Origin of the sequence: Vibrio sp. OPT24 (assembly GCF_015163545.1) — a bacterium.
Taxonomy (GTDB): domain Bacteria; phylum Pseudomonadota; class Gammaproteobacteria; order Enterobacterales; family Vibrionaceae; genus Vibrio; species Vibrio cyclitrophicus.
Window position 1 is genome coordinate 57,672 of the sequence record NZ_JADDYI010000048.1, and the last position, 45,825, is coordinate 103,496.

General features: G+C 43.8%; 40 protein-coding genes, 1 tRNA gene and 1 pseudogene (1 of these 42 cut by a window edge). 29 read left to right on the forward strand and 13 right to left on the reverse strand.

What is annotated here, in order from left to right; all coding sequences use genetic code 11:
* Nucleotides 1-778, forward strand: the 3' portion of a protein-coding gene (sucD, locus tag IQO02_RS10120; RefSeq protein ID WP_004734209.1) for a succinate--CoA ligase subunit alpha. Its footprint begins 95 nt before the window's first position; 778 of the gene's 873 nt are visible here — the last part of the coding sequence; its start codon lies beyond the left edge, outside the window; it ends in the stop codon at nt 776-778.
* A gap of 138 nt (nt 779-916) precedes the next feature.
* On the opposite strand, the gene znuB is transcribed toward sucD, so the two are convergent.
* On the reverse strand, nt 917-1,702 hold the full coding sequence (gene znuB, locus IQO02_RS10125) for a zinc ABC transporter permease subunit ZnuB (RefSeq protein WP_016787726.1): 786 nt from the start codon (nt 1,700-1,702) through the stop codon (nt 917-919).
* The gene (znuC, locus tag IQO02_RS10130) at nt 1,702-2,484 is read right to left on the reverse strand and encodes a zinc ABC transporter ATP-binding protein ZnuC (RefSeq protein ID WP_010436800.1); all 783 of its coding nucleotides are present in this window, start codon (nt 2,482-2,484) and stop codon (nt 1,702-1,704) included. The genes znuB and znuC overlap by 1 nt, the downstream gene beginning before the upstream one ends.
* An 83-nt stretch (nt 2,485-2,567) precedes the next feature.
* Here znuC and znuA point away from each other — a divergent pair, with 83 nt between their 5' ends.
* Nucleotides 2,568-3,452 (forward strand): zinc ABC transporter substrate-binding protein ZnuA, encoded by an 885-nt coding sequence (gene znuA, locus IQO02_RS10135; RefSeq protein ID WP_016787725.1) that lies wholly within the window; start codon nt 2,568-2,570, stop codon nt 3,450-3,452.
* A 281-nt stretch (nt 3,453-3,733) separates the two neighbouring features.
* The gene (locus tag IQO02_RS10140; RefSeq protein WP_065612598.1) at nt 3,734-7,084 is read left to right on the forward strand and encodes a helix-turn-helix domain-containing protein; all 3,351 of its coding nucleotides are present in this window, start codon (nt 3,734-3,736) and stop codon (nt 7,082-7,084) included.
* Between the two features lie 29 nt (nt 7,085-7,113).
* Here the strand turns inward: IQO02_RS10140 and IQO02_RS10145 are convergent, their stop codons facing one another.
* A complete protein-coding gene (locus IQO02_RS10145) occupies nt 7,114-7,332 on the reverse strand; it encodes a hypothetical protein (RefSeq protein ID WP_133148863.1) in 219 nt (72 codons plus the stop codon).
* A gap of 416 nt (nt 7,333-7,748) precedes the next feature.
* On the opposite strand from IQO02_RS10145, the gene IQO02_RS10150 reads away from it, so the two are divergent.
* The 3 genes from IQO02_RS10150 to IQO02_RS10160 are packed head-to-tail and all read left to right on the forward strand — an operon-like array spanning nt 7,749 to nt 10,471.
* Nucleotides 7,749-7,970: a FeoA family protein gene (locus IQO02_RS10150; RefSeq protein ID WP_004734203.1), complete on the forward strand. Its 222-nt coding sequence runs from the start codon at nt 7,749-7,751 to the stop codon at nt 7,968-7,970.
* The gene (gene feoB / locus IQO02_RS10155; RefSeq protein WP_010436809.1) at nt 7,971-10,244 is read left to right on the forward strand and encodes a Fe(2+) transporter permease subunit FeoB; all 2,274 of its coding nucleotides are present in this window, start codon (nt 7,971-7,973) and stop codon (nt 10,242-10,244) included.
* Nucleotides 10,241-10,471, forward strand: a complete 231-nt coding sequence (locus IQO02_RS10160; protein WP_193838529.1) for a FeoC-like transcriptional regulator — start codon at nt 10,241-10,243, stop codon at nt 10,469-10,471. Before feoB ends, IQO02_RS10160 begins: the two co-directional genes overlap by 4 nt.
* Before the next feature lie 132 nt (nt 10,472-10,603).
* Here IQO02_RS10160 and IQO02_RS10165 read toward each other — a convergent pair whose 3' ends face one another.
* A complete protein-coding gene (locus IQO02_RS10165; RefSeq protein WP_193838530.1) occupies nt 10,604-11,032 on the reverse strand; it encodes an HIT domain-containing protein in 429 nt (142 codons plus the stop codon).
* Between the two features lie 106 nt (nt 11,033-11,138).
* A complete protein-coding gene (argS, locus tag IQO02_RS10170) occupies nt 11,139-12,872 on the reverse strand; it encodes an arginine--tRNA ligase (RefSeq protein WP_010436816.1) in 1,734 nt (577 codons plus the stop codon).
* Nucleotides 12,873-13,220: 348 nt separating this feature from the next.
* Here argS and IQO02_RS10175 point away from each other — a divergent pair, with 348 nt between their 5' ends.
* The gene (locus IQO02_RS10175) at nt 13,221-13,826 is read left to right on the forward strand and encodes a VOC family protein (protein WP_010436821.1); all 606 of its coding nucleotides are present in this window, start codon (nt 13,221-13,223) and stop codon (nt 13,824-13,826) included.
* A 114-nt stretch (nt 13,827-13,940) separates the two neighbouring features.
* Here the strand turns inward: IQO02_RS10175 and purU are convergent, their stop codons facing one another.
* Complete coding sequence (gene purU / locus IQO02_RS10180) at nt 13,941-14,774, reverse strand: formyltetrahydrofolate deformylase (protein ID WP_010436824.1); 834 nt, start codon at nt 14,772-14,774, stop codon at nt 13,941-13,943.
* 281 nt (nt 14,775-15,055) lie between these two features.
* Here purU and IQO02_RS10185 point away from each other — a divergent pair, with 281 nt between their 5' ends.
* The 8 genes from IQO02_RS10185 (at nt 15,056) to rnd (ending at nt 23,099) form a co-directional block, all read left to right on the forward strand.
* Complete coding sequence (locus IQO02_RS10185; RefSeq protein WP_010436827.1) at nt 15,056-15,256, forward strand: hypothetical protein; 201 nt, start codon at nt 15,056-15,058, stop codon at nt 15,254-15,256.
* Nucleotides 15,257-15,416: 160 nt separating this feature from the next.
* A complete protein-coding gene (locus IQO02_RS10190) occupies nt 15,417-17,345 on the forward strand; it encodes an ATP-dependent DNA helicase (protein WP_016767494.1) in 1,929 nt (642 codons plus the stop codon).
* Between the two features lie 59 nt (nt 17,346-17,404).
* A complete protein-coding gene (gene tsaB / locus IQO02_RS10195; protein ID WP_016783789.1) occupies nt 17,405-18,106 on the forward strand; it encodes a tRNA (adenosine(37)-N6)-threonylcarbamoyltransferase complex dimerization subunit type 1 TsaB in 702 nt (233 codons plus the stop codon).
* A gap of 119 nt (nt 18,107-18,225) precedes the next feature.
* Nucleotides 18,226-18,531, forward strand: coding sequence for a hypothetical protein (locus tag IQO02_RS10200; RefSeq protein WP_010436836.1), 306 nt, complete (start codon nt 18,226-18,228; stop codon nt 18,529-18,531).
* Nucleotides 18,532-18,570: 39 nt separating this feature from the next.
* Nucleotides 18,571-19,131, forward strand: a complete 561-nt coding sequence (locus tag IQO02_RS10205; RefSeq protein WP_010436838.1) for a Slp family lipoprotein — start codon at nt 18,571-18,573, stop codon at nt 19,129-19,131.
* A gap of 53 nt (nt 19,132-19,184) precedes the next feature.
* Nucleotides 19,185-20,036, forward strand: a complete 852-nt coding sequence (locus IQO02_RS10210; protein WP_010436841.1) for an alpha/beta fold hydrolase — start codon at nt 19,185-19,187, stop codon at nt 20,034-20,036.
* Between the two features lie 105 nt (nt 20,037-20,141).
* Nucleotides 20,142-21,836, forward strand: coding sequence for a long-chain-fatty-acid--CoA ligase FadD (fadD, locus tag IQO02_RS10215; protein ID WP_010436843.1), 1,695 nt, complete (start codon nt 20,142-20,144; stop codon nt 21,834-21,836).
* Nucleotides 21,837-21,980: 144 nt separating this feature from the next.
* Complete coding sequence (rnd, locus tag IQO02_RS10220) at nt 21,981-23,099, forward strand: ribonuclease D (protein ID WP_010436844.1); 1,119 nt, start codon at nt 21,981-21,983, stop codon at nt 23,097-23,099.
* A 111-nt stretch (nt 23,100-23,210) separates the two neighbouring features.
* Here rnd and minE read toward each other — a convergent pair whose 3' ends face one another.
* From minE to minC, 3 genes are read right to left on the reverse strand one after another with little or no spacing between them, the layout of a single operon-like run.
* Nucleotides 23,211-23,474, reverse strand: coding sequence for a cell division topological specificity factor MinE (gene minE, locus IQO02_RS10225; RefSeq protein WP_010436847.1), 264 nt, complete (start codon nt 23,472-23,474; stop codon nt 23,211-23,213).
* Between the two features lie 6 nt (nt 23,475-23,480).
* On the reverse strand, nt 23,481-24,293 hold the full coding sequence (gene minD, locus IQO02_RS10230) for a septum site-determining protein MinD (protein WP_010436849.1): 813 nt from the start codon (nt 24,291-24,293) through the stop codon (nt 23,481-23,483).
* A gap of 21 nt (nt 24,294-24,314) precedes the next feature.
* Nucleotides 24,315-24,977 carry a septum site-determining protein MinC gene (minC, locus tag IQO02_RS10235; RefSeq protein ID WP_010436851.1) on the reverse strand — a complete coding sequence of 221 codons (663 nt, stop codon included), beginning with the start codon at nt 24,975-24,977 and terminating at the stop codon, nt 24,315-24,317.
* A gap of 221 nt (nt 24,978-25,198) precedes the next feature.
* Here minC and IQO02_RS10240 point away from each other — a divergent pair, with 221 nt between their 5' ends.
* From IQO02_RS10240 to IQO02_RS10260, 5 genes are all read left to right on the forward strand, one after another.
* Entirely contained in the window at nt 25,199-25,489 is a 291-nt protein-coding gene (locus IQO02_RS10240) for a YcgL domain-containing protein (RefSeq protein ID WP_010436854.1), read from the forward strand.
* Between the two features lie 30 nt (nt 25,490-25,519).
* Nucleotides 25,520-26,518, forward strand: a complete 999-nt coding sequence (locus tag IQO02_RS10245) for a lytic murein transglycosylase (RefSeq protein ID WP_016792469.1) — start codon at nt 25,520-25,522, stop codon at nt 26,516-26,518.
* Between the two features lie 145 nt (nt 26,519-26,663).
* Nucleotides 26,664-27,584: a LysR family transcriptional regulator gene (locus tag IQO02_RS10250; RefSeq protein WP_016789605.1), complete on the forward strand. Its 921-nt coding sequence runs from the start codon at nt 26,664-26,666 to the stop codon at nt 27,582-27,584.
* Between the two features lie 205 nt (nt 27,585-27,789).
* The gene (locus tag IQO02_RS10255; protein WP_016783791.1) at nt 27,790-28,989 is read left to right on the forward strand and encodes a NupC/NupG family nucleoside CNT transporter; all 1,200 of its coding nucleotides are present in this window, start codon (nt 27,790-27,792) and stop codon (nt 28,987-28,989) included.
* A 184-nt stretch (nt 28,990-29,173) separates the two neighbouring features.
* Complete coding sequence (locus IQO02_RS10260) at nt 29,174-30,988, forward strand: cation:proton antiporter (protein WP_016783792.1); 1,815 nt, start codon at nt 29,174-29,176, stop codon at nt 30,986-30,988.
* 115 nt (nt 30,989-31,103) lie between these two features.
* Here IQO02_RS10260 and folD read toward each other — a convergent pair whose 3' ends face one another.
* Complete coding sequence (folD, locus tag IQO02_RS10265; protein ID WP_010436868.1) at nt 31,104-31,961, reverse strand: bifunctional methylenetetrahydrofolate dehydrogenase/methenyltetrahydrofolate cyclohydrolase FolD; 858 nt, start codon at nt 31,959-31,961, stop codon at nt 31,104-31,106.
* 211 nt (nt 31,962-32,172) lie between these two features.
* Here folD and IQO02_RS10270 point away from each other — a divergent pair.
* Together IQO02_RS10270 and aroC are read left to right on the forward strand one after the other, a co-directional pair.
* A tRNA-Arg gene (locus IQO02_RS10270) sits at nt 32,173-32,249 on the forward strand.
* A 267-nt stretch (nt 32,250-32,516) separates the two neighbouring features.
* Nucleotides 32,517-33,602 carry a chorismate synthase gene (aroC, locus tag IQO02_RS10275; RefSeq protein ID WP_010436870.1) on the forward strand — a complete coding sequence of 362 codons (1,086 nt, stop codon included), beginning with the start codon at nt 32,517-32,519 and terminating at the stop codon, nt 33,600-33,602.
* A gap of 127 nt (nt 33,603-33,729) precedes the next feature.
* On the opposite strand, the gene IQO02_RS10280 is transcribed toward aroC, so the two are convergent.
* Complete coding sequence (locus tag IQO02_RS10280; protein WP_004734183.1) at nt 33,730-34,353, reverse strand: trimeric intracellular cation channel family protein; 624 nt, start codon at nt 34,351-34,353, stop codon at nt 33,730-33,732.
* A gap of 300 nt (nt 34,354-34,653) precedes the next feature.
* Between IQO02_RS10280 and IQO02_RS10285 the strand changes: the two genes are divergently transcribed.
* From IQO02_RS10285 to IQO02_RS10295, 3 genes are all read left to right on the forward strand, one after another.
* Nucleotides 34,654-35,184 (forward strand): elongation factor P hydroxylase, encoded by a 531-nt coding sequence (locus IQO02_RS10285; RefSeq protein WP_010436873.1) that lies wholly within the window; start codon nt 34,654-34,656, stop codon nt 35,182-35,184.
* A gap of 9 nt (nt 35,185-35,193) precedes the next feature.
* Nucleotides 35,194-35,457, forward strand: a complete 264-nt coding sequence (locus tag IQO02_RS10290) for a YfcL family protein (protein ID WP_010436875.1) — start codon at nt 35,194-35,196, stop codon at nt 35,455-35,457.
* A 174-nt stretch (nt 35,458-35,631) separates the two neighbouring features.
* Complete coding sequence (locus tag IQO02_RS10295; RefSeq protein WP_010436877.1) at nt 35,632-36,153, forward strand: NADPH-dependent FMN reductase; 522 nt, start codon at nt 35,632-35,634, stop codon at nt 36,151-36,153.
* Between the two features lie 148 nt (nt 36,154-36,301).
* On the opposite strand, the gene mnmC is transcribed toward IQO02_RS10295, so the two are convergent.
* A complete protein-coding gene (mnmC, locus tag IQO02_RS10300; protein WP_016783793.1) occupies nt 36,302-38,380 on the reverse strand; it encodes a bifunctional tRNA (5-methylaminomethyl-2-thiouridine)(34)-methyltransferase MnmD/FAD-dependent 5-carboxymethylaminomethyl-2-thiouridine(34) oxidoreductase MnmC in 2,079 nt (692 codons plus the stop codon).
* Nucleotides 38,381-38,508: 128 nt separating this feature from the next.
* On the opposite strand from mnmC, the gene fabB reads away from it, so the two are divergent.
* On the forward strand, nt 38,509-39,720 hold the full coding sequence (fabB, locus tag IQO02_RS10305) for a beta-ketoacyl-ACP synthase I (RefSeq protein ID WP_193838531.1): 1,212 nt from the start codon (nt 38,509-38,511) through the stop codon (nt 39,718-39,720).
* 140 nt (nt 39,721-39,860) lie between these two features.
* Here fabB and IQO02_RS22145 read toward each other — a convergent pair.
* Nucleotides 39,861-40,202 (reverse strand): annotated as a pseudogene (locus IQO02_RS22145) (hypothetical protein).
* A gap of 48 nt (nt 40,203-40,250) precedes the next feature.
* Between IQO02_RS22145 and IQO02_RS10310 the strand changes: the two are divergent.
* The 3 genes from IQO02_RS10310 to IQO02_RS22150 form a co-directional block, all read left to right on the forward strand.
* Nucleotides 40,251-41,384 carry a 4-phosphoerythronate dehydrogenase gene (locus IQO02_RS10310; protein WP_193838532.1) on the forward strand — a complete coding sequence of 378 codons (1,134 nt, stop codon included), beginning with the start codon at nt 40,251-40,253 and terminating at the stop codon, nt 41,382-41,384.
* A 12-nt stretch (nt 41,385-41,396) separates the two neighbouring features.
* Nucleotides 41,397-42,410, forward strand: a complete 1,014-nt coding sequence (locus IQO02_RS10315) for an aspartate-semialdehyde dehydrogenase (protein ID WP_010436890.1) — start codon at nt 41,397-41,399, stop codon at nt 42,408-42,410.
* A 207-nt stretch (nt 42,411-42,617) separates the two neighbouring features.
* Nucleotides 42,618-45,825: FimV/HubP family polar landmark protein (locus IQO02_RS22150; RefSeq protein WP_322626532.1), on the forward strand; the 3,208-nt coding region annotated here is incomplete at its 3' end.

Genomic DNA, 45,825 nt, shown 5'->3' on the forward strand with positions numbered 1-45,825 from the left:
TACGCAAATGGTTGGTGGTGTTTCACCTGGTAAGGGTGGTCAAACTCACCTAGGCCTTCCAGTATTCAACACAGTACGTGAAGCAGTAGAAGTAACAGGCGCAACAGCAACCGTTATCTATGTACCAGCTCCTTTCTGTAAAGATGCAATCCTAGAAGCAATTGATGCAGGTATCGAACTGATCGTAACGATCACTGAAGGTATCCCTACAACAGATATGATCGACGTTAAAGTGAAGCTAGAAGAAACTGGCGTTCGCATGATCGGTCCTAACTGTCCAGGTCTTATTACTCCAGATGAGTGTAAGATTGGTATTATGCCTGGTCATATCCATAAGAAGGGTAAAGTAGGTATTGTATCGCGCAGCGGTACTCTGACGTACGAAGCAGTTAAGCAAACAACAGATGAAGGCTTTGGTCAGTCAACATGTGTTGGTATCGGTGGTGACCCAATCCCAGGTTCAAACTTCATTGATATCCTAAAACTTTTCCAAGAAGACCCAGAGACTGAAGCAATCGTAATGATTGGTGAAATCGGTGGTACTGCGGAAGAAGAAGCGGCTGAGTTCATCAAAGCGAACGTAACTAAGCCAGTTGTTTCTTACATCGCTGGTGTTACAGCTCCTCCGGGTAAACGTATGGGCCACGCAGGCGCAATCATTTCTGGCGGTAAAGGTACTGCTGAAGATAAATTCGCAGCACTAGAAGCAGCAGGCGTTAAGACAGTTAAGTCTCTTGCTGACATCGGTAAAGGCCTACGTGAAATCACAGGTTGGTAATCAGCTAACTTTTATCGAATGAGATAGAAGTTAACTGAACGATATAAAAAAGGCTTGGTCACTGACCAAGCTTTTTTATGTTCCCGAGATACGAGATAAGAGATACGAGATACGAGATACGAGATACGAATCGTATGATTACGCTCGGGTCTTAACCATCTGAGATAGCATAAACATCGCAGCCGCACTGATAACCACAGACGGGCCAGCAGGCGTGTCATAGAACCAAGACAAGCTTAATCCACCGAATACAGAGATAGAGCCAATAATGGAAGCAAGGAACGCCATCTGTTCCGGTGTATTAGAAAACTTCCTTGCAGTTGCTGCTGGAATGATTAGCAGTGATGTCATGATCAACGCACCCACAAATTTCATACCGACAGCAATCACGATACCAACAAGCAACATCAAAATCAGACGCATTAAATCAATGTTTATACCGTCAACAGCCGCGAGATCTTCGTTAACTGTCGTTGATAATAGTGGTCGCCAAAAGATAGCCAGTACCAGTCCAATTACAGCGGCACCCGCATAGATGAACACTAAATCAATCGGAGATACCGCCAGCAAGTCACCAAATAGGTAGCTCATCAGATCAATACGAACATTGTCTAAGAAGCTGACAGCAACCAAGCCAAGTGATAGCGCACTGTGCGCCAAAATACCGAGTAGGGTATCCGTCGCGACCAGCTTTTGTTTTTGCAATGTTACGAGCAACACAGCCAGCATCAAACAACAGATCAGCAGCGCGAAGTACAAGTTAATGTTGAACAGGAAGCCAAGCGCTAAGCCCATCAGAGAGGCGTGTGCAAGGGTGTCACCAAAATAAGCCATCTTGCGCCACACTACAAACGAACCCAGTGGTCCAGCAATAAGAGCAATGCCTAAGCCTGCAAGAATAGAAGGTAGAAGAAACTCAAGCATTAGTGGTGATGTCCGTGTTTATGGTTGGAGCAGTCGTGCACATCTCCAGAAACTGGCTGGCCGGCCAAGTCATGGTGATGGTGGTCATGTTGGTGGTGGTAGAAAGCCAAACTCTCTTGAACCGCGGTACCGAATAGCGCTATATAAGAAGGGTGGTGCTTGATATCAGCTGGTGCACCAGAGCAACAGATGTGGTGATGCAGACAGATCACATCGTCTGTTTTTGCCATCACTAAATGCAAGTCATGTGAAACCATAAACACAGCACAACCAAAGCGGTGACGGATGGAATCTATCAGATCGTAAAGATCGATTTGGCCTTGTACATCAACACCTTGTGCGGGTTCATCAAGAACGAGCAGATCGGGTCTTTTCAAAAGAGAGCGAGCGATCAGCACACGTTGGTTTTCGCCACCAGACAGTTGATGCATGTTACTTTTCATCAGGTGTTCAGCGCCCACTAGCATCAAAGACTCTAGGATCTCTTGTTTACTGAATTTTCCGGTGAGCTTAAGAAAACGCTCTACATTGAGAGGCAGAGAGTCGTTCAGCTTTAGCTTTTGAGGAACGTAACCAATTTTTAGTTTTTTTGATTTGGTGATCTTTCCGGAATATTTGTTCTGGAGCCCAAGTAGTACCTTAACTAAGGTTGATTTCCCCGCGCCATTTGGCCCAATTAGGGTAGTGATTCTGCCACGCTCTAAATTTAGAGATATGTTGTCTAAAACTTTTCGACCGTCAAATTCGACGCTCACAGAATCTAGTTGGATTAAGTTATCCATGAATAGAACTCATTTGCAATTCGCTAATGTTATAATGTAACATTTACCTCAAGCCTAAGCTACTTTTCTATTATCGAGGGATTATGTCACGTTCATCTTTTATACTTGCTACTTTGCTTTTAGCGCCAAGTGTTGCAAGTGCTAATACTATTTTAACAAGTTTTAAACCAATTCAAATGATTGTCACGGAATTAACGCAAGGCGTTAGTGAACCGGATGTGCTAATGAACAGTAATGCTTCGCCGCATGATTATGCGCTTAAGCCATCTGATGTCAAAAAAGTTCATAGTGCTGACATGGTGATTTGGTTCGGTCCTGACCTTGAAGCCTTTTTGACTAAGGTGATTGGTTCGAAAGAAAACGTTATAAAGATCAGTTCAATTCCTGGAATTGAACTGAGAGAATTTGGGCATGAAGACCACGACGCGCATGAAGGACATAACCATGGTAGCCATGACCCACATTTTTGGCTAGGTATCGATCAAGTTGAAGTCGCCGCTAAATATATCTCAGCTAAGTTGATTGAAACTGATCCTGATAACGCGATGGCGTATCAAGAGAACCTAGATTCATTCCTCATTGCTTTGAAAGATAAAGAACAATCGATTCGTGACCAAATTGCACCAGTGAAAAATAAAGGTTATTACGTGTTCCACGATGCGTATGGTTACTTTGAACAAGAATTTGAATTGAATAACTTAGGTCACTTTACGGTTAGTCCTGAACGTAAACCCGGAGCTAAAAGTCTGATTGCAATCAAGAAAACTTTGGTACGTGACAATGTCCAATGTGTATTCTCTGAGCCTCAATTTACACCTGCTGTGATTGAGTCGGTAACTCGTGGAAGTAATGCGAAGCAAGGGCAACTTGACCCGGTAGGTTCAAGTGTTGAAGTGAAGAGTGGAAGTTATTTCGATTTTCTTCAGCAACTTACAGATAGTTACACAAGCTGCTTAAGTGCTGAGTAATTAATATAAAGTAGTCATTACCTTACTTTGTTCCCGATAATTCATGAATCATGCCGCTTTTTTGCGGCATTTTCGTGACCGCTAAGATAAAACCTTTCAACAAATCGTAAACCTCCTTTCTCCTTCGTTAAATTCCGCTAAAATAGAAAGATAATTATAATCACAAAAAAACTCAGCTTATGTTCAAGCAGTGGTGAACCATTGCGGCTACTGAAATTTCATGTGTTGTTGCTGTTCAGGATTAAAAGTTGTATCAGATTATCTTCAAAGTGCTCATGTTAATGAGTGTTTCATTTAGCGTTCTAGCGGTAAATACATCACCCTCTGTTTTCTATCCTTTGCCTGTTCAAGCACAAGGGAATTTTCTTGCGGCCAAAAACCTATATCTCGGGGCTGGAGGAGGTCTCTGGATCTACGATGTGCATGGAAAAGTTCTATTTTACGATGGTCGTACCCTGCTACCGAGAAAGGGCAGTCTTCTACAATTTTCTTCAGAAAAAGTGGCGTTTCTCAACGATGAATTTTGGAGTTTTTTCGATAACGAGGTTTATCGACATACCCCAGGTATCGGTAATGAGCTCGCGTTTAGTCTAAGCCCCGGTGCTGAGATCGTTAATATCGGTGTATCTGGTGATTATATTTGGGTGACCGATGGTAGCAATTTTTATACTTACAATACGCAATCTCTAGAATTCAACACTTATTCATTACTCAAGCTGTATCGATATAACAATAGCAGTGACATCGTAATTAATGACGCAGAGCGTGTGTTGTCTAAATGGGTATTAGCGACGAGTTCGGGAGTTTATCTTTCGGAAAATCAAGAGTTTACTCACATTGCCGCATCAGACAAGCACCACATTGAGACGGTTTATTTCTCGAACACTAGACGCGAACTCATTATTGGGACTTTAAATGGTGCGGTCATTGTTGATCTTGCTGATCCAGATAAAGAGATATTTGTTCGAGGTTCACATGTGTTGTCTCTTGCTGAAACGTCTGATCAATATTGGATAGGTACAGAGCACGGGCTCGTTAGCTATAATTTTATTACTGGTCAAGTTACACGTTTTGATCAAGCTGCCAATCAAGATTTCTCATTGCCAGGCGAGAAAATATATTCGCTGATCAATGACCATGCGGGGGGAATGTGGGTTGCGACCAATAATGGTATTCGATATTTTTCACTATTCAGTAAGACATTCTCTAGAACGCCGCTAACAGGAATGGGAATGCATTCCAGCAGCGTGGTGATAAATAGGATACAGCCTGTGAATGATAATCTATCGTGGGTTGCATCTTCGATGGGGCTGTATTTAGTCGACTCTCAAAGTGAAGCCCCCCCAGTTCGTGTTTATCAAAAACCTGTAAAGGACTTAGAGGTTTTTGATACTTCAATCTGGCTGGCAACAAAAGACGGTATTATTAGTATTAATACCAATACATTAGAACTTCAAGAGCTCAACTTACCGAGAGCTGTTGAGGGTATCCACATTGAGAACTTTGCGCTTCAAGCTGACAATGTGCTCTGGATGAGTTCGGGGCAAAACCTTTATTCATTGTTGCTTGATACTATGGCTCTCACCAGTTATGGCACTGATTGGTTGGTTGATAAGTTTTTGCCAGCGAAAATTACTGACCTTAATATGGGTTTGCAAGGCAGTCTTTATATTGGTACAGATCACGGATTCTATTCCTTTATTGATAAGAGAATTAGCTTCAGTCGTTTGAGTGAGCGGTTTGGTAAAGTTGTTGATATCGAACAGGCCAAAGATGGCGCACAGTGGTTCGCGGGTAGTTATGGGGTGTATCGAATGCCTCATGACACCAACGTCATTGAAGAGGTTGCTCTTATTGAAGATAACATTAGCCCAAATTGCTTGATCAGCGATGATAACGGTGTTTGGTTAGGGTCTTCGAAAGGTGTAAGTTACTACGGGCTTGATGGGCAATTACTCAAACATATTGGTTCGCCATTTGGTCTGATCACTAATGAACTGACTGCTGGTGCGTGTGCCCTGTTTTACAGTGATGAGAATCAATCATCTCGGTTGGTTTTAGGCTCAAAATATGGTGTGGTTACAGCACTGTCCAATGAGTTATTGGTTTCGACCACACCTCATAGCCGAGCATTACTCAGTAAGATAAGTGTTGATCAGCAAACTGTATCACTTGGTGGTAAAACAGTTGACCTAGAGGAAGTGCCTTACGGTTCATCGATTGGCTTTAAGCTTGGTATTTTACCCGCGACATTCGCGCCTGCGATGGAATATCGGCTCACCGATGACGAGCCGTGGAGCGAATTTGAGGGTGGTTTGTTAACACTGGATCATTTGCTCCCAGGTGATTACACGCTAGAAGTTAAGCCGGTGAAAGATTCTCATTATCGATTTGTGTCTACAACCCAAAGTTTCTCAATTGCTGAGCCTTGGTACTTGAGTAATTGGGCTGTAGCTAGTTCTCTTACGATGTTAATTGGATTGGTGACTGTTCTTGTTTTTTGGCGTTCGCGTTATGTCACTTTTGCCAACAGACACTTGAAAGCGCAAGTTGCATTAAAAACGGACCAGCTGAGACATCAAAGTCGTATTTTATTGACGACCAATCAACAACTCAAGAAACAGCTGTTGGTCAAAAATGTTTTGGTCTCACATACAGCGAAGGAGTTATCTGATGAAGTGACTCAGATTGCTGCGATGTTACCTAGTTGGAACGATGACCAAGGTCAGTCACCAATCCTGACGTTGAAGAACGGGCTCGCCCAATTGACCAATAGCCAAGAAGGTTCAGAGACAGTCTGTTGCGATGTAATTTTAGTATTGGAATCTGTGCTTAAAGCGTGGAAAGGTGATCTAGCTAAAGCGGGTATTGAGCTCGATATTAACGTTGAAACCAAGCATAGGCATGTGTCGTTGTTGTATTTCAATTTGGATATCATTTTTAATAGCTTAGTTGCGAGTATCATTAAGAGAAATTTTAAATCGCAGAGTATGGTGGTATTGGTTGAAGAGGTTGAAGAGCATTTAGTCGTGACCATTCGCGATCATGGTATGCCTTTTCCTAAATTGGCTTCATCGATTAATGAAAGCAATGGAAAGTCGACTGATCTTAATATCGAGAAACTACCTTTGTTAATCAATCAAAGCGGTGGCGAGCTCAACGCTTTTGTTTCTGATTCTCAAAACAAGGTTCAGCTTTCATGGCCAATTGAATATCAGGTTTTGGATGACCTTGAAGCAAGCACAATAGAACAGATTGAAACGATTAAGCTTGCCGCTTCGTCACCAGAGCAACAAAAACTGACGGCAGAACAAGAATGGAAAAATAAAGTGTCTCAGCTTGTTAGTGAACATTACGCTGATGCGGAGTTTGGCACTGCAACAGCTGCTAAATACTTGTTCATGTCAGAGAGAAGCTTACAACGACGCTTTAAATCGGCTTACAACAAGACATTCAAAGAGCACCTTAATCAAGTTCGCTTAGAGCATGCTTGTGAAAGGTTATTGGCCGGAGAAAAGGTGTCAGACGTCGCGTTCGATTCTGGCTTTAATGACCCTTCTTATTTCAGCCAGCGATTTAAGCACCACTTTGGCATGTCTCCATCTAAGTTTGCGGAAAATAACGAAGAGTAATCAACCGCAGGTTTATTCCTGTCTAAAGGTCAATAAAGACACCTTGAGCCTCGACATTCATGTCGGGGCTTTTTTAGGGTTTTACGGAAGATACGGAAGATACGGAAGATACGGAAGATACGGAAGATACGGAAGATACGGAAGATACGGAAGATACGGAAGATACGGAAGATATTTGGAGTTGGGAGTTCTAACGATTTTTGGTGGAAAGTGACAAAATTAAGGAAAGAAAAAAAATATCGTGGCATAGCCGGGGGGACTATACCACGGGTGCCAAGGACACCTTCGCTTGCTGCCGGAGTGATATGGAAACCACACCACCTCTGGAATAAAATTAAAGAGAAGTAATTTCTCTTCGATGGAGAAACTATACGGTGAGTTACTTATTTTACTTATAAAATTAACGCCAGATATCTGTGAGAAAACCGACATTGTGTTAAGTTGTTGATATTTAATGATTTATTTTGGTTTTGATTGGGCGGTACTCGTGAGGTAGTTCTCGCTAATTGTTGAAAGTAACGTTTTTGACGTAAACGTTTTTAACGAAATTTACGAGTATGTATTTCCGAAAACTTTGATTTCACACAATAGAATTGTGGTCATGTATGTGTATCATGGCCGTTAATAACAATCTTTCTCATTATCAGTCACGAATTGGGTATTTATGAAACTTTCACAACTCGAGCAAGGAAAAGCGGCTTCTATTGTTGCACTAACAGGCCTAACACCGGACGTTAGAAAAAAACTAATGGTTATGGGGATGCTGCCAAAAACCGAGGTGACGTTGATTCGTCGCGCACCTATGGGTGATCCGCTTCAAGTTGAAGTGAGAGGGGTTTCAATTGCCATTCGTGAAAGCATTGCAGAACAAATCGAGGTTATCTAAATGGATTATCAAGTTCTTACCGTTGGTAACCCTAATAGTGGTAAAACAACATTATTCAATGCACTGACTGGTGCGAAACAGCACGTTGGTAACTGGGTTGGTGTAACCGTAGAAAAGAAAACGGGTTTGTATTCGCATGCGGGCGATCAGTTTCAACTGACTGACCTTCCAGGTATCTACGCTCTTGATAGTGGTAATGATGCTAACAGTATTGATGAATCTATCGCGTCTCGTGCCGTTTTGACTCATCCAGCTGACGTTATCATCAATGTTGTCGACGCTAGCTGTCTAGAACGAAGCTTATACATGACATTACAGCTACGTGAGTTGGGGCGCCCAATGATCGTTGTGTTGAACAAAATGGATGTGTTAAAGCGTGAACGTCAGGTGATTAATCTTAAAGCGCTAGAGAAAGAGCTAGGTTGCCCTGTGCTAAGTTTGTCTGCAAACGACAAAGGTCAAGTGGTTCGCTTTAAAGAGCGTCTTCATAAACTGCTTGTTCAAGGTGTGAGCCTTGATCCTATTTCTATTGATTACGACGTAGCTTTAGAGGCATTGATTCCTTCTGTTGAATCACAGTTCGATGATGCTGATGTTTCTCACCGAGCTTTGGCTATTCGTGCGTTAGAAAATGATTACTTGGTATTAAATGGGCTTGCCCCTCACACTCGCACCCAAATTGATAGTGTGCGTCTTAGTGCTGAGTTTGATATCGACCTCGCTGTTGCTGATGCAAAATACACTTTCTTACACGACCTTTGTAAACGTGTTCGTCGCAGCGAAGGTAAACTAAGCCGCAACTTTACAGAGAAAGCAGACCAATTCATTTTGAATAAATGGGTCGGTATTCCTTTCTTCTTCGTCATCATGTACCTAATGTTCATGTTCTCTATCAATATTGGTAGTGCGTTTATCGATTTCTTCGATATTGGTGTAGGGGCAATATTAGTTGATGGTGGACACCACTTACTGGATGGCCACTTACCTGTCTGGTTAGTAACCATACTCGCTGATGGTATCGGCGGTGGTGTTCAAACGGTTGCAACTTTCATTCCTGTTATCGCTGCACTGTACCTGTTCTTAGCTGTACTCGAAAGCTCGGGTTACATGGCTCGTGCGGCATTTGTACTTGATAAAGTAATGCAGAAGATTGGCTTACCGGGTAAAGCATTTGTACCGCTTGTACTGGGCTTTGGTTGTAACGTGCCTTCAATTATGGCGACGCGTACTCTTGACCAAGAACGCGAACGTAAACTGGCTGCATCAATGGCGCCGTTTATGTCATGTGGTGCTCGTCTTCCGGTGTACGCACTGTTCGCAGCAGCATTCTTCCCTGGCGCGGGACAAAACGTGGTATTCGCTCTGTACATCATGGGTATTGTTGCTTCTGTGTTTACGGGTCTGTTCCTTAAGAACACCATCTATCCAGGTAGCAGCGATAGCTTAGTAATGGAAATGCCAGATTACGAATTGCCGACAGTGCAAAACGTAATGCTTAAAACGTGGCAAAAACTGAAGCGTTTCGTACTTGGCGCAGGTAAAACTATCGTAATGGTTGTGGCAATCCTGAGCTTCTTGAACTCGCTAGGTATGGACGGCAGCTTTGGTAATGAAGACAGCGAAAACTCTGTGTTGTCTAAAGCGGCTCAAGTTGTAACGCCTGTATTCCAACCGATTGGTATTACGGAAGATAACTGGCCAGCAACGGTTGGTATTATTACGGGTATCTTCGCTAAAGAAGCGGTGGTGGGTACATTAAACAGTTTATATACAACACCATCCGATGAAGAAGCGGCTGAATTTGATTTAGCAGCAAGCCTGCAAGAAGCGGTAATGACCATTCCTGAAAACCTATCTGGCTTGAGTTATTCAGATCCTCTAGGTATTGAAGTTGGTGATTTGTCTGATTCAAGCTCTGTGGCGGCTGATCAAGAAGTGGATACCTCTATCTTTGGTAACTTGAAAGATAAATTCGTGTCAGGGCATGCTGCATTCGCTTACTTGATTCTTATTCTGCTTTACACACCTTGTGTGGCAGCGATGGGTGCTTATGTTCGTGAATTTGGTCAGATGTTTGCACGCTTCATAGCGGTTTGGACGATGGCTCTTGGGTACTTTGGTGCGACCTTCTACTACCAAGCAGCAAACTTTGCTGCTCATCCAGTGACAAGTGCAGTATGGATGGTGGCGATTGCTGGTGGTTTTGTGGTGACGTATCGTGTCTTCAAGAAAGTGGGCAGTAAGCAGAAAGCCTTAGAGGTGCAAGTCGTATGATTTTAACTGAACTTCATCAATACATTGATAGCCAAGGCGTTGTGGCTCGCAAAGAGCTCGCTGCAAAGTTTGGCATGAGTGAAGATGGCGTCGATGCGATGCTGAGTGTGTGGGTCAAGAAAGGAAAAGTTTCTCGCTTGGTCGATACCAACAAACATGGTCATACAACGCGTATTCGCTATACCATCAGTAAACAAGATGGTTTGTCGCTTAACGTGATGATGTAGTTCAGAGCTACATACACTCGTTGATAACGGCGAGGCTAGAAAATTAAAAAAGCCGCTTATTTTAGATAAGCGGCTTTTTGTTATGTGTCTTTTCTGAACTGTTAGGCTTTAAAGTTTAACGAGATATTCGAATTACGCTTTCTTGAAGATAGAGCTCAGTGACAGAACATTTTGAATACGAGTCAGGACAGCTGCTTGATCTTCTTCACTGCGTTGTTCGCCTTTGGTGTTACCCCATACAGGACCTGGCCACGCGGTGTCATCTTTGAAGCGTGCAATATGGTGAATGTGTAGCTGAGGTACCATATTACCTAGCGCGCCTAGGTTTAACTTGTCTGGTTGGAACGTTGCTTCTAATGCTTGGCTTACCGCTTGAGACTCAAGCAAGAACTGGTGTTGTTCTTTCATTGGTAAGTGATGCAACTCTTTTAGGTTGGCACGTTTTGGTACCAAGATAACCCAAGGCACTGCACTGTCTTTGCTTAGCAGTGCCAAGCTTAGTGGAAATTCGCCGATAAGTGTGGTGTCTTTTGCTAACTGTGGGTGAAGTTCAAAGCTCATTATTATTATCCATTTCGATTTCTTGAATTCAGTATATGTTAGATAAAACAAAAGGTTGATGCTCTCACATCAACCTTTGTATTTATTCATTGTAACCCGAACGGAATTACATACGCTCTAGAGTTTCAATACCAAGAAGCGACAGACCTTGCTTGATAGTCTTAGCTGTCAGTGCAGCAAGCTTCAGGCGGCTTTGCTTAACGGTTTCATCTTCAGCCACAAGGATAGGGCATGCTTCGTAGAAGCTAGAGAATTGACCAGCAAGTTCGAATAGGTAGCTACACATGATGTGTGGCTGACCTTCGCGAGCAACAGACTGTACCGCTTCTTCAAATTGTAGAAGTTTTGCGATAAGTGCTTTCTCTTTCTCTTCAGTGACTTTGATTTCACCTTCAAGAGAGTCCATAGAAATGCCAGCTTTAGCAAAGATTGAAGCAACACGAGTGTATGCGTACTGCATGTACGGTGCTGTGTTGCCTTCAAATGCAAGCATGTTGTCCCAATCAAATACGTAGTCAGTAGTACGGTGCTTAGAAAGGTCTGCGTACTTAACCGCTGCCATTGCAACTGTGTTAGCAATTGTTGCTTTTTCTTCTTCCGCTAGTTCTGGGTTCTTAGATTCGATTAGCTGTGCTGCACGAACTTCTGCTTCATCAAGAAGATCTGCAAGACGAACAGTACCGCCTGCTCGAGTCTTGAATGGCTTACCATCTTTACCTAGCATCATGCCGAACGCGTGGTGCTCAAGAGAAACAGACTCTGGGATGTAGCCAGCTTTGCGAACGATAGTCCAAGCTTGCATTAAGTGTTGGTGTTGACGCGAGTCGATGAAGTAAAGAACACGATCAGCGCCTAACTCTTCAAAACGGTATTTTGCACAAGCAATATCGGTTGTTGTGTAAAGGAAGCCGCCATCACGTTTCTGGATGATAACGCCCATTGGGTCGCCATCTTTGTTTTTGTATTCGTCTAGGAATACAACTTGTGCACCATCATCTTCTTTAGCAAGACCTTGCTCTTTCAGATCTGCAACGATAGTTGGTAGCATGTTGTTGTACATACTTTCGCCCATTACGTCATCACGAGTAAGAGATACGTTTAGACGGTCGTAGTTACGTTGGTTTTGAATCATAGTAACGTCAACTAGCTTCTTCCACATCTCTGCGCAGAACTCATCGCCGCTTTGCAGTTTCACTACGTAGCCACGAGCTTTAACTGCGAACTCTTCGTCTTCGTCGTAAAGCTTTTTAGATTCACGGTAGAAGCCTTCAAGGTCAGCAAGTTCCATTGAAACTTCACCAGATTCAGCCTGAACGCGCTCAAGGTTTGCGATCAGCATACCGAATTGAGTTCCCCAGTCACCGATGTGGTTAGCACGGATAACGTTGTGACCTAAGAATTCTAGAGTACGAACAACCGCATCACCGATGATGGTTGAACGTAGGTGACCAACGTGCATTTCTTTTGCTACGTTTGGCGCAGAGTAATCTGCAACAATGGTTTGTGTTTCTGCTACTGCAACACCAAGACGAGAATCAGCCAACGCTGCATCTGCTTGTTTTGCTAGGAAAGCTTCATCTAGGAAGATGTTTAGGAAACCCGGACCAGCGATTTCAACTTTTGAAGCGATACCGTCTAGGTTTAGAACGTCCAATACTTTTTGAGCAAATTCTCGTGGGTTAGTGCCTAGTCGTTTAGCAACGCCCATAACGCCGTTTGCTTGGTAATCACCAAACTGTGGTTTTGCAGATTGGCGAACAGCAGCAGGAGAGCCTGCAGGTGCGCCAGCGGCTTCTAGAGCCTGAGATACTTTGTCATTAATAAGTGCTTGGATATTCACACGCGTTTCCTTCAATTCAAGGATGATAAGAGTGGCCATTATTTCATGGTCACTAAATTGGTTAATTATGCTTCTAGTTAACGATTTAATGCCGAAATGAACAGCAGACTCTGTTTAAGTTCACAGAAATGGCGGTAATCATACCAATTTTGTAAGGTTTCTTATAGGTCGAATTGATAGAAAATTAACATTTACTTAGGGGTTTTTGACAATCGACTTTTACCCGTCTGAGTTTGTCTGTTTGGGAAGCTGAGTTAGCGTACTTCGCTGAGTGTTTTTTGGCAAAGCAAGGCTTGTTGATGGAAGCAAAACTGATAACATGCAGCCATTATTTGGAGAATATAGACGATGACGATGAGCCTGAAGCAAGCTGAACTAGAACCACAACAAATGATCGCACGCCTTGATACCTTTATGGCAAAAATCGAGAACCTAGGAAATATCTTAGGTTTAGATTTAAGCTTTGCTCAAGCGGATCATATTGCGCTTCGAATCAATAAAACTGAATTAGCAAAATCTGCGCATCATGCATGGTCTGAATATGGTTCGACGATTTCAGAAGCTATGATCAACGGTCGTCCCATTGTGGTGTTGGCTTTTGATGAGCCATTACAAAGCCTAGGCTGGAGAATTGAATGCTTAGAGCTGCCATATCCTGCGGAAGGCAAGAGCTACCCTAGCCAAGATTGGGAGCACGTAGAGTTTGTGATTCCTTCTCACGCGCAAACCGCCGATGAGTATTTAGCGGATCTTAAAGAAACCTACCCGCTGTTTGCTGCTAACTTTGACACTTTGTCGGAGCACGGTGTTAAGGTAAAACTCTCTAGTCCGAAAGGCGAGGGTGAACGTTTGAATAACCCAACCGTTGCATTCAAGCATCAAGGGATTTGCATCAAGCTGCATCCACACACTTTGAAGAAGATTGTTGAGTCTGAACAAGCTGAATTTGAGTAGGGATTTACTGGGAATATCTTAAGCCAACCTGAGATTTAGATACAAAAAACGCGCAATGGGGTTAACCCTATTGCGCGTTTTTATTTCTGATTGGGAAGCTAATTAATATTCGGCTTACAGAATCACTGTTTTGTTACCATAAACAAATACATGATCGTTGACCACTTTGTTCAAGGCTTTGCTCAATACATTCTTTTCTACGTCACGACCAGCTTGTGCCATGTCTTTCGCGCTGAAGTTGTGATCCACAGGGATAACATCTTGCTTAATGATTGGACCTTCATCGAGATCGTTCGTTACAAAGTGCGCCGTAGCACCAATGATCTTAACACCACGCTCGTAGGCTTGTTGGTATGGCTTAGCACCAATGAAAGCTGGCAAGAAGCTGTGGTGAATGTTGATTATCTTATGGTTGTATTTTTCAACAAATCCCGGAGTCAACACACGCATGTACTTCGCAAGTACAAGGTAATCCGCCTCATATTGATCAATAACTTCAAGCATCTTCTTCTCATGCTCTTGGCGATTTAGCCCTTCATGAGAAACATGGTGATATGGGATGTCAAAACGTTCAGTTAGGCTTTGTAGCGTATCGTAGTTACCGACAACGGCCGCGATATCAACATCTAAGCTACCATCGAAATTTTTCATCAGAATATCGCCAAGGCAGTGTGCTTCTTTTGTCACCAAGATAACAACACGTTTGCGAGACGAATCTACAAGTTTACGTTTTGTGTTTTCTGGTAGAGCTTGGTCTAAATCAGCAAGCAGAGTTTCATCATTGAAATACCCTTCTAACTCGGTACGCATGAAAAAGTGACCACTTGTATTATCTACAAATTCATTGTTGTGGATAATATTGAGTTGGTGCTTGTAACAAATGTTGGTGATCTTTGAGATGAGGCCAGGGGCGTCAGTACAGTGTGTGAGTAACGTTTTTCTTTCCATTTGCATCTTACTTCCATGAAATATTTTTATTATTCAAATTAAATGCAGGCCGCCGAACGGTGAACTGAGCCGCAATATAACCGTTATAATTAATCTATTATCGAGTTGGTTTCAACAAATTCTGCTGTTCATTTATCGGTTTGAACAATTGCTTTATGTAGAAATATCCGTTTTTAGATAGTAATAAAGGCAGAAGCTTAGTTTTTATAGTTTTGACCTTAGTACGCATTTGAACTTCAACCGAGGTAATTCTTGCCGCGGTAAAAATAGAGGTGATACTTATGGATAAAGAGTTACTAGCAAAAAAATTGTACTGCAAGCGAGTGAATTCATTGGTGAGAGGTACCGAGTTAGACGGTAATATTCTAGATGAAATGTGGGAAAGTAAGACTTCACCATTCGATGCAGTAAAAGCCATCCAACCTTGTGATAACCATTTCGAAGGTGCTTCTTGGTTGTCGCGTTATCTTAGCCGAAAATGAAAACGATTCTTTGATTACTACTTCTCTGGTCGTTACCTATTAGGTCGCTTAAACCAAATCAAACGAAACCAAATACCTCCGGCGCGAAGTCATTCTTGATTCGCACCGGCTCACTAAACCTGACATAATTCGCCTTCTATTTTTCCAAGCCTCGTACTCTATGATATCTAAAACGTTTTCTGCTGATGGTGCTCTGGGTAAAGCGATTCCAGGGTTTCAACCACGACAAGCTCAGTTAGACATGGCTGAAGCGGTCTCACAAGCAATTCAACAACAAAGCCAATTAGTTGTTGAGGCAGGGACGGGTACCGGTAAGACGTTTGCTTATCTAGTACCGGCACTGCTTAGTGGTAAGAAAACCATTATTAGTACGGGGTCAAAAAACCTTCAAGAACAGCTATTTCATCGTGACTTACCATTGATGGTCGATGCGCTTGGTTTTTATGGTCAGGTTGCTTTGCTGAAAGGTCGTTCAAACTATTTATGTTTGGATAGGTTGAGCCGCCAAATGATAGAGAGTCATGGCACTCATACTGATCCAACACTACTAGCGCAATTGGTAAAAGTTCGTAGTTGGTCGTCATCCACTCAGACGGGTGATTTGGGTGATTGTGATGATATCGCTGAAGACAGCCCTGTTATCCCGACTATTACCTCAACTAATGATAACTGCTTAGGTAAAGAGTGCCCAAGCTACACTGATTGCTTCGTGCTTAAGGCGCGTAAAAAAGCGATGGACTCTGATGTTGTTGTAGTGAACCACCACTTGTTCTTAGCGGATTTAGCGATTAAAGAAACCGGATTTGGTGAACTGATACCTGAAGCCGATGTGTTTATTTTCGATGAAGCGCACCAACTTCCTGATATCGCCAGTCAGTATTTCGGGCAATCGGTTTCTAGTCGACAGATCCAGGAGCTAGCCAAAGACATTGAAATCGCTTACCGAACTGAAGCTAAAGACATGCGTCAGCTGCAGAAAGTAGGGGATAGACTCGTTCAATCGTCAGCTGATCTGCGTATCGTACTCGGTGATACCGGCTTTCGTGGTAACTGGCGTGAAGCATTGAAGTCAGAGTCGATTGCAAGAGAGCTAGTACGTTTACAAGATGCGTTGCAGCTTGCGGTCGATGTATTGAAATTGGCACTGGGGCGAAGTCAGTTATTAGATACGGCTTTTGAGCGTGCAACGATGATTAAGTCGCGTATCGAACGTGTATGTGATGTGTCGATTACCGGTTATTCCTATTGGTATGACACCACGCCACGCCACTTTGCTTTACACATCACACCATTGTCGGTCGCGGATAAATTCCACGAACAAATCGAGCTTAAACCGGGAGCATGGGTGTTTACCTCAGCAACTTTGGCTGTGTCGGACGATTTCGACCATTTCACCTCTCGACTCGGGTTAAAACCGTCAGCACAGTTTTCACTGCCAAGCCCGTTTGACTATCCAAATCAGGCGCGTTTGTGTGTGCCTCGCTATCTACCCGAACCAAATAGTCCCGGCTTAGCGGATAAGCTAGTAAGAATGTTGACCCCTGTGATTGAGCAAAACCAAGGTCGCTGTTTCTTCTTGTGTACCTCTCACAGCATGATGAAAGAGCTAGGCGAAAGATTCCGTGAAACGCTCTCGGTTCCAGTTCTGCTACAAGGTGAGACAAGTAAACAAAAAACCTTAGCCGAATTCATGGAATTAGGTAACGCATTGCTGGTAGCCACTGGCGCTTTCTGGGAAGGGATAGATGTTAGGGGCGACGCATTAAGCTGTGTTATCATCGATAAATTGCCCTTTACAGCCCCTGATGATCCTTTATTAAAGGCTCGAATCGAAGACTGTAAGTTAAAAGGGGGTGATCCTTTTGCACAGGTGCAGTTGCCAGACGCTGTAATTACCTTGAAACAAGGTGTTGGCCGTTTGATACGTGATAAACGCGACAATGGCGCTTTGATTATTTGCGATAACCGCTTGGTGACTCGCGATTACGGTGGCATATTTTTGGCGAGTTTACCGCCTATCCCACGTACCCGTGACTTAGGGATTATTAAAGAATTCTTAGCTAAAGACCATTCAACCGCTGCTGAGTAATTAGCATTGTTGAGCTTAGCCATTATTTTTAGATTAGATAACGAATATTTGAGACACGAATGAGCGCGAAAATTCTTGCAGTAGATACCGCAACTGAAAACTGTTCAGTTGCACTAGTAATGGGTGACCAGGTGTTCGCACGTAGCGAAGAGGCTCCTCGAGACCATACGAAAAAAATTCTACCTATGGTTGATGAAGTACTGAAAGAAGCGAATGTCGCTTTAACCGATATCGACGCAATCGCGTTTGGCCAAGGCCCAGGCAGTTTCACGGGTGTGCGTATTGGTATCGGTATTGCTCAAGGCTTGGCTTTTGGTGCTGATTTACCGATGATCGGTGTGTCTACATTGGCAGCGATGGCGCAGGGTAGCTACCGTAAATTTGGTGAAACGCACGTAGCAACAGCGATTGATGCTCGCATGAGTGAAGTGTACTGGGCTCGTTACAGCCGTGAACAAGATGGTCGTTGGACTGCAGTTGATGCTGAGTGTGTTACACCACCAAGCGAATTAGCTGCGCAGCTTGAAGCGGATTCTGAGACATGGGCAAAAGTCGGCACAGGGTGGGAAGCGTATGCAGAGCATATGGACACACTAGCGATCAACACCAAAGCGTGTGAAGTGCTGTTCCCAGAAGCTCAAGATATGGCGTTCCTTGCTCAGTTTGCTTACGCAGACGGTAAAGCGGTTGCAGCAGAAGAGTCTGAGCCTGTTTATCTTCGTGATAAAGTGACGTGGAAAAAGCTGCCAGGTCGTGAGTAAATAGGTACTGTTTGGCTCTGCAACATATCTTGTAGAGCCATGATAAACTCATAATTCAGATCACTAAAGTCAGATCACTAAAGTCAGATCACTAAAGTCAGGTATAAAACTCTTCAAGCATGGTTTCAATAAACGGCTTACCTCCTTCTTCGATAGGCAATACATCCAAAACCAATCGAACCAATAAAAAGAATGAGGTAAAAAAAGGCGATGCAAAAACCTCAGTTGGTCAGCCAACTAGGGTCGCGAATGCTGTCTCGCATTCGATTCGCCAAGTTAAAGAATCTGAGATTCACAAAGCTCAGGTTCAATATGATCTTCCTGAAGGACGTGGACGACGTGCGATGGAAGAGTATATGGATGTGATGAATCAAGCTAAAAAAGAGGAACTTGCGAAGCTTATTGGGGTCGATATTTATATCTAGCTTTGCGCTCTTATTTCTCCTGTTCCAAGGACCAGCATTATGTTTTCTCTCATTTCTAAATCTCGCTTATTTTTCCTTGTTGCTTTCTCTTCGATGGTGATGGGGTGCTCATCGCTTCCAAAAGAACTTAATGCAAACTCAGAACAAGTGGTTACCAATTATCAGGAATGGGTAAACACCCTACCGGATGCGGGCGATGTTCGCTTAGGTGGTGTGATTGCCAAAGTAACTAACTTGAAAGATAAGACGCGTGTTGAAGTGGTTAATATGGCGATCTCAAGTAACGGAAAACCTGATCTAGATGCCGAGCCAAAAGGGCGTTTTGTTGCGTACATTGATGGTTATGTTGAACCATTGAGCTTTGCTGAAGGCCGATTGGTTACTTTAGTTGGCACATCAAATGGCTCAGAAGATAGCACCATTGGTGATTATCCTTATACCTTCCCAGTCATGAATGTATATAACCAACGCTTGTGGCAAATTACAGAGAGAGTGGTTGTGAACGACTTTGCTCCTACCTATTATTCATGTCGCAGCTTACATTGTCGTAGTTTCCAAACGATGCCAAGACAAGGCCGCGTAATTAAAGACGTCGAATAGGCAGAGTTGGTTAAGATTTATGGATACATCAAAACAGGGAAAACAAACCGTATATGATTGAAAAGTCATACTCCCTTGCAAGTGGAACACTTGCAACACAGCAGATTGGTAACCCAAAAACGACCGCAACGACGGTCGTTTTTATTCATGGGTGGCTTGATAACTCAGCGAGCTTTTCTTCTGTTATATCGAATCTACAAGTACTTTCACCAAATTCTCATCTGGTTGCGATTGACCTCTTTGGTCATGGCTTTTCATCTCATAAGTCAGGCAGTTACTACCCATTTCACGACTATATCGATGATTTGCATCAGTTGGTGACTAAATTATCGCCAAACAGACTGGTACTAGTAGGACATTCACTTGGTGCATTGATCGCAAGTTGCTATAGTGCCGCCTTTCCTGAAAAGGTGTCAGGATTAATTCAAATTGAAGGTCACGGACCTCTTTCAGAAGCTCCCCACGAAACAGTCTCTCGCTTGAGGGAAGGGGTACTCAGTCGTCTTCGACAGCGAAGAAAGCCTTCACGTCCTCTAGCAAGCCTTGAGGATGCTATTAAGCTGAGAGTTCACGCCAATCAAATTAAAGCAGAACTTATTGCTCCTATTGTTGAGCGAGGTATTGCCGAGTTCGAGAATTCTTGGCAATGGCGATGCGACCCTAACCTAAAATGTGACTCGTTGTATCGTATGTCACAGACGCATGCTGAAGTGATCATGGCGGCTATTGAATGCCCTCAATTAATAGTTTTAGGGAATGATGGATTCCGACATTTGCAGCATAATCGCTACAAATCAGCCCATAGTTCTCTGCATATAGAGACTATTCCTGGCGGACATCATTGTCATTTAGAGAGCCCAGAGCTAGTTTCAGAGCTAATTCTTGGTGTAGTTAACAAAATTTAAACAAGTGTTTGAGCCTTTTAGTGCTCATGCACTAAAGCTGTGCTGTAATACCGCAATGATAAATAGCGGCGAGCAGTCGTCAGCTGATAAACGAGGAGTAACATCGTGGATAAACCTTGGCTTTCACGTTATCCAAGTGACGTACCAGAAACGATCAACCCAGATCAGTACCCATCTCTTATTGAAATGTTCGAACAGTCGGTACAGAAGTACGCAGACCAACCGGCATTCGAGAACATGGGGTCTATCATGACATTCCGTAAGCTTGAAGAGCGCAGTCGTGCTTTTGCTGCTTACCTGCAGAATGATCTGAAACTGAAGAAAGGCGATCGTGTCGCACTTATGATGCCAAACCTGCTGCAATACCCAATTGCACTCTTTGGTGTATTGCGTGCAGGTATGATTGCAGTGAACGTCAACCCGCTGTATACGCCTCGTGAACTTGAACATCAACTGAACGATTCTGGTGCAAAGGCGATTGTGATCGTATCTAACTTTGCGAGTACGCTAGAAAAAGTGGTGGACAACACTCCAGTTAAACACGTTGTTCTAACCAGTCTAGGGCAAATGCTGCCGCGTGCTAAAGGAACAATTGTCGACTTCGTTGTGAAATACGTAAAAGGTATGGTACCTAAGTATGATCTGCCGGGTGCTATCTCGTTTCGAAAAGCGCTGCACAAAGGCCGTCGTCTGCAATATGTGAAGCCGTTTATGGCGGGTGATGACATCGCGTTCCTACAGTACACGGGTGGCACAACGGGCGTAGCGAAAGGCGCAATCCTAACGCATCGCAATATGATTGCGAACGTACTTCAAGCGAAAGGGGCATACGGCCCTGTATTGCAAGAAGGCCGAGAACTGGTGGTAACAGCTTTGCCGCTATACCACGTATTCGCGCTGACTGTGAACTGTTTATTGTTTGTTGAGATGGGTGGTCGAAACCTGCTTATTACTAACCCTCGCGATATTCCTGGTTTCATCAAAGAGCTACAAAAGGTCCCATTTACTGCGATTACAGGCGTAAACACGCTGTTCAATGCACTAGTAAACAACGAAGATTTCCACGAGCTAGATTTCAGTAACTTACGCTTGTCTGTTGGTGGCGGTATGGCGGTTCAACGTGCTGTTGCTGAACAATGGAAGAAAGTGACAGGTATTCACTTGCTGGAAGGTTATGGTTTAACCGAGTGTGCTCCTTTGGTTACGGGTAATCCTTATGACTTGAAAGACTACACGGGTGCAATCGGCTTGCCTGTACCATCGACGGAAGTTCGTATCATTGATGATGAAGGTAAAGTAATTGCCAATGATCAAGTGGGTGAATTGCAAGTTCGTGGTCCTCAAGTGATGCAAGGTTACTGGCAACGCCCAGAAGCGACCAAAGAGGTGATCGATCAAGACGGTTGGTTATCGACAGGTGACATCGTTAAGTTTGACGAAGAAGGCTTGCTATACATCGTTGACCGTAAGAAAGACATGATTCTTGTGTCTGGATTTAACGTCTACCCGAACGAGATTGAAGACGTAGTGGCTCTGCATGGTAAAGTGTTAGAAGTAGCGGCTATCGGCCAACCTCATGAGGTGTCTGGTGAGCTGGTTAAGATTTACGTGGTAAAACGTGATCCTAGCCTAACCAAAGAAGACATTATCGCGCACTGTCGTGAACACCTAACTGGCTACAAGATCCCTAAATTGATTGAGTTCCGTGAAGAGTTACCGAAAACCAATGTCGGTAAGATTTTGCGCCGTGTATTACGTGAAGAGAATGATGCTGAGCTTGCTAAACGCGCAAGCGAGTAACGAGCTAATTTTCGAGTAGCCATCGCACCAGAAACCATCGAAGTGCTTAATCTAAGCGAGCGCCGAAAAATGGTGTTAGAATGCCGACAGTTAATGTCGGCATTTTTGTATCCGGCGATCAAAGTAAAACCAGTGAGAGTTTTTGTGGATTATCAAATCATTACCCAATTGAAAGACCTTGAGCGAGTTTGCCAACAAGCACGTGAAGCCGATGTCGTTATGCTTGATACGGAGTTTGTTCGTACAAGAACCTATTACCCTCAATTAGGCTTGATTCAGTTATTTGATGGTGAAACGCTGTCACTGATTGACCCTATTGCTCTTGGTGAAATGACACCGTTTGTAGGGTTGTTAAAAGATGCTTCTGTCCTAAAAGTGCTGCATGCTTGCGGTGAAGATTTAGAAGTATTCCAGAACGCATTTGGTTGCACGCCAACTCCAATGGTCGATACTCAGATCATGGCGGCTTTTTTAGGTCATGGCTTATCAACTGGCTTTGCTGCCTTGGTTTCAGAGTTTGTCGGTGTTGATTTAGACAAGAGTGAATCTCGCACTGATTGGCTAGCTCGTCCGCTTTCTCAAAAACAGCTCGACTATGCTGCGGCAGACGTTCATTACCTAATGCCTATGTACAACAAGCTTCTAGAAAAAGTGATGGAAGCAGGCTGGTGGGAAGCGGCTCAACAAGAGTCTGATTTACAAGTGGCTAAGCGTATCCGTAAAGCAAACCCTGACAGCGCTTACCTTGATATTAAGGGTGCGTGGCAGTTAAAGCCTAAGCAGCTCGCTATCTTAAGACCCCTTGCAACTTGGCGTTTAAAAGAAGCGATTAAGCGCGATTTAGCGTTGAACTTTGTATTCAAAGAGCAAGACTTGTGGGCCGTGGCGCGTTTTTCGATGAAAGATCCCAAGCAAATGGAGCAAGAAGGTTTTGATTACCGCTCTGTACGCCGCCATGGTGCTAAAATCAGTTCAATCGTTAAGTTAGCTGAGCATACTCCAGAAGAAGAGTACCCAGCACCAGTAGAACGCTTAATGGACTATCCAGGCTACAAGCAAGTATTCAAAGTGTTGAAAGACGAAGTGAAAACGGCATCGCAACACAGTGGTTTAGCAACGGAATTTTTAGCATCCAAGAAGCAACTAAATCAAGTGTTGAGCTGGGTTTGGAAACATGACCGTAACCCTGAGAAATTGCCTGATGTTATGCAAGGCTGGCGTTTAGAAGTGGTTGGCGAGAAGCTTAACAAAGCGATCAAATAACCGTTTATTGCTCCCAAGTTTAAGCGAACTACAACTATAAATGTAGATACAAAAAAGAGAGCCTAGGCTCTCTTTTTTATTGAGTATTGATAAGCACGGCTCTAGCTCTACTTATCGATCTTCTTCTGGAAGTTTAACATTCAGCTCTAATACTGAAATGTCGTCATCTTTGTGTTCGAACGTTAGATCAACCATTGAAGGATCCACCTCAACGTACTTTGCAATACACTTCAAGATGTCTTCTTTTAGTTGTGGTAAGTATGACGGTGCTGGGTCGTCATGGCTACGTCGCTCTGCAACAATGATCTGCAAACGCTCTTTGGCTAGGTTTGCGGTTGTCTTTTTCTGTGGTCTAAAAAACTCTAATAATGACATTGCGTATTAGCCCCCGAACAGTCTTTTGAAGATGCCTTTCTTCTGCTCCGTTAAGAAACGGAAGTCTACTTGGTTACCCAGTAGTCGTTCTACAGTATCATTGTAAGCCATGCCTGCATCGGTTGCTTCGTCAAAGATAACGGGCACACCTTTGTTCGATGCGTTCAATACCGCTTGGCTCTCTGGAATTACACCCAGTAGAGATATGTGCAGAATTTCTTCAACGTCTTCTACACTTAGCATCTCACCTTGAGTCACACGTGCTGGGTTGTAGCGAGTCAGTAGAAGGTGCGTTTTCACTGGTTCTAAGCCGTCTTCTGAACGACGAGATTTAGAGTCAAGAATACCTAGAATACGGTCTGAATCGCGTACAGAAGAAACTTCTGGGTTAGTCGTAACAATCGCTTCGTCAGCGAAGTACAACGCCATCAGAGCACCTTGCTCGATACCTGCCGGAGAATCACAGATGATGAAATCAAAGCCCATTTCATCCAGTTCATCAAATACACGACGAACACCATCTTTCGTCAGTGCGTCTTTATCACGAGTTTGAGACGCAGGAAGAATGAACAGGTTTTCCGTGCGCTTGTCTTTGATCATCGCTTGGTTCAGCGTCGCTTCACCATTGATAACGTTAACGAAGTCGTAAACAACACGACGCTCACAACCCATGATTAAATCTAGGTTACGCAGACCGATATCAAAGTCGATAACTGCGGTTTTCTTTCCTTTTAAAGCCAAACCCGAGGCTATAGCTGCACTGGAGGTTGTTTTGCCTACCCCGCCTTTACCTGACGTTACAACGATAATGCGTGCCATTCTGTTTTCCTTTTATTTCTCTTATATTGCGAGGACATCAACGTTTAATACATCGTTTGCCATACTGAACATGGTTTTCTTCTGCCAGTACTCGCTATCAATTTGATCGCTGAGCCAGTAATTTCCAGCAATGGAAACCAGCTCGGCTTGTAAATCATTACAAATTATTTTTGCTTCAGTTTGACCACTTGCACCTGCAATAGCACGGCCTCGTAAAGTGCCATGAATATGGATGCTGCCATCGGCTATCACTTCTGCTCCGGCGCTTACATGACTTAGGATTAATAGATCGCCATCTTTTGCATACACCTGTTGGCCTGAACGAATCGGTGTTCTCACCACTTTTATCGGAGCCATTTTCGCCGGAGCTTGAGAGGGAGACTTGCTTGCTGTCATAACAGCAAAGCCAGCTTCTTTCGCTAGGTTTTGCATACGCTTATCAGAACAGCCAGCCACGCCAACCGGGATCATGCCCGCTTGAGAGATACCGCTTTTCAGTCGAATAAAGTCGATATCGCCTGCGACTTTACTGATGTTGATAACAACGGGCGCAGCAGCGAAAAACGTAGGTGCTTGGTCTACCTTCTCTTGAAGAAAAGACACTGCATTTTCGACTTGATCATCGGATAAGTGCAATACAGATAGCGTAAAACTGCTACCTTTTAGATCTGGGTTACTAGACATCGAAAAACTACAGGACCTCAATAGCGAATGGGTACAATTTCTTTATCAATAAAATAAAGGGCATTGCCTGAAACTAGGTTTATCATGTTATATTCCCAAACCAAGCACAGCAAGTAATCTTGTTGTCAAATGAACGTTTTGTTCTCAATATTTCCCCAACATAAACTATTGATCTCGCAAGTGAGAGTTTTGTAGTCATAAACAATTAAAAAAGGTTTGTCATGCTGTGTTCTATATATAAAAGTTCAAAGAAAGAAGGAACATACCTTTATATCCCTAAGAAGGATGATTTCTCACAAGTTCCTGACGCATTGATGCAAATGTTTGGTAAACCTAGTTTTGTAATGGTAATTAAAATGGATGGTCGTAAACTGGCTCAAGTGAACATCGATAAAGTGAGAGAGTCACTGAATACCGATGGTTTCTTTTTGCAGGTTCCGCCACCACCGGTTAATGAGCTTGAGCTTCATAAAGAGCGTAAATCGCAACAAAAAGTTCAAGACGAAGAGTGATAGCCACCTCAATTCAGGGAGGAGTGATCGTTGAGTAAATTTTCAAAAACCATATTGGCAGTGTCGGCGTTATTATTGGGTAATAGCTTGGCCATTAGCTCAGTACAAGCTGAAGAGTTGAGCTTTGAGCAATATGTAGAAAAACTAAAGCAACAAGGCCGTGAAGAAGGCATTTCCGAAGCGATCATTGAAGAAGCCTTTGATGGTGTGACGTTTAAGCCAAGAGCCGTGAAAGCCGACAAAAATCAGCCTGAGAAAAAACTGACTCTGGATGAGTACATTCCAAGAGCAGTGCCAGATTGGAAAGTGAAGCAGGCGCGAGCGCTTTATAAAGAGCATTACCAAGCGTTAAAGCGTATTGGCGATGAGTATGGCGTTCAACCAAGGTTCATTGTCGCGTTATGGGGCGTAGAGAGTAATTTTGGTAAGTTCACGGGGAATTACAGCGTTATCGATGCATTGACGACCATGGCTTATGAAGGACGCAGAGAAGCTTTCTTCCGTAAAGAAGCTATGGCGGCACTAACGATTCTCGACCAAGGACATATAGCACCCAAAGACATGAAAGGCTCTTGGGCTGGTGCTATGGGTCAACCTCAGTTTATGCCAAGCTCATTTTTAGCTTACGCCGCTGATGGCAGTGGTGATGGCAAGAAAGATATTTGGGGTACTGAAGAAGATGTGTTTGCTTCGGCGGCTAATTATCTCAGCCAATCAGGTTGGGATGAGCAATATACCTGGGGTCGTCAGGTTCACGTGCCATCAACGGTATCAATAGAGATGCAAGGTCGTGATGAGGACAAAGCGAAATATCTAGAAGAGTGGTCTGAACTTGGTATTACGCGTTTCGATGGTCGCGCGCTACCTAAGCTAGACGAAGACATCAAAGCTTGGCTGATTATGCCTGATGATGAAACTGGTCGTTCGTACCTCATTTACAACAACTACAATGTGTTAATGAAGTGGAATCGTTCTTACTACTTTGCGTTAGCAGTTAGCCACCTAGCAGACAGAATTAAGTTTGATTAATCGACCTAAGGTCGCCTTGAATAGCATTTAGCCTAGTATAGGCCGAACGAACTAAAGGACTCTTCGGAGTCCTTTTTGTTTTATCCGATTTTATATTTCAGAGATTTAAGAAGGTGGCCTTGTGCTAACAGATAGAGCCGCACAGATGGTGATATTCCATGCGTTAATCAAGCATGAAGGCTTTACCAGTGCTGCAAAAAGTTTGAATGTGTCGGTGTCTCACATCAGTAAGCAAGTTGCTTTGCTCGAAGATTCGATAGGTATCAAGCTGGTACAAAGAACCACACGTAGCCTAACGCTGACCGAAGCTGGGGAAGTGTTCTATCAGCACTGTGAGCAGCTGTTCAATACTGTCAAAGCGGCTCAAATGGACATGGACAGCCAACGAGATGATATCTCTGGGATATTGCGAGTGGGACTTTCACAGTCATTTGGCACACTGCATATCATTCCTGCGATTGATCAGCTCAGACAACTTTATCCTCAGCTGAGAATCGAGGTCCACTTGTTTGACTACAAGGTAGATATGATTGAAGAGCGATTGGATCTCTGGATCACCAATAACGAAGATTTGCCCGAAGGTTATATTGCGCAGCGATTGGCAGACAGTCAGTTTGTGGTGGCTGCATCTCCTGACTATCTAATTAAAGCAGGGACTCCACATGTGCCTTCTGACCTGATTGACCATAACTGCCTTATCTATCGTAGCCGAGAGCGAGATTACACATCTTGGGCGTTTGATAACGGGCAAGAGAACCTTAGCGTTAAAGTAGCGGGTGATTATTCTGTGGATTTGGCTGAAGCAGTACGGGATGCGGCAGTTTCAGGGTGGGGCGTAGCTTATCTAGCCACATATTTAGTGAAGGAAGAGTTTAGAACGGGCAAGCTCATCCAAGTTTTACCGGAATGGCGAGCGAGCCAGTTGATGCCTTTCTATGCCGTATACCCTAGCCGCAAGAATATGCCGAAGAAGCTTTCCGCGGTGATTGAATTTATTAAAGACCATATCGGATCACCGACCTATTGGGATGAAAACCTTAAAACCTGCGTTGAATTACATCGCTAACTTTTTCTAAATCTATAAATATAATTTCCATATGGAAAAAGTATGCTTTTTAATCAAAGTTATTTATTAAAATTCAATGATTTAATTAATTACATTGTTCCGAATTGATTACCCCAACATCACGTTAACAATCGCACCTTGCCGCAAACGATTTCCTCTATACAATGCGTCGCCTTTCCTACCTACAACTTTTAGGTTGACGCACATGGCTTCCCTACTTGGAATTATCACTATTTTAGTTGCCGCTTGGTTACTATCTACGGACAGAAAAAATATCCCGCTGAGAACGGTTTCTCTAGCTTTCTTACTGCAAGTTACATTCGCGCTATTGGTACTGTATGTTCCAATGGGCAAAGAAGTATTGAATGCAGCCACAGGCGCGGTGTCTAGCTTAATCAATTACGGTCAAGAAGGGATAAACTTCCTTTTTGGTGGCCTTACCAATAATGGATTCGTTTTTGCGATTAATGTTTTGGGCATCATTATCTTTTTCTCTGCATTGATTTCAGGTTTGTACCACATCGGCTTTATGCCAAAGGTGATCAACCTCATCGGCGGCGCTTTGCAAAAGTTCCTAGGTACAGGCCGCGCGGAGTCACTGTCTGCGACGGCAAACATCTTTGTTGGCATGATCGAAGCGCCATTGGTGGTTAAACCTTATCTAAAACACATGACAGACTCACAGCTGTTTGCGGTGATGGTATGTGGTTTGGCTTCAGTGGCTGGTGGCACGTTAGTTGGCTATGCATCGCTTGGTGTTGATTTGAACTACCTGATCGCTGCGGCATTTATGTCAGCGCCTGCTGGTCTATTGATGGCCAAGATTTTGGTACCAGGTAACGCAGATGAGGCTCAAGAAAATATTGAGTCTGACGTTGAAATTCCACGAGCAACAAACGTCGTTGAGGCAATGGCAGATGGGGCTATGTCTGGACTTCGCATTGCTGTTGCAGTGGGCGCAACACTACTTGCCTTTATCAGTGTGATAGCAATGCTAAATGGCTTACTGGGCATAGCTGGTGACTGGTTTGGCGTAAATCTAAGCTTCGAACTTATCCTAGGTTATGTGTTCGCTCCTGTTGCATGGCTGATTGGTGTGCCATGGTCAGAGGCTGTGGTTGCAGGTTCACTGATCGGTAACAAGATTGTCGTGAACGAGTTCGTGGCTTTCATTCAGCTAATGGACGTAAAAGATGCATTGAGCGAACACTCACAAGCGATCGTGACTTTTGCTTTATGTGGTTTTGCTAACATTTCTACCATGGCGATTCTGATCGGTGGTTTGGGCAGTTTAGTTCCAGAGCGTCGTTCTTTCATCTCACAATACGGTTTTAAAGCGATTTGTGCGGGTGTGCTTGCTAACTTAATGAGTGCAGCGATTGCTGGTGTGGTACTTTCTCTGTAGCTAGATGATAAGTACCGAATGGATGAGTCAGTCACTTTATTTCCCCTATAGTAAAGTGACTGATTAATCGCAATAATATTCGGTTAGCACGAAAAAGAGAGCCTATAGTTTAATCACGTAGGCTTTCTTGTTTCAGCAAATAGGTTTGTATCACAGGGTGTGGTACAAATTTTTAGGGGCACAAATGGATTTGTCGATTACTTCTTCTTTGGCGTTAATTGGACTTTTGTCTTTAGCTTGTCAGCTACTTGGCTGGCGTTTGCGTCTTCCCGCGATTCTCCCTCTTCTTATCGTTGGCCTGTTGCTAGGTCCCGGTTTAACTATCCTTAATCCCGATGTTATTTTCGGTGATGTTCTATTTCCGCTGATTTCGTTAGGTGTTGCTATCATTCTGTTTGAAGGTGCATTAACTCTGAATTTCAAAGAAATCAGAGGTCATGGCCGGATGGTGACTCACTTAGTGAGTTTCGGCATGTTGATTACATGGGCGTGCATCGTGATGGGGGCTTATTATTTTGTCGATTTCAGTTGGCCGTTAGCGGCACTGTTTGGGGCATTGGTGGTTGTCACTGGCCCGACGGTAATTGTACCTATGCTACGTAGTATTCAGCCCAAATCCTCTTTAGGCAATATCTTGCGATGGGAGGGGATTATTATTGATCCTATCGGCGCTCTATTTGCTGTTCTTGTTTATGAATACATTGTCTCTTCTGCCGATCCTACTGGGCATGTACTTTCAGCTTTGGGGCTGACTCTAGCGATTGGTTTGGGGTTAGGCAGTATTGGCGGTCACCTGATTGCTAAGATGTTACAAGGGCACTGGTTTCCGCATTATCTACGTAACGTGGCTGTCCTGACGTTGATGTTGGCGGCGTTCTCTTTTTCTAATGACCTGAGTGAAGAGTCTGGTCTATTAACCGTGACCATCATGGGTATCTGGCTTGCTAACGTGAAAGGGTTGGATCTTGAAGATATTATTGAGTTCAAAGAAACCTTAACTGTGTTACTTATCTCAGCACTGTTTATCTTACTGGCGAGTCGACTTGATTCAGGGACTTTCCTCTCGATAGGTTGGGGGGGTATTGGCTTATTAGCGGTCGTTATGCTGGTGGCTCGTCCTCTGAGTGTGTGGATCAGCGGGATCGGCACGGATCTCAGCTCGGCAGATAAATGGTTTTTGAGTTGGATAGCGCCTCGCGGGATCGTCGCTGCCGCAGTTTCTTCTCTGTTTGCAATCAAGCTTCAAGAAAAGCAATTAATCGAAGGCGCAGACCTGTTGGTGCCAATGGTGTTTTTGGTCATCATCGGTACGGTTGTGATTCAGAGTCTCACTGCCAGTTGGTGGGCAAGGAAGTTAGGTGTGACCCAGGAGAAGGCACAAGGGGTTGTATTCTTTGGTGCGACTCACTTTGCACGGCAGTTTGCCAAAGTACTGGCGACACATAACATTAACAGTGTGCTTGCCGATACCAACTGGGAAAGCATTCGCTTGGCGCGCATGGATAACTTGAATGTCTATTTTGGTAATCCAGCTTCGAGCCACGCTGAAAATAATCTTGATTTGGATGGAATAGGGCGTGCGATGATTGTATCGCCGTATCGTCAAACCAACCCGTTAGTTAGCATGCACTATCAAGACGAGTTTGGAGAGAATAAAGTGTTTGAGCTTGAATCCTCAGAGAATAAACATGAAAGGCATCAAGTGAACCGCGATGGAAATAGAAGTCTGTTTTCTGAAGGCGTGACGTATTCCAAATTGAATTCACTAATGGCTCAAGGCAGCCAAATTAAGAGCACAGGCTTAACAGAAGCATTTGATCTCAACGAGTTTAAGGCTCTGTACCCTAAAGCGATTCCTCTTGGGGTGATTACCGACGGTGATTTCCGCTTAGTGACACAAGGTTCTGACTTGGAAAAACTAGCATCCACCGATTGTGAGATCGTTAGCTTACTACCACCTTCTGAACAGACAGAAAAAACCGATATTCCAGATAAGTAGCGAGTCGCTCTATATTAAAAGTGAGTAGCTTAGTATCAAAAGTGAAAAGCATAGAAAAAGCCGCAACGTTCTTCACGTTGCGGCTTTTTCATTTTATTCATACTGTCGCTGCGAGTTACTTTGAGTGAAATTGTTCACAAGCGATCATTGTATTCTCGATTAGGCTCGCTACTGTCATTGGACCTACACCACCCGGTACTGGTGTGATGAAGCTTGCACTCTCTTTAGCCACATCGTATTCAACGTCGCCAACGAGCTTGCCAGATTCCAAACGGTTGATACCAACATCGACCACAACAGCACCTTTCTTAATCCAAGCACCAGGAATGAAGTTAGGCTTACCAACGGCAACCACCACAACATCGGCTTGACGTACATGACCTTCAAGGTCTTTGGTGAAGCGGTGACATGTTGTTGTCGTGCAACCTGCTAGAAGAAGCTCTAGAGTCATTGGGCGACCTACGATGTTTGATGCGCCAACCACAACCGCGTGTTTTCCACGTAAGTCGATGTTGTAACGGTCAAGCAGCGTTATGATGCCTTTAGGCGTACAAGAGCGTAACTTAGGCATACGTTGAGCCAAACGACCTACGTTGTATGGGTGGAAGCCATCAACGTCTTTTTCTGGTGTGATGCGCTCAAGAACGTGAGTAGTATCAATACCAGCAGGCAAAGGTAGTTGAACTAGAATACCGTCAATTTCCGGATCTTCGTTCAGTTGGTCTACCAATGTTAGTAGTTCATTTTCTGTCGCTGTGGCTGGCAAATCGTAAGATTTAGAAACGAAGCCAACTTCTTCACACGCTTTACGCTTACTTCCTACGTAAACCTGAGAAGCTGGGTCTTCACCCACTAAAACAACCGCTAGGCCCGGAGCGCGTAGTCCAGCTTCTGTACGAGCCTTTACACGTGCCGCTACTTCAGAGCGAACCGTTTGAGAAATTAGCTTTCCATCAATATTTTGAGCAGTCATGAATTTCCTTAGTATTGATATTCAAGTTAGTGGCTGATGTTTTTGGCGCATTATTCCAGAAAATCTTTTTGATTACCATCAAGCAAACGATTGCTTTGGTTTAATTTTCAACACTTATATGTTTGTTGCCCTTTTTTTACTCACTTAGATCAGAATGTTACATAAAGCCGTTGCTTTACTGATTCGAATTCGTATAATTCGTTCCTGTAGCGCGCCCTTAGCTCAGCTGGATAGAGCACCTCCCTTCTAAGGAGGTGGTCGAAGGTTCGAATCCTTCAGGGCGTGCCATTATTTAAAGAAACCCGATAACTCTCCGAGTTGTCGGGTTTTTTGCATTTTACACATCATAAAACACTTCTTTTCAAGCGCTACTCATTTTCTTCTGTTATTCGTTTCATTCGGCTTATGTAAGATAAAGTTAAAATTGTTCGTTTTTTGGGTTTACATCATTTGGTAATAAAGCCACTATGAATTCACGAAGAATAGACAAGTAAAGCTATTAGCCAGTCGGTTTAAGAATCAAACCTTCTGCCAATAGCTGATTTAGAGGAAGTAATGGCAGGAAACAGTATCGGACAACATTTCCGCGTGACTACGTTCGGAGAAAGTCACGGTATCGCACTAGGATGTATCGTAGATGGGTGCCCACCAGGATTAGAAATTACCGAAGCAGACCTTCAAAGAGATTTGGACCGTCGTCGCCCTGGTACTTCTCGTTATACAACGGCTCGCCGTGAAGCGGATGAAGTGAAAATCTTATCAGGTGTATTTGAAGGCCAAACTACGGGCACTTCTATTGGTCTATTGATTGAAAATACAGACCAACGCTCTAAAGACTATTCCGAAATTAAAGACAAATTCCGTCCTGGTCATGCTGACTATACCTACCATCAAAAGTACGGTGTGCGTGATTACCGTGGCGGCGGTCGCTCTTCTGCTCGTGAAACTGCAATGCGTGTTGCGGCAGGTGCAATTGCGAAGAAATACCTGAAACAAGAATTTGGTATTGAAATCCAAGCTTACCTCTCTCAAATGGGTGATATCTCAATTGATAAAGTGGATTGGAATGAGATCGAAAACAACGCGTTTTTCTGCCCAGATGCCGACAAAGTTCCTGAGTTTGACCAACTGATTCGTGACCTGCTAAAAGAAGGCAACTCGATCGGTGCGAAGATTCAAGTGGTTGCGACTAAAGTGCCTGTAGGCCTTGGTGAGCCAATATTTGATCGTTTAGATGCTGACATTGCTCACGCTCTAATGAGCATTAATGCGGTGAAAGGTGTTGAGATTGGTGATGGCTTTGATGTCGTTAATCAACGTGGTAGTGAACACCGTGATCCATTAACTCCAGAAGGCTTCAGCAGCAACCATGCTGGCGGTATCTTAGGCGGCATTTCTACTGGTCAAGATATTGTGGCAAGCATTGCGCTTAAACCAACATCAAGCATTACCGTTCCTGGTGACACGATCACTAAAGACGGTGAAGCAACGCAGTTAATCACTAAAGGTCGCCACGATCCATGTGTGGGTATCCGTGCGGTGCCTATTGCTGAAGCGATGCTGGCTATCGTTCTGCTTGATCACTTGCTACGCCATCGCGGTCAAAACTTTGGTGTGACAACTGAAACGCCAAAAATCTAATTTTGCATCTATTCTTTCAATATTGAAATTATAGATACTAAAAGGGGCTGTCTCATTATGAGGCTGCCCCTTTTTTTATATTTTAGTGCATGACGCGCAGCGTTTCGTATTTTAGTACTAGCAAGCGCTAGTGTACCGAGCTTTCAGGGTCAAGCTGAAACGAAGGTAAGCGCCACTTGAATCGTACGGCCGCCATACGCAGCAAGTAACCAACCACAAGCGTAACAATCGTTGCGGTTACGTCGTTAATGCCAAGCTCAAGCAAACCTAGGTATAAACCTGAAGCGACAAGTGCGACAGATGCATATAGCTCTTCATGCAGAACCAATGGTGTTTGACGGCAGATAAGGTCACGCAACAAACCACCAAACACGCCAGTTACCAAGGCAGACACCATACAGATCATTGGGTGCAGACCCATGGTCATCGCGACCTTCGTGCCAATGATGCTGAACACGATAAGACCTAGAGCATCTAAACGAATGAACAAGCCTTTTAACTTGATTACCCATTTAGCCAGTCCTGTTGTGATAACACCTGCGATACAGGTGATCGCCAGATATTGTGGGTTTTCAACCCAACCTAAAGGGTAATGGCCGAGTAAGATATCTCGTACTGTACCGCCGCCAATTGCCGTTGCACTTGCAACCAACATTACACCAAACCAATCCATTTTTTGTTTGCCAGCACTGAGAGCGCCGGTCATGGCTTCTGCCGTGATGCCAATGATATACAAAACACTTAGTAGCATTGCTGTAGCTCTATAATTTAGGTCTATAAATTGGAGTTTTATAAGGCCTTGAGGATATAAAAATGAAGCGCGAGTGTAGTAGTAAAAACGCTGATTGACGAATGAATATTTGTACCGTGAATAGGCATTTCGGATTAGCTAAACTAATTATTTACCTCAAAGTGGTGTAATCTTGGATCAGCAATCGATTGTCACGATAAAGTCTAATGGTTAGCACAAAATCATTACTCGTTATAGGGCTTTACCGAGTGCTTAAAAAAACGCAAAATGCCCCTGTTCTTTTTACTTAAATATGAATTTATGACGCACCAATACTCAGACATTATCGACATTTTTAATCAGACTTTCTTTGAAAGCTTTAACACCAAATTGGAGCTCGGCGCTGATGAGCCGATCTATTTACCTGCCGACGACGACACTCCACATCATCGAATTGTTTTCGCTCGCGGCTTCTATGCCTCTGCGTTACATGAAATAGCACATTGGTGTGTCGCTGGTCCTGAGCGTCGTTTATTGGAAGACTTTGGCTATTGGTATGAACCTGATGGCCGAACTGAGTCAGTTCAAGCTGAGTTTGAAAAAGTCGAAATACGCCCACAAGCGTATGAATGGATCATTGCGACGAGCGCAGGCTTTCCTTTTAATGTCAGCTGTGACAATCTACACGGCGATTTTGAGCCAGATCGCTTGGCCTTTATGAATAAAGTACACAGTGAAGTCATGGGTATCTTAGAAGTTGGCCTCCCTCCTAGAGTAAAAATGCTTTCTGAAGCATTACGCAGCTTCTACGATGTTGAACCGTTATGTGCTAGTCAATTTATTGTGAAATAAGAGAATATTATGATTATCGAATTTGAAGAAAAACTACTTGAAGTAATTGATGCTCGCATTGAAAACGCATCAGACGATGAATTGTTTGCTGGTGGTTACTTACGTGGTCATATTTCTCTTTCAGTGGCTTCATGTGAAGAAGAAGGTATTGAAGACGTGGCTGAAGTAAAAGTACGCATTGAAAAGAGTTTAGAAGATGCACGCTCTGAACTAACACCAGCAGACCGCACTATCGTCAATGACCTTTGGGTTGAGCTACAGAATCAAGCTTGATCGCTAGCTATTTATCATTATCCGCTCAGTCCCTCCCTTTTCATTTTGCTGAGTCGTGAATAGTTTGAGACTCATTCGAAATTTTTGAATGAGTCCGTTCATTTCTTGTGATGGTTCCATTTCCTGGCTACGTTATTCTAATCCCACTTAACGGAATTACAGAAAGGTCACATCATGAAAGTTATCGCATTTGGTGCAAGCACAAGCTCTACCTCCATCAACAAAGCATTAGCAACTTACGCAGCTAACTTGATTGAAGGTGCTGAAGTAAAAGTTCTAAACATCAACGATTACAACGTTCCTATGTTCAGTGAAGATACTGAGAAAGAAATTGGCCAAGCTGAAGGTGCGCAGGCATTCTTGCGTGATTTAGCAGAAGCTGACGTATTTGTTATCTCGTTTGCAGAACACAATGGTCACTATCCTGCAGCGTACAAAAATCTCTTTGATTGGGCGACACGCATTGAACGTTCAGTATTTGGTGACAAGCCAGCGGTTTACTTAGCGACTTCTCCTGGTCCTGGTGGTGCGCAAACTGTGCTTGGTGCGGCAACAGGTTCAGCACCATTTTTTGGCGGTAACGTTAAAGCGTCGCTTTCAGTACCGAGTTTCTACGATAACTTTGATTTTGAGTCTGGCTCTATCAGCAACGAAGAGATCGCACAACAGATTAAAGAGGCAGTTGCTAAGCTGTAAATACTGCTTCGTTTAGAACATCAGTTCAGAGCAATATGAACAACAAAAAGCCCGAGTGACATAATGTTGCTCGGGCTTCATTAGCTTTTACTTTTATATATTTCTAATATTCGGAAATATCAGATGTTCAGAATTGTTGAACTAGACGCTACGGGTTTGTTTTAGAGTGCTTGTCTGCAACCCATCCCGCCGTTAACGCTTTGCCTTTACGCAACCTACGAACCCACATTCTGCTTGGGTGAATAGCCTCAAGCACATCAACAGGCAAAGGCAGCGGATTGCCACACATTTGTGCTGCTAACACTTCAGCTAATAATGGCGCAGAGCTTAAGCCGCGTGAGCCTAGTCCAATAAAGCAATAAAGGTTAGGGAAGCTCGTTACCGTTTGAACATCCTCAACCGAATCTTGTTGAGGGTTGAAGTTGTGCAGGCCTTGGTATTGCTCTTTGATCGATTCGAAATTGCCCACATTGCCGACAAATGGTAGGTGATCTCGGCTTACGCTTCGGATACCTTGGCGCGCTAAGTTGTCACTGGTGTCGACATCTTTTGTCCACTCTTGGTCTGGCAGCGATCCGTTCAGGCGCTCACCATTATGTTTCTGAACCTCAATATCAAACTCTTGGTCGATATTGGTTTTGTCGTAGTTCGCGCCAATACAGTGGTGACCGTTATTTGGATTTTGCGGCGTTAGGTAACCATCAAAGCACAACACGGTTTTTAGCTTGGTTAAGTTTTCCGTGGTCGGAATATGGCTTACTTGGCCTTTAACCGGAGTAAGAGGTACGGGTTGAGTCTGCTCAAACTGGGTGAACTTGTGGCCGTTCGCAACGACTACTTGGTCATGTTTAGTTTGAATCGTACCTTGTGGTGTATTAATGGTGAGTTGCCATTGTTGTTCAACTTCGAGCCACTCAAGTTGAGTTACTTGATGTTGATAGTGCGCACTCACTTGGTTGGTTTCTTCTAACTTGCTAATCAAACCTCGAGTAAGCTGAAGAGGGCTTAGCCACCCACCCAATGGAAAGTAAACACTCTCTTTATCAACCGGTAAGCCAATCTTTTCATTCGCTTGTTCTGGCGACAAACGCTGAATTAGGTCGGTGTGGAAGTTGCCTTCCAACATGCGATTGAGCTTTTTGGTTGAACCTTCATCCCACATCAGAATATTTACGCCACACCAGCTGTGGTCAAATTGAATAGACTGAGCTGCTTGATTAATAAATTGACGAGCAAACAGTAACCCAGGGCCAAAAATGCGAGACACGTTCGAGGTCGCTTCGCTCAATAATGGATAAATCGCACCTTGGTTATTGCCTGAGGCATTGCCCGCTGCTTGTGGGTGTTCACAGTAAAGGGTGATGTTTTTATCACGGCGGCTTAGCGTTTTGGCTAATGCAGCACTGGCAACGCCACCGCCAATAATGGCGATATCTTGTGAATCACTGTGTTGAGCTAGGCCATACCAAGGTTTGATGTTGGTATGAGCGTGCTTCTTGTCAAGGCGGCCAGCAATCATTTCACGCTTAGTACCAAAGCCTTTGACTTTTTTCATCGCAAAGCCAGCTTCAATTAAACCGCGGCGAACAAAACCAGCGGCGGTAAACGTTGCACAGCTGCAATCTTGTTTTGCCAGTTTAGCCATGCCGTTGAATAGGTTTTGATTCCACATTTCTGGGTTCTTACTTGGCGCAAAGCCATCTAAGAACCAAGCGTCAACCAAACCTTCACGTGGGGTTGGTACGTTAGGCATACAATCTTTAATATCGCCAAACCACAAATCAAGCGTGATTGTACCGTCGCCTAGCACAATGCGGTGACATTCAGGCAGAGCGATAGGGTAGTGCTCTTGGAGTTGCGTCGCATACTCGGCTAATTCTGGCCACGATTGATGTGCTTTGATGAGATCCTCTTTATTTAAAGGATATTTTTCAAAACTGATGAAATGTAACTCTTTGGTCATCGCTTGTGGATTATCTTTAATAAAAGTATCGAACCATTGCCAGACCGCGAGAAAGTTCAAACCGGTACCAAATCCGGTTTCCGCAATCACAAAACGGCGTTGTTGATGTTCAAGCCAACGCTCTGGAAGGTGGTTTTGTTTTAAAAAGACGTAGCGAGTTTCTTCTAAACCGTTAACATTAGAGAAGTAAACGTCGTCAAATTGGTCTGAAACTGGCGTGCCAGACTCATTCCATTCCAGTTCTGCATTAGTAATTGAAGTCATAAAATCTATCATTTTGTGATTTGAAGCGATATGTTGGTAGGGATTGTACGAATTTCTAGGAAAGCTGACCACTTTTGTTAGGCTTCTTAGTTATCATCTAGCTGAATTTAGAATTATAGGAATGTCACATGAAACGAGTCGTAATCACCGGTATGGGTATTGTTTCAAGTATCGGTAACAACGTCGAAGAAGTTTTAGCATCACTGAAAGAGGGTAAATCAGGTATTACCGCTTCAGAGCAGTTCAAGGAAAATGGCTTGCGCTCTCAAGTTTGGGGTAACCTGAAAATGAACCCTGCTGACCATATCGACCGCAAAAAAATGCGCTTTATGGGTGATGCAGCGGCATTCGCATATCTTTCAATGGAGCAAGCAATTGCTGACTCTGGTTTAACTGAAGATCAAGTATCTAATGACCGCACAGGTATCGTTGCGGGTTCAGGTGGTGCTTCATCTCTAAACCAAGTTAACGCTGTAGACATCATCCGTGAAAAAGGCGTTAAGCGCGTTGGTCCATACATGGTTCCACGTACAATGGCTTCGACGGTTTCGGCTTGTCTTGCTACACCATTCAAAATCCGTGGCGTGAACTACTCTATGAGCTCTGCATGTGCGACATCTGCACACTGTATTGGTCACGCAATGGAGCTTATCCAACTGGGTAAACAAGACGTTGTATTCGCTGGTGGCGGTGAAGAACTGGATTGGTCTCTGACTATGATGTTCGACGCAATGGGCGCTCTTTCTACTAAATATAACGACACGCCAGAATTGGCTTCTCGTACCTACGATGCAGACCGTGACGGTTTCGTTATCTCTGGTGGCGGCGGCATGCTAGTAATCGAAGAGCTTGAGCACGCAGTTGCTCGTGGCGCAAAAATCTACGGCGAGATCGTGGGTTACGGCGCAACTTCAGATGGCTACGACATGGTTGCTCCTTCTGGTGAAGGCGCGGTTCGTTGTATGAAGATGGCAATGCAAAACGTTGATGGTGTTGACTACGTGAACACTCACGGTACTTCAACTCCTGTTGGTGACGTTAAAGAACTTGGCGCAATCCAAGAAGTATTTGGCGGCAACAGCCCAGCAATCTCAGCAACTAAAGCGATGACAGGTCACGCTCTAGGTGCAGCTGGTGTACACGAAGCAATTTACTCAACACTAATGCTTGATAACGGCTTTATCGCTCCAAGCATTAACGTTGCAAACCTAGACGAAGCAGGCGCAGGCCTAGACATCGTAACGGAAGCTCGTGAGCAAGAGCTAACAACGGTTATGTCTAACAGCTTTGGTTTCGGTGGTACGAACGCAACGCTAGTAGTCAAAAAATACCAAGGCTAACTGAAGCCAAGGTTAAATTAATAAAAGGTTAATCGTTAATGGGTGACGTGAGTGCAGATTCAACACGCACAGGCCACTCAGTAATCATGACCATCAGAACATAGCTTTTATAAATAGGGTTTTAAGCGTGTTTTTTAACCTTAGCTTTGTAAGCTTCGCTTTAGAAAATGGCTTTTTAAATCAAGATTTAGAAGTTGAAAGGTTTCCAGAGCTTGACCAGTAGTGACTTTGGTTAGTGCTGGTTGAACAGACGCAAGACTCTGTCTCCTGGAGAGCGAGATAGGATCCTTTTGTTCTGGATGTTTGCCCGATTGTTTATTCAATCGGGCATTTTTCGTTTTAGTCTTCTGACTTTTACTTTTTTATTTTAGGTATTGGTTCTTATTTCTGTTCTTGTTTGTGCAGACTAGGCGATTCAGCCCTTTATTTATAATGTATTCCAATTGCGACTCGACACCGAGTGTGGAATTTTGCACAATCATTTCAATTCACATTTAAGGTCGACAGACCCCAACGAAAGTACCTTCCCAATGAAAATCTTAATCGATGAAAATATGCCTTATGCTGAAGCGCTTTTTAGCCAGCTAGGTGAAGTGACAATGAAGTCCGGTCGAACGCTAACCGCTGACGATCTTGTTGACGTAGATGCTCTGATGATTCGCTCGGTGACTAAGGTCAATGAAGCGCTGATCAGCAAAGCGAACAAGCTTAAGTTTGTTGGAACTGCAACAGCTGGTATGGATCACGTCGACCAAGAATTGATGAAAGAGCGTGGTATTTTCTTTACTGCAGCGCCTGGCTGTAACAAGGTGGGTGTTGCTGAGTATGCCTTCAGCGCGATGATGGTGCTTGCGCAGCAACAAGGCTTCTCTGTATTCGACAAAACGGTCGGTATTATCGGTTGTGGTCAGGTAGGTAGCTACTTAGCGAAGTGCTTAGAAGGTATTGGCATTAAAGTCTTGCTGAACGACCCTCTAAAACAGCAAGAGGGTGATACTCGTGAGTTCACCGACCTTGAAACGTTGTTAGAACAATCTGATGTAATTACTTTGCATACACCTATCACCAAGACGGGCGAATTTCCAACGCACCACATGATTAACGAAAAAGTGCTGAATAACTTCCGCGCTGATCAGATCCTAATTAATGCTGCGCGTGGCCCGATTGTCGACAACCAAGCGCTAAAAGCTCGTCTGCAAAAAGCTGACGGTTTTACTGCGGTTCTGGATGTATTTGAGTTTGAACCTGAAGTCGATTTCGAGCTGCTTCCACTACTTGCTTTTGCAACACCTCACATAGCGGGCTACGGTTTAGAGGGCAAAGCGCGCGGTACTACGATGATCTTCAACAGTTATTGTGAATTTTTAGGTACTGAACAACGTGCTTATGCAAGCGATCTTCTGCCGATAGCCCCAGTGCCTCAAATGAAATTAGATAGAGCTTGGGATGAAGCAACACTGCACAATTTGACTCAGTTGATCTATGATGTGCGCAAAGACGACGCCTTATTCCGTCGCAATATCTCTACGCCGGGTTCTTTTGATAAGATGCGTAAAGAATATTGGGACCGTAGAGAGTACAGTGCAGTCGAGTTAACGGGCGACGAATCTTGTAATTTAACGCCGTTATCTAAACTCGGTTTTATGGTAAAGCCAACTTTATAAAAGAGAGAAACAATGAGCCAAGAATTTAATATTGCTATTTTAGGTGCGACTGGTGCGGTTGGTGAAACCATTCTTGAAGTACTTAAAGAGCGTAAATTCCCTGTCGGTGAACTGCACTTACTAGCAAGTGAACGTAGTGAAGGCAAAACTTCCCGTTTTAACGGCAAAACAATACAAGTACAAAACGTAGAAGACTTCGATTGGTCTCAAGTACATATTGCGTTTTTCTCTGCTGGTAGCGAGCTTTCTGAGCGTTGGGCTCCAATTGCTGCGGATGAAGGTGTGGTTGTTATCGATAACACATCACGCTTTCGTTACGAATACGATGTTCCTCTGGTTGTGCCAGAAGTGAACCCTGAAGCGATTGCTGAGTTCCGTAACCGTAACATCATTGCGAACCCTAACTGTTCTACTATCCAAATGGTTGTAGCACTAAAACCAATTCACGATGAAGTCGGTCTTGAGCGTATTAACGTTTCAACTTACCAATCTGTGTCTGGTGCAGGTAAGCCGGGTATCGATGAGCTAGCAGGTCAAACGGCTAAGCTTCTTAACGGCATGCCAGCTGAAAATTCAGCGTTCTCACAGCAGATCGCGTTCAACTGTATTCCTCAAATCGATGAGTTTACTGAGAACGGCTACACGCGTGAAGAGATGAAGATGGTTTGGGAAACTCAAAAGATCTTTGCTGATTCTTCAATCACAGTGAACCCAACGTGTGTTCGCGTACCTGTATTCTACGGTCACGCTGAATCTCTACACATTGAAACTCGCGCGCCAATCGGTGCAGAACAAGTGGTTCAGCTTCTAGAGAACACAGAAGGTGTTGAAGTATTCCAAGCGCTCGACTTCCCAACTCAGGTTCGTGATGCTGGTGGTAAAGACCACGTTATGGTTGGTCGTATTCGTAACGACATCAGCCACCACAGCGGCGTGAACATGTGGGTGGTTGCTGATAACGTTCGTAAAGGTGCGGCGACAAACGCAGTACAAATCGCTGAAGTTCTGATTCGCGATTACTTCTAAGCTTCATTGCTTTGATAAACAAGCCTCACTCTTTAGTGAGGCTTTTTTAATCGATTGAAAATATTGTTAGTCAAATTGTGTGAAATTGCTGCGAATATTGTTGCTGCAACACATTTTTTGTTTTCATCTCTATAGTTTTACGTCATTTATCCGATATATTTAATAGATCATCACTTTTCCGAATTTAAGCACCTAGCTGAGCCTTTTATGTTTCAAATTTTCAAGCCGTGGTTAATGCCTTTTGCCTTTATCATTGCGACTCAGATTTCCGTTGTTCGTGCAGATTCCATTCGAGTTGTAGGGCCTAATGGTCAGATACAATCAGCGCCTACGTTTTCAGAACCTCTTCAAAGAGCGCAGTCGAATAGCGCTGAGCCTTCTCGTTTCTATGGTCCAACTCGTGGCTCAGAAACTTTGTGGTCTATTGCCTCAAAGCTACGCCCTGATAACTCTGTTTCAGTTCAACAAACCTTGTTGGCTATTTATCGCTTAAACCCGCAAGCGTTTGAAAATCAGAATATCCATGGCTTGTTGCCTGCCAGTAATTTACGTGTTCCTTCTTTAGAGCAAACACGTGCTAGCTCGACGCAGCAAGCTATCAACATCATGAACTCGCACCTTGCTAAGCTTGACGCTCCTGTGACTAAGCCTGCAGCTTCGAAGCCAAAGGCGCCGATTCCTGAAAGCGCAAACAATGTTGCCCCAGCCAAACAAGTCAGCGCTGCAGAAACCGTTAAAAAGCCATTGTCTCCAACCCAGTCCTCTCTAGCCAACTCAGCTCCAACCCAGGAGATGAACAAGCTAGAGAAACAGTTAGAGCTTTCAGAAACAGAGTTGTTGTCACTTGAAGAGAAAAACCACCAACTTCGTTTGATGTTGTCGAATGTCCAATCGGAAGTCGATGAACTAAAAACAGAACTCAGTGATGAAGACCGCATTCGCAGCGAAGTCGAAAAGCTACTTGATGAAGAGCGTAGAAAGAACGCTGAAATCGAAAAAATGGCACCGAGTGCGATGGACGAACTGTTATCTAATGGTTGGTTAGTTGCGGCCCTTGCGATTATTCCGGGTCTTTTACTTGGTTTGATTATTGTGATGTTGTTAGGTCGTCGTTCTAAAAATGATGAACAGCAACAAACCTCTCAAGATCAACCTATTCAGCCAGAGCCAAGCAGCGCAGCGCCTATCGCTCTTAGCGATGAAATGGATGACTTTGACAACGATCTATCTCTAGATGATGAGTTGTTTGGTACTGAAGATGACGCCAATAAGTTGTTTGATGACCAAGCACTTGCAGAAGAAGACGATGTATTTGCGGGTTTAGAAGAGTCTGATCTCGACTTCAACCTTGACGGTGAAGATGATGACCCATTTGCCAGCATCGGTGATAACGGTGACTTAGATACCAACTTCGACGAGCTGGACTTAGACAGCAGTAACGGCATCAGTGTCAACGCTGAAGAAAAAGCACTTGGCCTTGAAGAGATGGAACGTGCGCTTGATAAAACGGCAGAAAGCGCACTTGATTCGGATGATGGTGATTTTGACCTTTCGGATGACAATACAATGTCTGCTGATGACATTGAGGCGTTACTATCTCAAGAATCCGCAACAGAAGATTTAGGCTCAAATGAGCTAGACCAATCTCTACTTGATGATCTGTTTGCGCTTGATGATGATGAAGATGATGACAGTTTCGATATCGATGCGTTGATTTCAGAAGAGCAAAATGATTCGGCTTCTAGCACAAACATGCCAGCAACTGATGACTTCGACATTGATGCGCTTATTTCAGAGCAACAGAGCGATGCTAAACCAGCCGATGTGAGCAACGATGAATTTGATATCGATGCTTTGATTTCTGAACAGCAGACCTCACAACCTGCGGTTCCTAGTGTAGAAGATGATATTGATGACATCTTTGCTCAAGTCGCAGCGCAGAACAATGGAGCTAATGATCCTTTTGACCTAGATAGCGATGATGAGATTGCTTCTGATCTTAACAGCGGTTTAGCGTCTGATGATGATATTGAAAATATTCTGGCTCAGTTTGATCAACCATTAGAAAGTGAAGAAGAACCAGACAGTGTTGACCTACTGGATGAACAATTATCAAGAAATGATGTTGATCTAAGTAACTCAACTGACCTGCTCGACGAAATGCTAGAAGATGAATCAGATGAGGATTCTGGCGAACCTTTGGGCTTTGATGCTTTATCTGAACTGGAGGAGCTTTCTGGTCTATCAACCGATGATGAACTAAACATCGCAGAAGACAGTATAGAAACCTTGGATGAATTGATCAGTGATTCTGATGGTGATGACTTTGAGCTTGATGCTGAGAGTACAGATTTACTTGATGATTTTCTTGATAGCGAATTATTAGCTGACGATCTTTCAACCGATGGAACAGATAAGCCGGTCACTGAATCTTTAGACCCGTTTGATGACTTACTAACCAGTGGTATTGAAGACGAGCTTGAATCAGAAGAATTGACGTTTGATAAAGAGTTGGACACCGCGTTTGATTTAGACAAAACCAGTGATGACCTTCTTACCGATTCAGACGTTGAGCCTGAACAGATAACCGATCAACCAACTGAACTTGAGTCCTCAGAAGCTGAGTTAGCACAAACAACCGATACAAGTGAAACACTGCAGCCTGAACAACCTTCAACCAACGATGAATCATTAGATTCGGAAATTGCTGAAAACGATGTTGATGTTCCGGCTGAAAGTGAAAAAGCGTTTAACAGTGATGACTTTATCGATGATTTGTTTGGCGTAGCGCCTGCAACGGATGCATTGCTAGATGATGCACTAGAAACAACTGACGAAGCGTTGGTTGATGAGTTGATGACGTCTGATGACAGTGCTTTACAGGAAGCGGTTGAAGAGCCAATTGAAGATCTCATTGATAATATTTCAGAGCCAGAACAAACGTCTCTTCCGGATGCTACTGAAACCTTACCAGAAGAGAGCGTGTCGTCTGTTGAAGATGACGAACTGGATATAGATTCACTGCTATCTGAAAACTCTGATCTCGAAGCACCAGTTTATGATGAGCTAAAGCAGGAAGAACCTAGTCAACACAGAACTGAACAAGGCGAGTCAGCCGCACAAGACAGTAGTGAAGACACCGCGCCTAGTCTTGAAAACCACGTTGCTCCGCCTTCTTTGAATGATATTTCTGAAGACGATGAAGAGACGGTTGAAGATTGGCTAGCAGAAGCGATCGACGATGTCGAATCTCCAGAGAACATTGACTCTGATTTTGACTTTGAACCGAAAATTGAAGGTAGCGATGAGCTAGAGAATGTTGTTGAATCCATGCCAGAGCCAGAGCCAGAGCCAGAGCCAGAGCCAGAGCCAGAGCCAGAGCCAGAGCCAGAGCCAGAGCCAGAGCCAGAGCCAG

Coding starts and splice junctions, on each gene's coding strand:
- znuB (WP_016787726.1), bottom strand. CDS start 1,702: ATGCTTGAGTTTCTTCTACCTTCTATTCTTGCAGGCTTAGGCATTGCT.
- znuC (WP_010436800.1), bottom strand. CDS start 2,484: ATGGATAACTTAATCCAACTAGATTCTGTGAGCGTCGAATTTGACGGT.
- znuA (WP_016787725.1), top strand. CDS start 2,568: ATGTCACGTTCATCTTTTATACTTGCTACTTTGCTTTTAGCGCCAAGT.
- IQO02_RS10140 (WP_065612598.1), top strand. CDS start 3,734: ATGAGTGTTTCATTTAGCGTTCTAGCGGTAAATACATCACCCTCTGTT.
- IQO02_RS10145 (WP_133148863.1), bottom strand. CDS start 7,332: ATGCCACGATATTTTTTTTCTTTCCTTAATTTTGTCACTTTCCACCAA.
- IQO02_RS10150 (WP_004734203.1), top strand. CDS start 7,749: ATGAAACTTTCACAACTCGAGCAAGGAAAAGCGGCTTCTATTGTTGCA.
- feoB (WP_010436809.1), top strand. CDS start 7,971: ATGGATTATCAAGTTCTTACCGTTGGTAACCCTAATAGTGGTAAAACA.
- IQO02_RS10160 (WP_193838529.1), top strand. CDS start 10,241: ATGATTTTAACTGAACTTCATCAATACATTGATAGCCAAGGCGTTGTG.
- IQO02_RS10165 (WP_193838530.1), bottom strand. CDS start 11,032: ATGAGCTTTGAACTTCACCCACAGTTAGCAAAAGACACCACACTTATC.
- IQO02_RS10175 (WP_010436821.1), top strand. CDS start 13,221: ATGACGATGAGCCTGAAGCAAGCTGAACTAGAACCACAACAAATGATC.
- purU (WP_010436824.1), bottom strand. CDS start 14,774: ATGGAAAGAAAAACGTTACTCACACACTGTACTGACGCCCCTGGCCTC.
- IQO02_RS10185 (WP_010436827.1), top strand. CDS start 15,056: ATGGATAAAGAGTTACTAGCAAAAAAATTGTACTGCAAGCGAGTGAAT.
- IQO02_RS10190 (WP_016767494.1), top strand. CDS start 15,417: ATGATATCTAAAACGTTTTCTGCTGATGGTGCTCTGGGTAAAGCGATT.
- tsaB (WP_016783789.1), top strand. CDS start 17,405: ATGAGCGCGAAAATTCTTGCAGTAGATACCGCAACTGAAAACTGTTCA.
- IQO02_RS10200 (WP_010436836.1), top strand. CDS start 18,226: ATGGTTTCAATAAACGGCTTACCTCCTTCTTCGATAGGCAATACATCC.
- IQO02_RS10205 (WP_010436838.1), top strand. CDS start 18,571: ATGTTTTCTCTCATTTCTAAATCTCGCTTATTTTTCCTTGTTGCTTTC.
- IQO02_RS10210 (WP_010436841.1), top strand. CDS start 19,185: ATGATTGAAAAGTCATACTCCCTTGCAAGTGGAACACTTGCAACACAG.
- minE (WP_010436847.1), bottom strand. CDS start 23,474: ATGTCATTATTAGAGTTTTTTAGACCACAGAAAAAGACAACCGCAAAC.
- minD (WP_010436849.1), bottom strand. CDS start 24,293: ATGGCACGCATTATCGTTGTAACGTCAGGTAAAGGCGGGGTAGGCAAA.
- minC (WP_010436851.1), bottom strand. CDS start 24,977: ATGTCTAGTAACCCAGATCTAAAAGGTAGCAGTTTTACGCTATCTGTA.
- IQO02_RS10240 (WP_010436854.1), top strand. CDS start 25,199: ATGCTGTGTTCTATATATAAAAGTTCAAAGAAAGAAGGAACATACCTT.
- IQO02_RS10250 (WP_016789605.1), top strand. CDS start 26,664: ATGGTGATATTCCATGCGTTAATCAAGCATGAAGGCTTTACCAGTGCT.
- IQO02_RS10255 (WP_016783791.1), top strand. CDS start 27,790: ATGGCTTCCCTACTTGGAATTATCACTATTTTAGTTGCCGCTTGGTTA.
- IQO02_RS10260 (WP_016783792.1), top strand. CDS start 29,174: ATGGATTTGTCGATTACTTCTTCTTTGGCGTTAATTGGACTTTTGTCT.
- folD (WP_010436868.1), bottom strand. CDS start 31,961: ATGACTGCTCAAAATATTGATGGAAAGCTAATTTCTCAAACGGTTCGC.
- aroC (WP_010436870.1), top strand. CDS start 32,517: ATGGCAGGAAACAGTATCGGACAACATTTCCGCGTGACTACGTTCGGA.
- IQO02_RS10280 (WP_004734183.1), bottom strand. CDS start 34,353: ATGCTACTAAGTGTTTTGTATATCATTGGCATCACGGCAGAAGCCATG.
- IQO02_RS10285 (WP_010436873.1), top strand. CDS start 34,654: ATGACGCACCAATACTCAGACATTATCGACATTTTTAATCAGACTTTC.
- IQO02_RS10290 (WP_010436875.1), top strand. CDS start 35,194: ATGATTATCGAATTTGAAGAAAAACTACTTGAAGTAATTGATGCTCGC.
- IQO02_RS10295 (WP_010436877.1), top strand. CDS start 35,632: ATGAAAGTTATCGCATTTGGTGCAAGCACAAGCTCTACCTCCATCAAC.
- mnmC (WP_016783793.1), bottom strand. CDS start 38,380: ATGACTTCAATTACTAATGCAGAACTGGAATGGAATGAGTCTGGCACG.
- fabB (WP_193838531.1), top strand. CDS start 38,509: ATGAAACGAGTCGTAATCACCGGTATGGGTATTGTTTCAAGTATCGGT.
- IQO02_RS10310 (WP_193838532.1), top strand. CDS start 40,251: ATGAAAATCTTAATCGATGAAAATATGCCTTATGCTGAAGCGCTTTTT.
- IQO02_RS10315 (WP_010436890.1), top strand. CDS start 41,397: ATGAGCCAAGAATTTAATATTGCTATTTTAGGTGCGACTGGTGCGGTT.